We start from the raw sequence: 54,949 nt of genomic DNA, 5'->3' as shown, positions 1-54,949 counted from the left end.
CACTGGCGTTCTCGGCTGCCGGGGTCCAGTTGGTCAGGGTCAGCTTGCCGGTCGAATCAACGGTGAAGTCGCTGCTGGTGGTGCTGGCCAGGCTGCCATCAGAGTTGAAAGTGAAATCGGCACTGTACGGCGTCGTCGACGTCGGGTCGTTCGGGTTCACGCCATCGATGGTGGCGTACATGGTCCAGTCATTGGTGTCGTTCTTCACGAAGTACTGGGTCATGGTATGGGAGTTACCCTGACTGTCGTAGATGTCGGTACTCCAGGTGTAGTTGTAGCTGTTGGTGTCCGTGGCATCGAACGGGGTCACCGTGGGTACGCTGTCGCTGGAGTTGACGTTCATGGTTTCGGTGACGGTCTCGGTGGCCTTCGGAGCCAGCGAGGAGGTGTCCACCTTGAGGGTGGTCAGCACGCCGTCGATGACATTGCCATCGGAGTCGGTACCGTAGCCCATCAGCTTGTTGCCGCTGGCATCCACGATGTTGCCCGCGTTGTCAGTACCGAAGGCGCCGGCACGGGTGTAGACCTTGTTGCCGTTGTCGCTGACCACGAAGAAACCATTGCCATTGATGGCCATGTCGAGGCTGGCGCCGGTGCTGCTGATGGTGCCCTGGGTGAACTGCTGGGAAACGGCGGCAGTGGCAACGCCGGAACCTACGCCGTTCTTGGAGCTGCCCAGGAACAGCGAGTTGGCGTAGACGTCGCCGAACTCGGCGCGCGACTTCTTGAAGCCGGTAGTAGCAACGTTGGCGATGTTGTTGCCGGTAACGTTAAGTGCAGTGTTGGCCGCGTTGAGACCGCTCAGGCCGGTATTGAACGACATAATCTACTCCAGTGCCGATAAGCCGGCTTACGATCCGATGGTTTTGACTTTCGACAGCGCTACACTCGAGCCGTCGGCTAACTTAAGGGTCATGTCACCCGTTGTACTGCCTACCGTCACACTTGTGACGGTCGCTGGCAGATACGTCGTTTGTGCAACTTCGCTGCCATCTACCGTGGCACTGGCCACAAATTTATAAGTGCCCGACGAAAGGACTGTGCCTTCATTATCGGTACCATCCCACGAGAAGCTTACGGTGCCCGCGGCCTGGGACCCCAGGTCGATGTTCTTCACCAAGTTGCCACTGGCGTCATACACCTTCACGGTAGCGTCGGTGCTGGCCGAGGCCAGGTCGAACTGCCCGGTGATGCCGCTGGTGGTGTTCACCACCGCGCTGCCGGTCTGGGCAAGCACCGAGTGCCCGACCAAGGCCGAAGCCTGCAGCGCCTGGCTCGAGGTGTAGTTGCCGGCCAGGGTGGTAACCGTATCGTTGAGGTTATTGATGCCCTCGACGCTACTGAACTGGGCCAGCTGCGCCACGAACTCGGAGTTGTCCTGCGGGTCCAGCGGGTTCTGGTTCTTCATCTGCGTTACGAGCAACTGCAGGAAGGTGTCCTTGCCCATGGTTTCCGTGCTCGAAGTCGAACTCGAGCTGCTGGAGGAAGTTGTCTTGCTCGCATTCGAAACCGCATATTGCGAAAGTATCGACGAGCTGGTGCTATCAGTAGTGGTAGTCATGGTTTATCCCTTGGCTTACTGACCCAGCGTCAGTACTTTCTGCATCATGGTCTTGGCGGTGTTCATGATTTCCGCGTTCACCTGGAACGAGCGGCTCGCTGAAATCATGTCTGCCATTTCCTCCACGACGTTCACATTGGGGTAGTACACGTACCCGTCCTGGTTCGCCGCGGGGTTGTTCGGTTCGTAACGCGCTTCAAGGTTGCTCTGGTCTTCGACGATGCCGGTCACCTGCACCCCCTGCCCCGCCACGCCCTGATCTTCGAACAGCGAACCGCCCGAGGCGCCGGTCTGGTCGGCCAGCACGGTGGCGAACACTGGGTGACGCGCGCGGTAGGTCTGGTCGATGCTGGACGATACGGTTTCGGCGTTGGCGATGTTGCTGGCGGTGCTGTTGAGGCGAGTGGTCTGCGCGCTCATGCCAGTACCGGCGATGTTGAATACGCTGGACAGAGACATGGATTACTCTCCTTTGATGGCCGTGACCAGGCCCTTGAATTTGTTGTTCAGCAAGGTGAAGCTGGCCTGGAAGTCCACACCGTTCTTGGCGTAGTTCGCCTGCTCGATCTGAGCGTCCACAGTGTTCTGGTCCAGGGACGGCTGGCTCGGGATCCGGTACTGCAAGGTACCGTCGTCATTGCTCAAGCCCTGGGCATCGATATGCATGGTGTTGGTCCGTTCCAACCCGAAAATGCCGTTCTGGCCTTTGTCGGCCTGAGCGGCGAGGACTGAAGAGAAGTCCAGGTCACGCGCCTTGTAGTTAGGGGTGTCGGCATTGGCGAGGTTGTTAGCCAGTACCTCGGCGCGCTGGGCACGGAAGTGCAGTGCCTGCTCGTGAATGCCGAGTGCCTTGTCAAAACTGATGCCCATGAGCGATACCTCCGCGACGAAACATGATGTGCTGACCTAGATATAGCAACTGCTGTGCCAACTTCATAAACCCTTGATTTGAAAGGGTCTTGACTTCAGACCCGGAAACCGTCGCCAGAAAAGCGGCAATCTGTTTCCTCGAGCAAGCGGCAAAGCGGCAAAGACGGCGCCAGAAAAATTGCCGTCGGGGGGAGTGGTGCAAGAGTGGGGCCAAAGGCTGAAATAATTTGTGCCAGATTGATGAGCTCAAGGCTTGCCTTAGCGGAGACGGAAGGCCCAAAGTTGCCGAAAAAAACCAATTAGGTTAATTTCGCTGCAATGGAGAAGCACATCCCGCATTGCAAGCTACCACGGCTACAGGCCTTGGTTGGCTCGGGTCATGTCAGGGCAACGCAGACAGCCCTGGCTGGCGCAGCAGCTCTGGAAATGGACTATAGCGCTATGCTCGAGATCGTGATGAGCCTGAGGCCCTGCGATTTCTATAAAAGCATGACCACCCATGGGAACCATAGGATCTGGCAAGATGTTTATCGTCATCGCTGCGCGCGGGGCGACGTGTACCTCAAATTAACCGTCATCGATGATGTACTGATAATTTCGTTCAAGGAGTTATGACCATGCTGTGCCCAAATTGCGGCGCCGCCGAACTGATTCATGACACCAGGGATCTGCCGTATGCCTATAAAGGCGCCTCGACCATGATCATGCAGGTCGAAGGAAATTTCTGTCCCGAATGTGGAGAAGCAGTGCTTGGCGCCGCAGAATCCGCAACCGTTAGCGCTTCCATGCTGGCTTTCAACAAGGAGGTCAACGCTTCTATCGTTGATCCGGGCTTCATTGCCAAGGTGCGCAAGAAACTGTCGCTCGATCAACGTGAGGCTGGCGAGATCTTCGGAGGCGGCGTCAATGCGTTTTCCCGCTACGAAAACGGTAAGACCAAGCCACCACTGGCACTGGTAAAGCTTCTCAAGCTGCTTGACCGCCACCCTGAACTGCTCAATGAAGTCAGGATGACGTAGCATTATCTTGAATACAGGTGCCCTGCGCCGCTGGAATTCCGGCGGCGCAGCGGCAATCAGATCGCCTGGTAGATGATGCCGGGGCTGCACTGGACCATCTTGTACTTGTCCGGCAACCCATTGAGGGCCTCCGAGGCACCAAGGAACAGGTAACCGCCTGGCTTGAGGGTGCCATGAATGCGGGACAGGATGTCCTTCTTCACGTCCGCCGAGAAATAGATCAGCACATTGCGGCAGAACACGACGTCGAACTTGCCCAGGGACATGTAGCTTTCAAGCAGGTTGATCGGGCGGAACTCCACCCTGCTGCGAATGGGCGCCTTTACCGCCCAGCGGTTGCCGGGCTTGGTGTCGAAGTAGCGCTGCAGGCGTTCGGGTGACAGGCCACGGCCGATGGCCAGGCTGTCATACTCTCCGCCCTTGCACGCCGCCAGCATCGAAGGCGACAGGTCGGTGGCCACGATCTGTACCCCGCCCTTGAGCTGCCCCGGATTGGCCTGAGTGAACTCTTCCACCGTCATCGACAGCGAATAGGGTTCCTGCCCGGACGAACAGGCCGCCGACCAGATCCGCAGCCGCTGGCCGGGGCTGGCCTTGATCATTTCCGGGAGTACCTTGTTCTTCATCACTTCGAACGGGTAGGTATCCCGGAACCACAGGGTTTCGTTGGTGGTCATCGCATCCACCACCTGCTCGCGCAGGCCGCCGCGGGGCTGGCTCTGGATGCGCTGCACCAGCTCACCCAGGCTCTTGATGCCCTGCTGCTCCATGAGCTTGTTGAGGCGGCTGGACACCAGGTACTGCTTGTTCTCGCCCAGCACGATGCCACAGGCCTTTTCCAGGAATGCCCTGAACTGTTCAAAATCGGAATTTGCCGTAGCCAAGGGTGCCGCCTCTTCTGTTGTTGAAACTTCGCCGGGCCGCAGCCCGATCAACCTTTTGCATTGATACGTTCGACCACCCGGGATGCGAGATCGTCCGGACGGAATTTGGCCAAGAAGTCGTCAGCGCCGACCTTCTTCACCATAGCCTGGTTGAACACCCCTGACAGGGACGTGTGCAACACGATATGCAGCTTCTGCAGTCGAGGATCGCTACGGATTTCCGCGGTAAGCGTATAGCCATCCATTTCAGGCATTTCGATATCCGAGATTAGCATCAGGAATTCTTCGTTAGGGTCCTTGCCCTCGGCGACCATCGCCTGAAGATATTCCAACGCTTGCCGCCCATCATTGAGCGCCACCACTTCCACGCCTACGGTTTCCAGGCAACGGCTGACCTGCTTGCGCGCCACGGAAGAGTCATCCACGGTAAGCACCCGCAAGGCCGTGGCCTTCTGTTGCACGGCTTCGTCGATCACCCCGGAGCTGATGGTTTCAGAAACCGGCGACACTTCGGCCAGGATCTTCTCCACGTCGATGATTTCCACCAACTGGTTGTCCACTCGCGTCACCGCCGTCAGGTAGTGATCGCGACCGGTACCCTTGGGTGGCGGATGAATCGCCTCCCAGTTCATGTTGACAATGCGCTCGACCGAATGAACCAGAAAACCCTGAATCTTGGTGTTGTATTCCGTGATGATCACGAAAGTATCTTGCACGGCTTCCAAAGACTGCGAGCCTGTCGCCATGGACAGGTCCAGGATCGGGATGGTCGCGCCACGGATATTGGCGACCCCCCGCACCACCGGGCTGGACTTGGGCATCAAGGTCAGCTTGGGACATTGCAGCACTTCGCGAACCTTGAAGACATTGATGCCGTACAACTGTTTGCCGTTCAAACGGAACAACAACAGTTCAAGGCGGTTCTGCCCTACCAGTTGCGTGCGCTGGTTTACCGAATCCATCACACCAGCCATGTTTAACCTCCACCTTGTACTGTCGGCGCCGATTCAGCCCTGCTTGGGTGCCGCCGCATTTGGCACGTCACTTGCTCAAGCATAGCCATGAACGAGAAAACGCCATATTCACGACATCTGATCGCGCCCCTCTATGGGTTGTTCGCCACCTTGTGTCTGTTCGTTTCGGGACGCCTGCTTGCCGACGAGGTGACAGCGCCCGAACAGCTTATCGGTGTGACCCAAGGGTTTCTTGAGTTCACTGTTGAAGATTATTTGGCGACCAGCCAGACGCAAGGCCGCTATGACATTGAAGTCGCCAATCTTGATCCTCGCCTGCGCATGCCTCAGTGCGACCAGCAACTGAGCGCCCGCCTGGAGAGCCCGGCTGTTCCCTTGGGCCGAGTGACCGTACGGGTGCGCTGTGAGGGCAGCTCACCCTGGACAGTGTTCGTGCCGGCCACGGTGAAGCTCTACCGGGAAGTGGTAGTGACCACTCGTCCGTTGAAGCGTGACAGCGTGATCGCCGAAGGTGACGTGGCTATTCGCGAACGGGATGTAGGCCAGTTGAACCAGGGCTTCCTGCCCAGCCTCGACCAAGCCATCGGCCAGCGGGTCGTACGCCCGACCACCATGGACCAGGTACTGGCACCGGTGCAGATCGAGCAGCCGGAAGTCATACGCAAGGGGGACCAGGTAGTGATCACCGCGCGCAGCGGCACCCTTGCCGTGAAAATGCCGGGAGAAGCTTTGAGCGATGGGGGTATGAACGAGCAGATCAGGGTCCGCAACCTGAATTCTCAGCGAGTGGTCAAGGCGCGTGTCACAGGCCCCGCCCAGGTGGAAGTGTCTATGTAGAGACGAGCCGCTCTGGCGGCCGGAGCCCAATTTTCCTACACTTGGCCAGTGAACCTTGCCGTTGGGGTGATTTCGAAAAATTACCCTAAAGTTTCTCCGCAATGGGTCGAAAACAAGGCAAGCTTCCAAATACCAAGGGGTTTTTATCATGGTCATCGATTTCCGGAGCGTTACCGGCTCCACTCAGGTTTCCAGCACTACGCGTACTTCCGGCACCAAGTCGGTCGGCGCCGTGGATGATGTCAAAAGCGTCGAGGGAACCAAGCAGGCGGGCGAATCCGTGCAACTGAGCGACGTGGCTCAGCACCTGCAGAAAGTCACCGACAGCCTGGGCACTGACGCGCCGGTCAATGCCAGCCGCGTTGCCGAGCTCAAGCAGCAGATCGCCGACGGTACCTACAAGGTCGACAGCGATCGCGTTGCCAGCAAGATGCTGTCCTTCGAAGCCTGAGTGTTTTTCGCTCAACGTTAACCGGGCGCAGTGAACACCGAGACCCGCCATGCACGACACCACCTTGTTGCAGTTGATTGAGAACGACATCGCACCCGCCGAACAGCTCCAGGCCCTGCTGCGCGAGGAGTACACCGCGCTGCGAGGCCGTGACATGCAGTTGCTGGAGAACATCCTGGCGCAGAAGCAGTCGTTGATCGTGCAATTGGGTCAGCATGGCCGTCGGCGCAGCGAGCTGCTGGCCGCCCTGGGATTGTCTCCGGATGCCGAGGGCCTGGCCCAGCTGGCGCAACGCTCGGTGATTGGCAAGACCCTGGTCGAGCGGGGTGAGCAACTGGCGGCGCTGCTTGCTGATTGCCAGGCAATCAACGAGCAGAATGGCCGTGCGATCCAATTGCAGCAGTTCGCTACTGCCAACCAGCTGCGAATACTGAGTGGCGGGGAAACCCCCTCGCTTTATACCGCTCGAGGGGCGACTGCGCGATTGGCCACGGTGAGGGCGTTCAGCCAGGCGTGACAGGCAGAGCATTCGGTCACTATTTTCATTGCCGAAAGATTTTCTGTAGTCGAGTATCGCCGGGTATACAGTGATGGCACAATGCCTTATTGCCCGTTACGCTTCTAGCTTGGAGAACCGAGTACCGTGTTCAACGCCTCGAGTGCGGATGATGCGCCGCAGCCGCCAAAAGTCCTCACTACACCGCTGGAAATCCTGGCCAACATCAAGTCGCTGATGGACAGCCATGACCCGCTGATCGTGACCTTCACCGAGCGTCAACAACGCTTTCAGAGCTTCGTAGTGGCTGTGGATCGTGATCGTGGCACCTTGTCCCTGGATGAGCTGATTCCTCGCGACGGCGAACGCTTCATGAGCAACGGTGAGGCGTTTCGCGTCGAGGGCTTTCATGACGGCGTGCGCATCGCCTGGGAAAGCAATGGCGCCTATAGCATCCTGGATACCGCTCACGGGCGCAGCTATGTCGGCGCCTTGCCGGCCGAGGTGGTCTATCACCAGCGTCGCAACGCATTCCGGGCAGCCTTGAAGCTGAGTTCACTGGTGGACGTGGAATTGGCGGGTGACAAGCTGGCCAAGGGCATTCGCGGCAAGCTGCTGGATGTTTCCGCCACCGGCTGCAAGTTGCGTTTCGAAGGTGATATCACCGAGCAACTGCAGTTGGGCCAGGTCTATGACAAGTTTGCCGCCGCCCTCCCCTTTGGCGCCATCACCACTCCAGTGGAGCTGCGCTACCTGCATTTCGAAGAACGGCTGGATACCAGCTTTGCCGGCGTGCGCTTTCATAACATGGGTGGATTGGTCCAGCGCAACGTAGAGCGCTTCGTCTACCAGCTGCAGCGGGAAACCCGCCGGTTCGACAAAGACGATTTCTGACGTTTCAGCGCTGGCGCTGCGGGTTGCCGTGGCCTCAGTGCTCCTTCATCTGATCGTCCACCACCTGCTCGTCTACCCGCGGGTCAAGCGCCGCGACCAGGGGCGAGCTGGTCATGTTGTCAGGCATGGCCACATGGTGGAGCGGTGCATCCTGAACCTGATGCAGGTTGGTGACGGCCTTGGGACGGATCCGCCAGACCAGCACAAGGGCGAAGAACGAGAAGAATCCATACAACGCCTCGCTGCCATACCACTTCATGAGCACGCCAGCGGCCAGTGGCCCGATGCTCGCCCCGATGCCGTAGGTCACCAGCAGCATCGCCGTCAGAGACACCCGGCGGTCGCCTTCAACATGATCGTTGGAAAAGGCCACCGCCAAGGGGTACAGGCAGAACTGCAGTAGCGAAACCACAAAGCCGCCGACGAATATGAAGGTCATGGGCATGCTGAAGAACCTGGGCAGCACCGCCATGATCAACGTCAGTACAGATAACACCAGGGCGATGCTTCTGATCAAGAGCGCTCGGTCATAGCGATCCGACAGCCACCCCAAGGGCCATTGCACGACCAGCCCGGCGAATACACAGCACCCCATGAACAGCCCTACCGCCTCGGTGCTCAGGCCTTGCCCCGCCGCGTACAACGGCGCCAGGCCATAGAACGAACCGATGATAAGGCCAGCGCCCAGCACCGTGGTCAACGATTGCGGAACACGCTGTATGAAAAAGCGCGGGTCCATGGGCACAGGGTGCAGGGCGGCGGGATGAATGCGTCGGGTCAGCGCCACCGGCACCAGGCACAGGGCAAAGCACAACGCGACCATCATCAGCAGCTCCAGGCCCAGTTCCGGATGAAGTACCAGAATCAGCTGGCCCAGTACCAGGCCCAGGTAGGAGGCGATCATGTAGCCGCTGAACACCAGGCCTCGCTGGCTGGCTTCGGCCTGCTCGTTAAGCCAGCTTTCGATCACCATGTATTGGCACATCATGCCGAGCCCGACTACCAAGCGTAGCCCCAGCCAGGCCGGCAGGAAAGCCGTGAGGCCATGGCCGAGCACAGCGGCGGTCACGATGCCGGCGCAAGCGGTATAGGCGCGAATGTGCCCGACCCGGGCAATCAGCCGGTGACCCAGTTTGCCCCCTAGCACCAGGCCGAAATAATAGGCCGCCATCAGGGCCCCTACCCATAGCCCGTCGACATGATCGGCTCCCAGGCGCAAGGCCAGGTAAGTGCTGAGCAAGCCTGAACCGATGAGCATCATCAGCGAGGCGAAATAAAGACCGCGAAAGTTTTTCCAGATTTGACGCATCGACGATCCACAACTCCGATCAAGTAGGTGCAGTTGATGCCCTGGCGCAGAGTCCGCGGCCCGAAAGCCGCCGGGTCAGGCCTGGGTAGCGAGAACGCGGCGCTCCCAGGGGGTGATTTCGTCCATGAAGCTGGTCAACTCCATCGTCTTGGTCGCGATGTACCCTTCGATGAACTCCCGTCCGAACAGTTCAACGGCCAGGGCGCTGGCTCGCAGCCGGGCAAGGGCGCCGTCCAGTGTCCGGGCAAGTGCGAGATGTTCAGGCACGTCGAATTCCCCCTGGATGGGTGGGGAAGGTTCCAGGCCCTGCTCGATGCCGTGCAGGCCCGCCGCCAGGCTGGCGGCAATGGCCAGGTAAGGATTGGCATCGGCGCCGGGCAGGCGATTTTCCACTCGGCGCGCCTCGGGCCCGCTGGCGGGTATACGCAAGCCTGCCGCCCGATTGTCCTCCGACCAGCACGCATTGTTAGGCGATGCGTAGGGATGGAAGAGGCGCTGGTAGGCGTTCACATTAGGCGCGAAGAATGCCGTGAAATCGCCCAGGGCCGCCTGCTGCCCGCCAATGAAGTGACGAAAGGCCGCGGTCGGCCCGCCCTGATCGTCACTGAACACGTTCGCGCCGGTATCAGCCCGCACCACGCTCTGGTGAATATGCATCGAGCTGCCAGGCACCTTGGCCAGTGGTTTGGCCATGCACACTGCCAGCAAGCCATGCTTGAGCGCGACTTCCTTGAGCAGGTGCTTGAACAGGAAGGTCTGGTCGGCCAGCACCAAGGGGTCGCCATGCAACAGGTTGATCTCGAACTGGCTGACGCCCATTTCATGCATGAAGGTGTCCCGAGGCAGGCCCAGCGCGCCCATGCAGCGGTAGACCTCATCCCAGAACGGACGCAAGCCGTTGTTGGACGAAACGCTGAAGGCGCTGAAACCTTCCTCGCGGCGACCATCACCACCTGTCGGTGGCAAGAAAGGCTGCGCCGGATCCGGGTTGGGCGCGAACACATAGAACTCAAGCTCCGTGGCCACCACAGGCGCCAGGCCATGCTCGGCGTAGCGGGCCAGAACCTGTTTGAGCAGCGCACGCGTGGAGAGCCCGCTTGGGTTGCCAGCGAGTTCACGAGCATCGCAGATAGCCAGCGCCCGAGGCCGTTCGCTCCAGGGTAGGCGATAGACATTGGCCAAGTCAGGCACCAGCACCAGATCACCGTCGTCACTGCCATAGAAACGCGCAGGCGGATAACCGCCCATGATGGCCTGCAGCAGAACGCCGCGCGCGAGCTGGAGCCTTCGGCCCTCGCTGAAGCCAGCGGCGGTCATGACCTTGCCGCGAGGCACGCCGTTGAGGTCTGGCGTCACGCACTCGATTTCATCCACACCCACCAAGGGGCCTTCGGTCAACATGGCGTCTATCCTTGTAGTCATGGTGATGTTACCTGGGTGTCGGGACACGTTGTCACTGGCCGCTGCGAATAGCAAGCCGAGCCGAGCCAGCCGTCTTTTCCAGGCGTTCGCCATAGCAGGGAATTGCCGAAGCTCAACAGGAGTTCCGATGCCTGGACACCCGCCGCTTACCCGTCCCGAGTTCGCACCCTACGCTTTGAGGGAAAGAGCGGACCGTCCGGCCAGGGCTTTTCGCCTCACCCTGGCGTTCATGGTGCTGGTAATCCTCACCTTTGTCGCCGTGGAAGGCTGGCGTACCTGGCGCGATTACCAACGGGCTTACGCCACTGCTCGCGATTCGGTCGCCAACCTGGCAAGAGCCACGGCCCAGCACGCGGAAGACGCTGTAAGACAGGTAGACATCCTGACGACCGAGTTACGCGAGCGGGTGGAAGGAGACGGCCTGGCGAACATCGACATCGCCCGTATCCATGCTCTGATGGTGGAACAGTCGTCCCTGATGCCACAACTGCACGGCCTATTTATCTATGGCCCCTCGGGTGAGTGGATCGTCACGGACAAGAACCGCCCGCCCGACCAGGCCAACAACAGTGACAGGGATTATTTCATCTACCACCGTACGAACCCCGACCGAGGCGTGCGAATCGGCGAAGTAGTGCGTAGCCGGTCTACCGGGGAATTGGTCGTCCCCATTTCGCGTCGGCTCGATGCGCCGGACGGCAGCTTCGCCGGGGTGCTGCTTGGAACCATCAAGGTGGCTTACTTCGTGGAGTACTACGGTGCCTTCCGGATCGATGATCGCGGTGCCATCGTCCTCGCCCTGCGGGATGGGACAATCCTGGTGCGCAGGCCTTTCAACCCCGCCGTGATTGGCCAGAGCCTCACTGAAAGCGAGATTTTCAAGCATTACCTGCCGCTCGCCAATGAAGGCGTGGCAGAGGTCAAGGCCGTAGTGGATGGCACCTATCGCCTCTATGGCTACCGGGCGCTGACCAGCTACCCCTTGGTGGTGGAAGCCGGACTGTCGCGCCAGTCATTCGTGGCGCCCTGGCGTGAAGACCTCGTCAAGACCGGACTGGTGTTGTTAATGCTCATCGCCGGACTGACCGGCTTTGGTGCGATGGTGCTAGGGCAGCTCAGGCAACGCATGCGTGCGGAGGAAGAGATCGGCCGGGCCCACCAGGCCATGCGCGACATGGCGCTGAGCGATGGCCTTACCGGTATCGCCAACCGCCGACGCCTGGACCAGGCCTTGCCTGAAGAAATAAGGCGCGCCCGACGCAAAGGAAGCACCCTGGCCTTGGTGATGGTGGACGTGGACCATTTCAAGCGCTACAACGATACCTATGGCCACGCCGCAGGTGACGAATGCCTGCGCCAGGTAGCCGCGGCCATCCAGGGCAATTTGAAGCGACCCGCTGATCTGGCGGTGCGCTATGGAGGGGAAGAGTTCACCCTATTGTTGCCAGACACCGACCTTAGCGGCGCTTGCAAGCTTACCGATGAGATTCTGCAGGCTATTCGGGACCTGCGGGTGCCTCACAGCGGCCATGACGCCGGTGTGGTTACCGCCAGCGCCGGAGTCATTCTTGGGACCCCGTCCTGGCAGGCATGCACGCCCGAGGGAATGATCGAGGCTGCGGACAGACTGCTTTATGAAGCAAAGCGCGAAGGTCGAAACCGGTTGGCGTACCGAATGACAGAGGAAGATCGAGCCCCGGAGGCTCAATAGGGAGCAGCGCGCTGAATGTATGGCGCCGCGTGAAAGCGTGGTGTCCCCGGCAGGAATCGAACCTGCATCTGAGCCTTAGGAGGGCCCCGTTCTATCCGTTGAACTACAAGGACAGCTCATTACAATCTGCGTCCAAGGGACTGGCCCCTGGCGAAAGCGGCTGCAAATCTACCATTGACGCCCTGCCGGTGCAAACCAGTAATAAAGCCAGGTTAGGCTGTCTTCGACGGAAAACCGTCGCGGTTAACTAAATGCATCGAGATAGCGGCCTTTTGCCTGGTGAGTACTGGACACCCAGCGGGGATTTCGTGCAATCTGCACGGCGAAACGCGTCAAACAATGCACAATGCATGCAAGCAATTCTAGGCTGTTCGGTTAAGTTGTTGATTTAAAACGGATTTTAAGAGAAGAGGCATTTGGCATGCAGTGTGCTACTACCGTAGTGGCATCTGTGAATGGTCAGCCTGCGATAACACATTGGAGACATGGATGAACGCCGCCCTTTACCTGTTGAATGCTTTGGCCATGGTTGCAGTGGTTTCGTTTCATTTTTTTGCAGGGGCCCCGGATGTCAGCGTCAATATCGACGTCGACCACTGGGTGAAGCGCCCTATTGCCCAGAGAGCAGGCATGCATGAACACCAGCTGGGTACCTTGGCATCCAGCCACTCCGGGCAGGATATGGTCGAGGGGCCGTCCCAACGCCTCGACCGGTATACCTTCTGAGGCCTTTTCCATGTCCAGATCCGCAGTGTTTTTCCTGACCAGCGCTCTGCTTTCATTCATTGCCGCCGCGGCAGTACCCTACCCGGCCAGCCTGCTCAGTGCTCTCCTGCTCATGACCAGCCTGGGATGCAGCGTGCTGTTCGTACTGGCCCTGGTGCGAGGCAAGCGCATCAGGTTCAATCCTCAACTGCGCTGAGTTGCTCGTCGATCAACCCCAGCAGCGCCTGTGCCGCATCACCCAGGAAGCCGGAGTTGTCCAGCAGGAGAATGCCTGACGCATCCCCTTTCCAGCCAATGGATTGATGGAGCTGAGCATTGCGTGCCAGGCGGGCGTCGATCTGTGCAGGCGTCTCACGCCCGCGAGCCTCCAGGCGCTCTCTGAGCACCTGGTTCTCGACGGTGACCAGTACGGCCAGAAGGCTTGGGTATTTCACCAAGGCCTGCGGTAGATATCCCCGCGACCCATTGACCAGTACCCAGCGCCCCGCTTTCAAGGAGTGGTCGATTTCGACAGGTATGCCGTAACAGAGATCATTGGCTCGCCAACTGAGCGCGAAGCGGCCCTCCCGAAGCATCGCTTCGAAGGTTTCATGACTGACGCCCAAGGCCTGTTCGCCCAAGGCTTCGGCAGACCGGGTAATGACCCGCCGGGCGACGTCGATGCCTTTCTCGGCGAGCCCCGGCCTGGCGGCATCGATGACGCTGTCCTTTCCGGCACCGGAGGCACCCACCAGGTAGATCAACCGCCCTTGCTGCATTTCATCCGCCTTTTCTACACATGCTCGCGAATAGTCTGATTGCCACTATGCTGTGAATGAAAGTATGCCCAGCCCAGCGGCGAAGAAAAAGTCGTTTGCCAAAGGGCGCTGGCTTGCCACGGACAGGACTGGGACAATAGAACCCCTTGTGGGCTGGCTATGTGCCATTTAATCCGAACCAGTCCACATTTCGGATTTTCGGGAGTGGCAATGCGCTGTGGTTGCATTCAGAATTTGTCACAGAATTGGCGCCAAGGTACTGGCGTATGGCAGGCATAATGTTCACTCAAACGACAAATCTGATGGAACATTCGGCGAAAGTGACTGTCGTACCCACATCCCGCGGCCCGCTCCGAGGAACCGCTTTCCTGAACTCAACCGGTTAACTATATGCGCCCAATGAAACAGGCAGTCTATTCCAGCCGCACCGCAGACAAGTTCGTCGTGCGCCTTCCCGACGGCATGCGCGAGCGTATCGCCGAGGTCGCTCGCACCCATCATCGCAGCATGAACTCAGAGATCATCGCGCGCCTGGAGCAGAGCCTCATTCAAGAAGGTGCGCTTGGCGAAGAACTGAGCATGCGCCTGGACAGCCCCGAGCTCTCGCTGCACGAACGGGAACTGCTGCAACGTTTCCGCCAGCTCTCTCACCGTCAGCAGAATGCGCTGGTTGCACTGATCGCGCATGATGTGGAGATGGCCGCTGAAGCTGACGCTTCATAAGCTTTACCAGGCCGCGGTGCATGTAATGTGCACCTATAGAAAAGGCCAGCGCAATGCTGGCCTTTTTAGTTTGACCTGGGCTACATCAGAAACAGCGTAGCCAACCCCAGAAATATGAAGAAACCGCCGCTGTCCGTCATGGCGGTAATCATCACGCTGGCACCCATGGCAGGGTCCTTCCCGAGCTTCGCCAACGACATCGGGATTATAACCCCCATGAAAGCGGCCAACAGCAGATTGAGCGTCATGGCAGCTGTCATGACCAGGCCCAATGACCAACTGTGATAGAGCATCCAGGCCACGACACCGATTACGCCGCCCCAGATCAGACCATTGAGCACCGCCACCGACAGCTCTTTCTTGAGCAGACGCCGGGTATTTCCCGTGCTTACCTGGTCCAGTGCCATGGCGCGAACAATCATGGTGATGGTCTGGTTGCCCGAGTTGCCGCCAATGCCGGCCACGATGGGCATGAGCGCAGCCAACGCCACCAGGCGCTCGATGGAGTCCTCGAACAGGCCGATCACCCGCGAAGCGACGAAGGCCGTGATCAAGTTGATCGCCAGCCAGGACCAGCGGTTGCGCAACGAACGCCAGACCGAGGCGAAGATATCCTCTTCCTCGCGCAAGCCTGCCATGCTGAGGACTTCGCTTTCGCTCTCCTCGCGGATGAGGTCGACCATTTCATCGATGGTAAGGCGGCCGATGAGGCGACCGTTCTTGTCCACCACCGGCGCCGAGACCAGGTCGTAGCGCTCGAAGGCTTGCGCGGCCTCATAGGCATCGGCGTCAGGATGAAAAGTCACCGGGTCACTGGCCATGACCTCCGCCACGCGCTTGTCCGGGTCGTTGACCAGCAGGCGCTTGATCGGAAGCACCCCCTTGAGCACGCCCTGCTGGTCAATCACGAAGACCTTGTCGGTGTGCCCGGGCAATTCACGCAGGCGCCGCAGATAGCGCAACACGACTTCCAGGGTGACATCCTCACGGATGGTCACCATCTCGAAGTCCATGAGCGCACCGACCTGATCCTCCTCGTAGCTCAACGCCGAGCGCACACGCTCGCGCTGCTGGGCATCGAGGCTTTCCATCAGCTCATGAACTACATCGCGAGGAAGCTCTGGCGCCAGGTCAGCCAGCTCGTCGGCGTCCATCTCCTTGGCCGCGGCCAGCAGCTCATGGTCGTCCATGTCAGCGATAAGGGTTTCCCGCACCGCGTCAGACACTTCCAGGAGGATATCGCCATCACGCTCGGCCTTGACCAGCTGCCATACCGTCAAGCGGTCGTCCAGCGGCAAGGCCTCGAGGATATAGGCGATGTCGGCCGAGTGCAGGTCATCGAGCTTGCGTTGCAGCTCAACCAGGTTCTGCCGGTGGACCAGGTTCTCTACGAGGGCTTGATGCTGCCCTTCCTGGCGGTGAGTGAGATCTTCGACCACCCGCTGCTTGTGCAGCAGCTCGACCACTTGGCCCAGGCGGTCCTGCAGGCTCTCACGCAGGTCTTTGACTTCGACTTCGGACATAGGTGTACTCCACTCCCAGTAGTGGACCACACCGGGAGATCAAACTTTCAATGCTATAGGGGCCAACAGCGTGGTGGAGCTTCTACTGGGTAAGTCCATGAAAGGCGTTCCAATGCCCCGGCGGGGCAGACGGCGGCAATGATACTCGCTCATACGCCTTTTTGGTTACTAAATTCTGGATTTACAAATGCTTGGCTACGGTTGCTGATTGGGTATAGCAGCTTTATATGACGAAGCATCCTGCAACAAGCCAAGGCCCGCCGCCACCTTCTCCACCGCTAACCTGCAACCTCAGAACCCCCATGGACAAGGAGGCGATCATGATCCGGAAGCAGAGCTTGCCCGTCCTCACCCTTTTACTCGCTCAAGTCGGCGTGGCCAGCGCTACGACTGTGCAACACTGTACCGGCGAGCAGGGCGAACCCAGCTACACCTTCAGTAGTTGTGCCAATGGCGAGGCAGGCCAGCCCCTGCGAGCATGGAACCCTCCGCCAGGAAGCGTGACGCCCGCCCCTGTGCCCTCGCCCTCGCCAGAAGTCACGGCCGACAACCCGCCCGCAAAGCGACCGGCTCACGAACCTACCCTTGCCAGCATGCCAATGCCAAGGCACAGCGAAGCCCGGCAAGCAACTGGGCCGGCTCGAGAAACAAAGTCCAGGGCGCCAACGCAGAAGAAGGCCAGGAAAAAGCCCGCGCGCTATGTCCCCTGGCGCTGAGCGCGTCAGAGGTTCATGCAGGCAAAAAAAAACCGCATCCAAGGATGCGGTTTTCCAAATGGTGCACTCAGGAGGATTCGAACCTCCGACCGCTCGGTTCGTAGCCGAGTACTCTATCCAGCTGAGCTATGAGTGCGGATGGGCGTTTGTTAAACCAGTCAACCCCTGGTACTAGACTCACGGATGATTCCGGCAAGCCTGATATGGTGCACTCAGGAGGATTCGAACCTCCGACCGCTCGGTTCGTAGCCGAGTACTCTATCCAGCTGAGCTATGAGTGCAGATGGGCGTTTGATGAACCAGTTACCCCTGGTATAAGACTTCGAGGAGAACCTCGCAATCCTAGTATGGTGCACTCAGGAGGATTCGAACCTCCGACCGCTCGGTTCGTAGCCGAGTACTCTATCCAGCTGAGCTATGAGTGCATTTACTGCTCTAGCAGCCCGCCCTGCGACGGACTGCTTGAATATGGCGGAGAAGGGGGGATTCGAACCCCCGACACCCTTTTGAGGTGTACTCCCTTAGCAGGGGAGCGCCTTCGGCCACTCGGCCACCTCTCCGTAACACGGGGCGTATATTAACCACGTTCTTTCCCGTTTGCAAACAAAAAAATCGAAGAAAATTAAAGGCTTGGTTCTTCGTCTTTCTCCTTGCGGATTCGCTGGTAGATTTCTTCACGGTGAACCGCCACTTCCTTGGGCGCATCGACGCCCAGACGGACCTGATTGCCTTTGATGCCCAGCACGGTCACGGTGATTTCGCCATCGCCAATGACCAGGCTTTCCGTGCAGCGGCGCGTCAAGATGAGCATGAGGATCTCCTAAAGGGGTTTCGAGGGAAGGTCTGCAAAAAAGGGCGTCACGACCGGCCTGGCCGGCCGCTTGCCAAAAAGCGTGGACATTGGCCCGCGCAAAAAGAAAAAGGGCGCGGACCAGGCCGCGCCCCAGGTGGACGCCTCACTCGCCCTGACGGGCGCCGGCATCCAGGTCGAACGCCGTATGCAGGGCGCGTACGGCCAGTTCCAGGTACTTCTCCTCGATCACCACCGAAACCTTGATTTCCGAAGTGGAGATCATCTGGATATTGATGCTCTCCTTGGCCAGGGCTTCGAACATGCGACTGGCGACCCCGGCGTGGGAGCGCATCCCTACCCCAACGATGGACACCTTGGCGATCCGGGTATCCCCCACCACTTCCCTGGCACCGATTTCCGCCGCGGTGGCCTGGAGCACCCCCAGGGCCTTCTGGTAATCGTTGCGGTGTACGGTAAAGGTGAAATCGGTGGTGTTATCGTGCGAGACATTCTGCACGATCATGTCGACCTCGATATTGGCCGCGCTGATCGGCCCGAGGATCTTGAAGGCCACACCCGGGGTGTCGGGCACACCACGGATGGTCAGCTTGGCTTCGTCGCGGTTGAAGGCGATGCCGGAGATGATCGGCTGTTCCATGGTTTCCTCTTCGTCGATTGTGATCAGGGTCCCTGGACCCTCTTGGAAGCTGTGCAATACGCGCAGCGGAACGTTGTATTTGCCAGCGAACTCCACAGCGCGGATCTGCAGCACCTTGGAACCGAGGCTGGCCATTTCCAGCATTTCCTCGAAGGTGATCTTGTCCAGCCGCTGGGCCTGCGCGACCACCCGAGGGTCAGTGGTGTACACACCGTCCACGTCGGTGTAGATCTGGCACTCGTCCGCCTTCAGCGCCGCCGCGAGGGCTACACCGGTGGTGTCGGAACCGCCGCGGCCCAGGGTGGTGATGTTGCCGTTCTGGTCAACGCCCTGGAAACCGGCGACCACGACCACCCGCCCGGCTTTCAGGTCTTCACGCAGCCGCTGGTCGTCGATCTGCAGGATACGCGCCTTGTTATAGGCGTCGTCCGTAAGGATCCTTACCTGGTTGCCGGTATAGGACACCGCTGGCACACCGCGCTTGATCAGCGCCATGGCCAGCAAGCCGATGGTCACCTGCTCGCCGGTCGATACCACTACGTCAAGTTCACGCGGCTCCGGCTGGTCGCTGATCTGCCTGGCCAGATCGATCAGCCGGTTGGTTTCCCCGCTCATCGCTGAAAGCACGACCACCAGGTCATGCCCCTGCTCGCGGAATTTCTTGACCTTGTCGGCCACTTGCTCGATTCGCTCGATCGAGCCCACCGAGGTGCCGCCAAACTTCTGTACGATCAAAGCCATTTCAACGCCGCCTCAAGCCCAACAGGGCCCCCATTAATCGTCCCCCCGCCACGCCACGGCACGAACCGTGGCGCCCGGCGGCCTTACAATCCTTGCTCAGCGAAAGGCAGCGCCAGCGCCAGCGCCTGGTCCAGCGCGGCGGCATCGACACCACCACCCTGAGCCATGTCTGGCCGGCCGCCACCCTTGCCGCCTACAACCGCCGCGGCCTGCTTCATCAGGTCCCCAGCCTTCAGGCGAGCCGAAAGGGCCTTGGTGACGCCAGCCACCAGCACGACCTTTTCGTCCTGCACGCCACCAAGGAGAATAAGGCCCTCGCCCAGCTTGTTCTTCAACTGATCGACCAGGGCCAGCAGCCCCTTGCCATCGACGCCATCAAGACGAGCGCTCAGTACCTTCACGCCCTTGACGTCCACGGCCTGGGCAGCCAGATCGTCGCCAGCGGCGCTGGCGGCCTTGGCTTGCAACTGCTCCAGCTGCTTTTCCAACTGCCGATTGCGCTCGAGAACGGCCTGCAGCTTGTCCAGAACGTTATCCCGGCTGCCCTTGAGCAGGGTCGCGGCTTCCTTGACCTGTTCTTCCGCGGCGTTGAGCAGGCTCAGGGCCGTGGCGCCGGTGACCGCCTCGATGCGCCGCACGCCGGAGGCCACGCCGCTTTCGCTGGTGATCTTGAACAGCGCGATATCGCCGGTGCGCTTGGCGTGGATACCGCCGCACAACTCCACGGAGAAGCCCTCGCCCATGGTCAGTACTCGGACGCGGTCGCCGTACTTCTCGCCGAACAGGGCCATGGCACCCTTGCGCTTGGCGCTCTCGATGTCCATTTCTTCGATCTGCACCGAAGTATTGCGGCGGATCTCGCGGTTGACGATATCCTCGAGGGCCTTGATCTGCTCAGGCTTGATCGGCTCGAAGTGGCTGAAGTCGAAGCGCAGGCGCTGGCTGTCCACCAGGGAGCCCTTCTGCTGCACATGGTCGCCGAGGATTTCGCGCAGGGCGGCATGCAGCAGGTGCGTAGCGGAGTGGTTCAGGGAGGTGGCCTGTTGCAGGTCGCCTTCGACCTGCGCCTGCACCTGCTCGCCCACCTTGAGCGCGCCCAGGGCAACGATGCCATGGTGCAGGAAGGCACCACCGGACTTGGTGGTATCCGCTACCTGGAAGCGTGCATTGCCCCCTTGCAGGTAACCACGGTCGCCTACCTGGCCGCCGGATTCGGCATAGAACGGCGTCTGATCAAGGATGACCACGCCTTCGTCGCCTTCGGCCAGGGTATCCACCGCCTGGCCATCCTTGTACAGGGCAACGATCCGCCCCTCACCGATATGGGCGGTGTAGCCGAGGAACCGGGTGTCTTCTTCCACCTTGACCAGGCTGTTGTAGTCCAGGCCGAAGGCGCTGGCGGAACGGGCACGCTCGCGCTGGGCGTTCATTTCCCGCTCGAAACCGGCTTCGTCCAGGGTGAGGTTGCGCTCCCGGGCGATGTCCCCGGTCAGGTCCATGGGGAAGCCGTAGGTGTCGTACAGCTTGAAGATCACATCGCCCGGCACCACGCTGCCTTCGAGCTCGGCCAGGTCCTGCTCGAGGATCTTCAGGCCCTGCTCCAGGGTCTTGGCGAACTGCTCTTCCTCGCCCTTGAGCACGCGCTCGATGTGAGCCTGCTGGCTCTTGAGCTCCGGGAAGGCTTCGCCCATCTCGGTCACCAGGGCAGCGACGATCCGGTGGAAGAAGGCACCGGTGGCGCCCAGCTTGTTGCCGTGTCGGCAGGCACGGCGAATGATCCGCCGCAGCACGTAGCCACGACCCTCGTTGGACGGCAGTACCCCATCGGCGATGAGGAAGCCGCACGAACGGATATGGTCGGCGACGACCTTCAGTGACGGCTGGCCGTCGTTGCCGCAACCTATGGCCTGGGCAGAGGCTTGCAGCAGGTGCTGGAAGAGGTCGATCTCATAGTTCGAATGCACATGCTGGAGCACGGCGCTGATGCGCTCCAGGCCCATGCCGGTGTCCACCGAAGGGGCCGGCAACGGGTGCAGCACGCCATCCGCGGTACGGTTGAACTGCATGAAGACGTTGTTCCAGATCTCGATGTAGCGGTCACCGTCTTCTTCCGGCGAGCCGGGCGGGCCGCCCCAGATGTCGGCGCCGTGGTCATAGAAGATCTCGGTGCAGGGGCCGCAGGGGCCCGTGTCACCCATGGTCCAGAAGTTGTCCGACGCATAGGGCGCGCCCTTGTTGTCGCCGATGCGCACCATGCGCTCGGCCGGCACCCCGACCTCCTTGGTCCAGATGTCGTAAGCCTCGTCATCGGTGGCGTACACGGTGACCCAGAGCTTTTCCTTGGGCAGGTTCAGCCACTTCTCGGAGGTCAGGAAGGTCCAGGCGAAGGTGATGGCGTCACGCTTGAAGTAATCGCCGAAGCTGAAATTGCCCAGCATTTCGAAGAAGGTGTGATGGCGCGCGGTATAGCCGACGTTTTCGAGGTCGTTGTGCTTGCCGCCGGCGCGCACGCATTTCTGGCTGCTGACCGCGCGGGTATAGGCGCGTTTTTCCTGGCCGAGGAAACAATCCTTGAATTGGTTCATCCCGGCATTGGTGAACAGCAAGGTGGGATCGTTGGCGGGGATCAGAGAGCTCGAGGCGACACGGGTGTGGCCTTGCTCTTCGAAGAAGCGGAGGAAGGCTTCACGGATTTCTGCGCTTTTCATAGGTTCTTCCACGGAGACAGCGGCCAGGGGCTAAGCTTGCGTCGAATCGACGGCAAAGGGCCGCATTATATCGGCCCTGCCGCGTGGGTACAGTGTGTTTGTACGATTGAGTCCATCAATTGGACGATTCCAGGGCGCTGCGGCCCGGGAAGCGAGCGAACACCTCGATCACCCGCTCGATCTGGGTCGGGCTGACATCCAGGTGGGTAACCAGGCGCAGGCGCGGATTGGCGGTCAGCCAGACCCCTTCCCCCTTGGCATGACGCGCCAGGTCGGCGGCGCGCCCACCAAGGTTCAGGTAGACCATGTTCGTCTGCACCGGCTCTACTGCATAACCGAGAGCCTGCAACCCGGCGGCCAGGCGCTCGGCATTGCCATGGTCTTCAGCCAGGCGGGCTACCTGATGATCCAGAGCGTAGAGGCCCGCGGCCGCCAGAATGCCGGCTTGGCGCATCCCGCCGCCTACCACCTTGCGCCAACGCCGGGCCTTGTCGATGAACGGCTGGCTGCCGCAGAGCACTGACCCCACGGGTGCGCCCAGCCCCTTGGACAGGCAGACCGACACCGAGTCGAAGTGAGCGCTGATCGCCCCGGGGGCGACACCGAGCGCCACCGCGGCGTTGTACAGGCGCGCGCCGTCCAGGTGTAGGCCCAGCCCGCGCTCGTCGCAAAGGGCACGGGCCGCCGCCAGGTAGCCCAAGGGCAGCACCTTGCCTTGCATGGTGTTTTCCAGGGCCAAGAGGCGGGTGCGGGCGAAATGGAAATCCTTCGGCTTGATGGCCGCGGCGACCTGGGCAAGATCCAGGGAACCGTCGGGCTGGTGCTCCAAGGGCTGGGGCTGGATCGACCCGAGCACCGCGGCTCCGCCGCCCTCATACTTATAGGTATGGGCCTGCTGCCCCACGATGTACTCGTCGCCGCGCTCGCAGTGAGCCATCAGGCCGAGCAGATTGCTCATGGTACCGCTGGGTACGAACAGCCCCGCCTGCAGGCCAAGCTCGTCGGCCAGTCGCGCTTCCAGCTGGCGTACGGTGGGGTCCTCGCCATAGACGTCGTCGCCGGTGTCGGCACGCATCATGGCGGCAAGCATGCCGGGCGTGGGGCGGGTTACGGTGTCGCTGCGCAGGTCGATGGGCGTCATCGGGCGATTCCTCGAACGTCGGACGCCCAAATCTAGCACGAGGCATGGGCCAGGATTCCCGCCTGCGACCATCTGTGCTAATAATGCGGCGCCGTGCTAGCACGGTAACGTTCTCAGGGCGGGGTGAAAGTCCCCACCGGCGGTAATGGCCTGGCCTAGCCCGCGAGCGCTCGCCTCGGCGAGGTCAGCAGACCCGGTGCGATTCCGGGGCCGACGGTATAGTCCGGATGAAGAGAGAGCGGATACCCATTCACGCCATCCGGCGAGGCTGGCTCCCCTCGTGTGCCCTGTTTGTGACTCATGAACAGGAGAATCCCATGCAATCCCCTTCCGAATCGCGTATCGCGTTCATCCAGGCCAGTTGGCACAAGGATATCGTCGACCAGAGCCGGCTTGGCTTCCTCGACACGCTCGCCGGGCTAGGCATCGATGCCAGCCGGGTCGACTGCTTCGAAGTCCCGGGTGCCTACGAAATCCCCTTGCACGCCAAGCTGCTGGCGCGCACGGGTCGCTATGCCGGCATCGTCGGTGCGGGCCTGGTGGTCGATGGCGGCATCTATCGCCATGACTTCGTCGCCCAGGCAGTTATCGACGGCCTGATGCGGGTCCAGCTGGACACTGAAGTGCCAGTGTTTTCCGTGGTCCTGACCCCTCATCACTTCCACGAGGGCAAGGAACACCACGATTACTTCTTCCGTCACTTCCGGCTCAAGGGCGCCGAGGCCGCGCGGGCCTGCATGGATACCCTGGCCAAGGTCAGGGACCTCAAGGGGCTGCTGGCCTGACCATCGAGCCGTGGAGCCCCGAGCCTCGCTGACCCGGGGCTCCACGGTCGCATTCAGGCCAGGGGTTGCCCCCGGTACGGCACGATCAGGATACCGGCACGCAGGCCGTTCCTGACCTTGGGGTTGGGAAAGATGATCCGCGCGTCCTGCTCCTCCACCACCCAGCGACTATGCTCGTCCTCGGCCAGCAGATACCCGGGTGGCAACGGCGAGAAGTTTTTCACATCGGCATCCAGGTGCAAGGCGAAGGCATCGCTGGCCTTGATGACCTCACGGGACACGCTGAACAGTTCAAGCCCTTGTAGGTCCGCTCCATCGAGCTCACCGCCCTGCCCTTCGATCAGCCCGCGCAGGCATCGATCCAGACGGGACAGGTCGACTTCGGCGTTCTGGCCGAAAGGCCGAGCCTTGCCCAGCTCCAGGGTGAAGGCTTCGGCGCCGAGCCGCTCGTAGGAATAGGCGCTGAAGGTAATGGCCGGACGGTTCTGCAGCAACACGGCCTGCATGCCGGCCTGGCGCAGCCGGGCCAACTCCCGGCGGGAGTGCGCCCTGCCCTCTTTCCACGGATAGAGCGCGAACTGCTCGATTTCCGAACCACGGATCGCGGTATGCAGGTCGTAGTGCAGGCGCTGCCGCCCTGCTCGGCTGAAGAAACCCGCCGCCAGGCGCTCCAGTTCGAACGCGCGCATGGCCTCGAAACCGCTGGAGGCCTCGTGACGGCCATTGAAGAGACGGTTGATGTCCTGCTCGATGTAGCGCTCTCCACGGCGGATCGCCTCGGGATTGCCGAACAGGAACAGCAACCGGGCCCGGGGCTGCAGTTCGCCCCGGGCAATGGCATGGATCAGTTCGTCGAGCAGCTCGATCGGGGCGGTTTCATTGCCATGGACGCCCGCGGAAAGGAGCAGATCCAGGCCGCTGTCGCGCTCGTCGGGTGGCTGCACTTCCAGCGCGCCCGGGGCCAGCCAGCGCAAGCAGGTGCCCCCGGTGGTCATCTGGATCTTCTGTGCCGGCTCCCGGTCGGCGAGGGTCAGTTCAAGCAGTTTGCCAAGCGACAGCATGGGCCAGGTTCCTCGCCGAGATCAGTGATGATGGCCGCAATCGGGGCCATGGACATGACCTGCCTCGTCATCACCCTGCTCCGCCGGCTCCATCTCCAGCTGCAGGCTGACCAGGTTGGTGGCCATGGGGCGCAGCAGCAGGTTGGCGTACTCGGTGTCGCCATCTTCTACATCCACGCCAATGAGCAACTGATCGTTGCCGCCCTGCTGAATCCAGATCTCCTTACCTTGCCAGACCACCGCCAGGCGGGTACAGGCGGTTTCCAGCTGGGTACCGTCGTCATCTTCAAGAATCAGCCGCAGCACATCGGACATAGTGGTATTCCCGGTCAATTGAGTTGGAAGGGATAAACCGAGCCGAGCCGCAACAGGCCGGTCAGTTCATCCAGCGCCGTACGACATTCCAGCAGCAGTTGCGGGTCGGCCAGGTCGGCCTCGCCAAGGCGATCCCGATAGTGACGGTCTACCCACTCAAGCAGCTGCCCATACAAGGCGTCGGTCATGATAACCCCTTGGTTCACGGCTGCCAGTTCTTGTTCGTTCAGCGCCACGCGCAAGCGCAGACACGCCGGCCCGCCACCGTTGCGCATGCTCTGCTTGAGATCGAATACCCGCACCTCGGTGATCGGGCCGTCGCTGCCAAGCAGGCCATCGAGGTAAGCCCACACCCGTGGATTGCCACGACATTCCTCAGGCACTACCAACACCATGCGACCGTCCGGTCGGGTCAGCAGCTGGCTGTTGAACAGGTAAGAACGCACGGCGTCCTCCACACTGACCTGATCCCTCGGCACAGCGATGGCCTGGAATCGGCCGCCGCGGGCGGCGAGCTTGGCATCAAGTTCGCCAAGTACCTGGTCGGTATCGAGAAATGCGTCCTGATGATGAAACAGCACCTCGCCGTTGCCCACAGCGATCACATCGTTGTGGAACACGCCCTGGTCGATCACCGCCGGGTTCTGCTGGGCGAACACCGTGCCGGCCTCGCTCAGCCCATGCAGGCGAGCCACGGCCTGGGACGCCTCCAAGGTCTGCCGGGCAGGATAGCGCTGGGGCGCCGGGCGGCGGCTGTCGAACGCGGCGCGGCCGTAAACGAAGAACTCAACGCCCGGCTCGCCATAGGCGCGGCACAGGCGAGTATGGTTGGCCGCACCCTCGTCGCCGAACTGCGCCACCGCCGGCAGTGCCGCATGGTGCGCGAAATGCGTGCTGTCGGCGAACATGGCCGCCAGCACCCGGCTGGTGGTGGGGTGCTCGATACTGCGGTGGTACTTGCAGTTAAGGTTGGCCGCGGTGAAATGCACGCGCCTGTCCGCGGTATCGGCGCTCGGGCTGACCGTGGCGGCGTTGGCCACCCACATGCTCGAGGCCGAGCAACTGGCTGCGAGGATGGGCATCGCATCGCGCGCCGCGCTGGCGATGACCTGCGCATCGGTACCGCCGAAGCCCAGGCGGCGCAGGCCAGCGATGTCCGGGCGCTCCTGGGGAGCGAGCACCCCCTGCACGAAGCCCAGGTCGGACAGCGCCTTCATCTTGGCCAGCCCTTGGCGCGCGGCTTCCTTGGGGTTGGACTGCGCCTGGCTGTTGCTCTGGGAAGCAACGTTGCCGTAGGACAGGCCACCGTAGTTGTGGGTCGGGCCCACCAGCCCGTCGAAATTGACTTCAAACGCTTTCATCGGCTCGGCTCCAGCAAATTCGTTACAGGGTCACGCCGGGCGTGAGCGTGGGCGGCAGGCTGACCCGTTCGGCCTCCAGGGAGGCCACCGGGAAGGCGCAGTAGTCTGCGGCGTAATAGGCGCTGGCACGGTGGTTGCCCGAAGCGCCAATGCCGCCGAAGGGCGCGCTGCTGGCAGCTCCGGTCAGTTGTTTGTTCCAGTTCACGATGCCGGCGCGGCTGTGCAACCAGAAGTGCTGGTAGCGCTCGGCCGAATCCGACAGCAGGCCGGCTGCCAGGCCGTAGCGCGTGGCGTTGGCCTCGGCGATGGCCTGGTCGAAGCCTTGGTAACGTACTACTTGCAACAGCGGGCCGAACAACTCTTCGTCAGACTTTTCGGCGATCGCGGTCACGTCCACTACCCCGGGGGTAAGCAAAGCGGCGTCGGGGCTTGGCTGAGTCATGGCCAGCAAGGCCCGGCCGCCCTGGGCCAGTAACACGGCCTGCGCCTCCATCAAGGCTTTGGCGGCCGCCAGGGAAACTACCGCGCCCATGAAGGGTGCGGGCTGCTCATCGAAGGCGCCTACCCGCAGGTTACGCGCAACCTCCACCAGGCGATCAAGCAGGCGGTCACCCCATTCGCCGGCCGGTACCAACAGGCGGCGGGCGCAGGTGCAACGCTGGCCGGCGGAGATGAATGCTGACTGCACAATGGTATAGACGGCAGCATCCAGGTCTTCCACCTCATCCACCACCAGCGGGTTGTTTCCGCCCATTTCCAGGGCCAGGATCTTGTCCGGGCGGCCGGCGAACTGCTGATGCAGGTGGTTACCGGTACGGCTCGATCCAGTGAAGAACAGCCCGTCGATGTCCGCCGCGGCCAGGGCGACCCCGGTCTCCCGGGCGCCCTGCACCAGGTTCAGCACACCGGCGGGCAGGCCCGCCTGCTCCCAGCACGCCACCGTCAGGGCCGCCACGGCCGGCGTCAGTTCGCTGGGCTTAAACACCACGGTATTGCCGGCCAGCAAGGCCGGCACGATATGCCCATTGGGCAGATGACCCGGGAAGTTGTACGGCCCGAAGACGGCCACCACTCCGTGAGGCTTGTGGCGTAGCACCGCATTGGCATCGCCGAGCACGCTTTGCTTCTCGCCCGTACGCTCGCGATAGGCCTGCACCGAGATCGCCACCTTGTTGATCATGCTGGTGACTTCGGTGGCCGCTTCCCATAGCGGCTTGCCGGTTTCCTCGCCGATGCAACGCGCCAGGTCATCCGCGCGAGTCTTCAGTCGCTCGGCGAAGGCTTGCAGGTGAGCGATGCGGGCATCCAGTGGCAGCGATGCCCAAGCAGGAAAGGCCTGGCGAGCGGCGGCCACGGCTGTGTCAACCTGGGCCGCCGACGCCCCCTGGCCCTGCCACAGTACCCGCTGGCCCACGGGATCGAGGGACTGGAAGACCTCGCCTTCGCCTGCGAGCCATTGCCCGCCAATGAACAGGGTAGTCATGCCTGGCCCTCCAGAGCCGTAGTGGGTGACAGGGGCACCGCGCGCACCTGGTCGCCGGCGTGAAGGCGCAGGCGCCGAGCGGTAAGTGGGTCCACCACCAGGGTGCCGGCGGCCAGCCGCGCCGGTGCCGCGGTAATACGGCACTGCTCGAGCTGACGGTTGTGGATCAGATACACCGGTGCGTCATCGCCCGGTGTACCCACGGCCAGTATCAGGGTCTTGCTTTCCTGAACGGCGCGGATCTTGGCGACTTCGCACTCCACCGCGGGACCGGCATCGAAGATGTCCACATAGCCCTGGTAGTTGAAGCCTTCGGCACGGAGCATGGAAAGCGCCGGCTCGGTATCAGGGTGGACCTTGCCGATCACCCCGCGCGCGGCCTCCGACAGGAAGCAGGTATAAAGCGGGAACTTGGGCATCAGCTCGGCGATGAACGCGCGGTTGCCGACGCCGGTGAGGTAGTCCGCCTGACTGAACTCCATCTTGAAGAAATAACGCCCCAGGCTTTCCCAGAAAGGCGAGCGTCCCTGGTCGTCGGAGATGCCGCGTAGCTCGGCGATCACCTTCTTGCCGAACAGGGCGGTGTATTCGGCCATGAACAGCAGCCGCGCCTTGGCCAGCAAGCGGCCGTTGAGGCCATTGCGCATGTCGTCCCGCAGGAACAGCGAGCACAGCTCTGAATTGCCGGTCAGGTCGTTAGCCAGGAAGAGCGTGGGAATCTCGCGGTAGATGTTCAGTTCTTTGGATGCACTGACAGTCAGGCCTACCCGGTAGTTGTACCAAGGCTCGCGCTGCCCCACCGCCCCGGCGATGGCCGAAGTGCCCACCACGGTGCCGTCGTCGGTTTCCAGTACGAACAGGTAGTCGGTATCCCCGCGCTCGGCTTCGCCACGGAAGCTTTTCTGCGCCCACTCCACGCGCTGGCCAAGGCGCTCTTCATTGGCCGGCAAGGTAGTCAGGCCCGGGCCGGTGCCACGGGCCAGGTCGATCAGCGCGTTAAGGTCGCTGCTGCGTACAGGACGAACAATCATGCTTTCTCCTCGGGCGGCCCAGCTGAGGGGCCGCGATCGTCCGCCTGGCCAGCGCCAGGCGGTGCACCTTGCTGTTACACCGCCACCAGGCGCACGCTGGCGCCTTCACCGACACCCAGGCGCTCGGCCACCGCGGCGGGCAAGCCCACCGGCTTGCCGGGTGCCCAGTCCAGCTCCAGCAGGGCAGCGCGGTAGTCCTGCAACTGACAATTGGCGACCAGGTACGGCCGCCCGCCCTTGCCGGTTTCCTCGATTCGCACCGGCACCACCCGGCTAGTGGCGATCGAACGGATATTGGCGACCCGGGCATGCAGGGTCGGCCCGCCGTCGAAGATGTCGATGTAATGTTCGGTTTCAAAGCCTTCGCGCATCAGGATGTCGAAGGTGATCTGTGCCCTGGGATGTACTTGGCCCATGGCTTCCTGGGCGGCATCCGGCAACAGCGGAACATAAATGGGGTAATGGGGCATCAGCTCGGCCAGGAAGGTCCGGCTTTTCAACCCACAAAGCCGCTCGGCCGCCGCGTAGTTGATATCGAAGAAGTTACGCCCGATCGCGTCCCAGAACGGGGAATCCCCTGCCTCGTCGCTGTATCCGACGATTTCGGTCACCACCGAGTCGGCGAAACGCTCGGGATGGTTGGCCATGAACAGCAGCCTGGCCCGGGAATTGAGCTCAGCCCAGGGCGTGCTGACCAGCTCTGGCAAGACATAGAAACTGGTCAGCAGGCTGTTACCGGTCAGGTCGTGGCACTGGGAGAGTACATGGATCTTGTTGTGGATCTTCAGTTCACGGGAGGCATGAACGAAGGTCTCGTTGCGAAAGCTATAGAACGGCTCCGAATAGCCGGCCGACGCCACGATGGCCGAGCAACCGACGAGCCGCCCTTGGGCGGTGTCTTCCAGCACGAAGAAATAGCTTTCTTCGCCGTTGAAGCTCACCTCGGCGGCGAAGGAGGCCTCGGACGCCACGATCTTGTCGCGCAGGCGCTCGAGATCGTCGGGAAGGGACGTGACACCGATGGGGCTGTCCGCGGCGAGCCGTTGCACCTCGTCCAGGTCAGCCATTTGCGCCGGGCGCATCACGAGCATGGTGCCACTCCTTGAATCAGAAAGAAGAAGCGGGGCGCCAGGCACCCCGCCAGTCACTGCGACCAGCCGGCCTCACCGGCCAGTCAGGCACGGCCAGTCAGGCTTGGGTCAACTGGGCAACGGCGCGTTCGAAGCGGTCCAGGCCATCGTCGATGTCAGCCTCCTCGATGACCAGGCTCGGGGCGAAGCGGACCACGTCCGGGCCGGCCTGGAGGATCATCAGGTCCTGACGCTCGGCGGCATTGAAGAACTCCTTGGCCTTGCCTTTCCAGGGGTCGCTTAGCACGCAGCCGATCAACAGGCCCATGCCGCGTACCTGGGTGAACACACCATAGCGCTCGCCAATGGCGCGCAAGCGGGTAGCGAAAAGCTCATGCCGAGCCTGCACTCCGGCCAGTACCTGCGGCGTATTGACCACGTCGACCACGGCCTCGGCCACCGCGCAGGCCAATGGATTGCCGCCGTAGGTGGTGCCGTGCACGCCTACGCTCAGGTGCTTGGCGAGCTTCTCGGTGGTCAGCATGGCCCCGATAGGGAAACCACCTCCCAGGCTCTTGGCGCTGGAGAGCACATCGGGAGTCACGCCGTAATGCATGTAGGCGAACAGCTTGCCGCTACGGCCCATGCCGCTCTGCACCTCATCGAACACCAGCAGGGCATTGTGCTGGTCGCACAGGGCGCGGGCGCCTTCGAGGTAGGCCTTGTCCGCCGGCAATACGCCGCCCTCGCCCTGGATAGGCTCCAGCACCACGGCGCAGGTCCTGTCCGAGATCGCGGCCTTGAGAGCGTCAAGGTCGTTATAGGGCACATGGGTGATGCCTTCGATCTTCGGCCCGAAGCCATCGGAGTACTTGGGCTGACCGCCCACGCTCACGGTGAAAAGGGTGCGGCCATGGAAGCTGTTGACCGCCGCGATGATCTCGCACTTCTCGGGACCGAAGTTATCGTGGGCCACGCGACGTGCCAGCTTGAAGCAGGCTTCGTTGGCCTCGGCACCGGAGTTGCAGAAGAACACGCGCTCGGCGAAGGTGGCCGCCACCAGCTTCTTGGCCAGGCGCAGGGTAGGCTCGTTGGTGAACACGTTGGACACGTGCCACAGCTTGTTGGCCTGCTCGGTCAGCGCCTTGACCAGGGCCGGATGGGCATGGCCCAGGACGTTCACCGCGATGCCGCCGGAGAAATCGATGAGTTCACGGCCAGCCTGGTCCCAGACACGAGACCCGGCGCCACGCACAGGGATGAACCCGGCCGGAGCATAATTGGGGACCATGACCTGGTCGAAATCGGCGCGTTGCACCTGAGCGTGATCAGCGGACATCAGCGTCTCCTGAAGCGAAGCGTCGGCCCGAGAGTGGCCGACGATGGGGGGATTGTAAGGAGTGGTCGGGCCGGGACCTTGCCGCCAAGCGACAACTTGTTACAGCCGCACACCTTGGAAACAGGGGGTTTTCAGCAATGCGACATATAGGGTCACAAAGGCGTAAGTTTAAAGGAGGTCAAACCGAGGGGGCCAGTGAAGTAGCAATCTGTAGGTCAAAGCGAATCAACGGTTGGCTGATCAGACTTTGCCAGCTTCCCGGTTTTTGGACATCAGGGGGGCGGGGGCGGTGATGAAGAGTAAATCCCGATTGCGCATGCGCCTCAAGTAAGGTTTCGCCTTTACGGCGACCCCCTTTGTTTCGGCAAAGGGGGGAAACCATTCGCGCTGTTCGTTCGGCCCCCGCCAAGGCGGGGGTTCCCTCCTTCCGGCATGGCTCGGGCTTGGGACGCGTCGACAGGGCATCCCTGCCCTGGCGCCGCTCGCCCGCCTTCCCTGGCGGGCGCCCAGCTTCGCCATGCCTCCACTCGGCCGAGCCGAGGCGCATTCCGCGGCGCCTGTGCCATTTGTGCAAGTCTCGCTAGTACCGGCCCGAGCTCACCCTCGCTCAGCCGACACCGGCGCCAGCTCGAAAGGGCTGCCGGCGCGACGCTGGTTCCGGTCTTCCCGGGGCGTAGCCCCAAAGAAATTCCGATAGGCGCTGGAAAAATGCGGCCCCGAGGAAAACCCGCACGACAGCCCGATCTGGATGATTGACTTGCTCGTCTGCATCAGCATCTGGCGCGCCTTGTTCAGGCGCAGTTCCAGGTAATACTGGCTGGGCACCCGGTTGAGGTACTGCTTGAAGATGCGTTCCAGCTGTCGTCGCGAGACGCACACGTGCTGGGCGATCTCATCCGTGGTCAGCGGCTCCTCGATGTTGGCTTCCATCAAGAGCACCGCCTGGGTCAGCTTCGGATGGCTCGACCCCAGCCGGTTCTGCAATGGAATGCGCTGGCGCTCGGCCCCTTCGCGAATCCGCTCGACCACCAACTCTTCGGACACCGCGCCGGCCAGCTCGGCGCCATGGTCGCGGGTCAGCAGCGCCAGCATGAGGTCAAGCACGGCCAAGCCACCGCAGGCGGTGAGGCGGTCACGGTCACAGTCGAACAGGTGACTGGTGGCGATCACCTTCGGAAAGCGCTCACTGAAATCGTCCTGCCAGCGCCAATGCACCGAGGCGCGGTAGCCGTCGAGCAGGCCCAATTGGGCCAAGGGATAGATACCCGCGGACAAGCCGCCAATCAGGCAGCCGCCGCGTACCTGCTGCTTGAGCGCGCTGGCTAGGGCCGCAGGCATGGTCGTCGGCGGTTCGTCCGCTACCAGGAATAATTTCTGGCATCCTTCCAGCCGCCCCGCCCAGGGCTCGCCAGGCAACTGCCAACCCCCGACGCTCAAGGCCTCGGCATGCAGGAACACCGGTTCATAAAGGACCTCGGGATGAACCCGGCTGGCAACACTCAAGGCTTCCTCGGCCAGTGCCAGGGTCAGCGCCCTGGTGCCGGGCCAGATGAGAAAACCGATACGCTGGGCAGTCATTGAGACACTCACGCAAAAGAAGGCGAACGAGGGGCGAGCGGCGAGCTTGGCCTGCTTATTTAAGACTACCGGAGAGGAACTGGCGCAGGCGCTCGGACTGAGGGTTCGCCAGGACTTCCCGGGGGTTGCCCTGCTCTTCCACCAGCCCCTGGTGCAGGAAGATGACCTGATTGGACACTTCCCGCGCAAAGCCCATCTCGTGGGTGACCACCACCATGGTCCGCCCTTCCTGGGCGAGAGACTGCATGACCTTGAGCACATCGCCCACCAGCTCCGGGTCCAGCGCGGAGGTGGGCTCGTCGAACAACATCACCTCCGGCTCCATGGCCAGGGCGCGGGCGATCGCCACGCGCTGCTGCTCGCCGCCAGACATATGGCCAGGATAGGCATCCTTACGGTGGGTCACCCCTACCTTCGCCAGGTAATACTCCGCTTTTTCCAAGGCCTCCTTCTTGCTTACCCCCAGTACATGCACCGGGGCCTCGATCACATTCTGCAAGGCGGTCATGTGCGACCACAGGTTGAAATGCTGGAACACCATGGCCAGTCGCGAACGCAGACGCTGGAGCTGCTTGGGATCACCGGCCTTGAGCCCGCCGGCCTTGTTGGGCACCAGCTTCAGGGCTTCGTTGTTGAGCAGGATGTTTCCCGACCAGGGCTGCTCGAGCAGGTTGATGCAACGCAGGAAGGTGCTTTTGCCCGAACCGCTGGAGCCGATGATGCTGATCACGTCGCCGGCCCTGGCTTGAAGGCTGACGCCCTTGAGCACTTCGTGGCTGCCATAGCGCTTGTGCAGGTCCTGGACTTCGAGTTTGTTCATGGAGTCGGTCTCTGAAATAAGGCCAGGCGGCGCGACGCCGCCCGGGAACGCGTCAGCCCTTGCGTGGCGCCAGGTAGCCGAGCCAGCGCCGCTCGGCCAGCTTGAACAGCCGCACCAGGATGAAGGTCAGGGCCAGGTAGATGGCCCCCGCAGTGATGTAGGCCTCGAACGGCAGGTAATACTGGGCGTTCACGGCCCGGGCGGCGCCGGTGATGTCCATCAGGGTGACGATGGAAGCCAGGCTGGTAGTCTGCAGCATCATGATCACTTCGTTGCTGTATTGCGGCAGCGCGCGGCGCATGGCTGAAGGCAGCAGGATGCGTCGATACATCAGGGCACGGGACATGCCCATGGCGCGGGCCGCCTCGATCTCGCCATGAGGCGTGGCCCGCAGGCTGCCGGCGATGATTTCGGCGGTATAGGCGCTGGTATTAATGGCGAATGCCAGGCAGGCACAGAAGGTGGCGCTGGACAACCACGGCCAGAATACACTTTCCCGCACGGCCTCGAACTGCGCCAGGCCGTAGTAGATCAGGAACAACTGCACCAGCATGGGCGTGCCGCGAATGATGTAGGTGTATGTCCAGGCCAGGGCGTTGACCCACGGTCTGCGCGAAACCCGCATCAATGCCAGCGGGAAGGCCACCAACAATCCTGCAACCAGGGAAATGGCCAGCAGCTTGAGGGTTTCGAGTAGCCCTTGCAGGTACAGCGGCAGACTGGCCTGGATCACGGTGTAGTCGAAAATCATAGTTCAGCCGTCCTTACGCCCGCCGAGTAACGTCGCTCGAGCCATTTGAGCAGCAGCAGCGAGACACTGGTGATGATCAGGTAGAGCCCGGCGACGGCCAGGTAGAAGGTGAAGGGCTCTCGGGTCGCGTCGGCCGCCTGTTTGGCCTTGAACATCATGTCCTGCAGACCGACAACGGAAATGAGCGCGGTGGCCTTGGTCAGCACCAGCCAGTTGTTGGTGAAGCCGGGGATGGCCAGGCGGATCATCTGCGGCACCAGCACGCGGAAGAAGATCTGCAGGCTGCTCATGCCATAGGCCATGCCCGCCTCGGCCTGGCCTTTGGGGATACCCATGAAGGCGCCCCGAAAGGTCTCGGACAGGTAGGCACCGAAAATGAAGCCCAAGGTGAAGACGCCGGTGAGCAGCGGGTCCAGGTCGATGTAGTCGTCGTAGCCCAGCAGGGGCGCCACTCGGTTCACCACATCCTGGCCGCCGTAGAAAATCAGCAGGATCAGCACAAGGTCCGGGATGCCGCGAATCACCGTGGAATACAGCTCACCCAGCCATGCCAGTACCCGCACCGGGGAGAGGCGAAACGCAGCGCCCACCAGGCCCAGCACGATCGCCAGCGCCATGGACGAGAGCGCCAATTGCAGGGTCAGGCCGACCCCCTCGAGGATGACCTCGCCGTAGCCTTTCAACATGCTCGCAAGCCTTCAGAGTGAGCGTCACGCGCTCAGGGCGGAAAAACGAAGCGGGGCCGCGCACGGCCCCTGCTCGCGGAGGGGATGACGCTATTTGCCGTAGATATCGAAGTCGAAGTACTTGTCCTGGATCTGCTTGTACGTACCGTTGGCACGAATGGCAGCGATAGCCGCATTGAGCCGCTCCAGGTTGGCGCTGTCGCCTTTGCGCACGGCGATGCCTACGCCGTCACCGAAGTACTTGACGTCGGTGAAGGCCGGCCCGGCGAAGGCGAAGCCCTTGCCCGCGTCCGTTTTCAGGAAACCATCCTGCAGCAGCGTGGCATCGGCCAGGGTGCCATCCAGGCGGCCAGCGGCGAGGTCCAGGTAGACCTCGTTCTGGGAGGCGTAGGGCTTGACGTTCACACCCTTGGGCGCGAGTACTTCATTGGCGAAGCGTTCGTGGATGGAGCCACGCTGCACGCCGATGTTCTTGCCGCTCAGGCCACCCAGGCTGTCGTCCACGCTGGTGCCGGCCTTCATGACCAGGCGTGCCGGAGTGTTGTAGTACTTGCTGGTGAAGTCCACCGACTTCTTGCGGTCGTCGGTGATGGACATCGAGGAAAGAATGGCGTCGATCTTGCGCACCTTCAGCGAGGGGATCAGGCCGTCGAACTCCTGCTCGACCCAGACGCACCTGACCTTCATCTCGGCGCACAGCGCGTTGCCGATGTCATAGTCGAAGCCCACGATGCTGCCGTCCGGTGCCTTGGAGGCGAACGGCGGGTAGGCCGCTTCGATACCGATCTTCAACGGCTTGTCTTCGGCCGCGGCGGTAAACGAAAGCACGGACAGCGCCAGGGCACCAAGCAGTGCGAGCTTCTTCATGGGAGTACTCCATCGGATGGCGGCGCTGGCAAGGCCAGGCGCGGAGCCAGGATAAATCGCGCCACCGAAGCGGAGGCGAGTGCTGGGCATTTTAACGGCGAGTCAAAGTCGGAAATTTCTGCAATGCGACAACATATTACAGAAGGCTGGCTCGACTGAACCGCCCACCTTGACAGGCAAGCGAACCAGTGATCTAAGGGCTTGGAACCAACCAACAGCTACTGCAAATTTCAAGCCTACCGATCTAACCCCTGTACTAGAGGCATTGGCGGGGCATCTTCCAACGCTTCGCGCCGTCGATCTGTTTCGATCAGTTTCACGGTGGCATTATCCGGTAACACGGTACCTGTTTCCATAAAACAAAAGCCCCGCCGAAGCGGGGCTCGATAAGCGGCAATGGATCAGGCGGCCGCCATCTGCCGATGCGTATCGATCAGGTGCTGGACCACGCCAGGGTCGGCCAGGGTGGAAATGTCCCCCAGGGCACCATATTCGGCGGTAGCGATCTTGCGCAGGATACGGCGCATGATCTTCCCTGACCGCGTCTTGGGCAGGCCCGGGGCCCACTGAATGACGTCGGGCGAAGCGATTGGGCCGATCTCCTTGCGCACCCAGTTCTTGAGCTCCTGACGCAAGGCCTCGCTTGGCTCTTCCCCGGCATTGAGGGTCACATAAACATAGATCCCCTGCCCCTTGATGTCATGGGGCACGCCCACCACTGCGGCTTCGGCCACTTTCGGGTGGGCCACCATGGCGCTTTCGATCTCGGCGGTACCCATGCGGTGGCCGCTCACGTTGAGCACATCATCCACCCGGCCGGTGATCCAGTAATAGCCATCCTCATCCCGCCTGGCGCCGTCACCCGTGAAGTACATGCCGCGGAACGTCTTGAAGTAGGTATCGACGAAACGGTCGTGGTCTCCATACAGCGACCGTGCCTGCCCGGGCCAGGAGTCCAGAATCACCAGGTTGCCCTCGGCCGCCCCTTCGATGATGTTGCCCAGGTTGTCCACCAGGGCGGGAATGACGCCAAAGAACGGCTTGGTAGCCGAGCCTGGCTTCAGCCCGATGGCGCCCGGCAACGGACTGATCAGCACGCCGCCGGTTTCAGTCTGCCACCAGGTGTCGACGATCGGGCAACGTTCCTTCCCCACGGTCTTGTAATACCAGTTCCAGGCTTCGGGGTTGATGGGTTCGCCCACCGAGCCGAGCAGGCGCAGGCTGGAGCCATCCGCCCCGGCCACTGCCGCGGTGCCTTCGGCCATCATGGCGCGAATGGCCGTGGGCGCCGTATAGAGAATGTTCACCTTGTGCTTGTCGATGATCTTCGATACGCGGGTGATGTCCGGGTAGTTGGGCACCCCTTCGAAAAGAAGCGTGGTAGCGCCGTTGGCCAGGGGCCCGTAGACGATATAGCTGTGCCCGGTGACCCAGCCTACGTCGGCCGTGCACCAGTAGACCTCACCCGGACGGTAGTCAAAGACACGTTCATGGGTAAGGGCCGCATAGAGCAGGTAGCCTGCGCTGGTATGCAGCACGCCCTTGGGCTTGCCCGTGGAGCCTGAGGTGTAGAGGATGAACAGCGCCTCCTCGGCGCCCATTTCCTTGGGCGCGCAGGTGCTGGAAGCCACTTCCAGCAAAGCGTGGTACCAGATGTCGCGGTGACGGTTCCATTCGATCTCGCCGCCGGTGCGCTTGCAGACGATCACTTTCTGCACGCTGCTGGTTTCCGGGTTGGTCAAGGCGCGATCGACGTTCGCTTTCAACGGCGTCTTCTTGCCGCCCCGCAGCCCTTCGTCCGCGGTGATCACCACCTTGGAGCGGCAGTCGATGATGCGGCCAGCCAGTGCTTCCGGGGAAAAGCCGCCGAACACCACCGAGTGGATGGCGCCGATCCGGGCGCAGGCCAGCATGGCTACCACCGCCTGCGGAATCATCGGCATGTAGATGGTCACCACATCGCCGCGATGCACGTCCTGGCCACGCAAGGCGTTGGCGAACTTGCACACTTCTTCGTGCAGCTCGCGGTAGGTGATGGTGCGGCTTTCGGAGGGGTCGTCCCCCTCCCAGATGATGGCGGGCTGATCGCCACGCGCTTCCAGATGCCGATCCAGGCAGTTGTAGGCCACATTCAGGGTGCCGTCGGCGAACCACTTGATGTCAACGCGATGGTCGTCGAAGGAAGTCTGCTTCACCTTGTCGAACGGCTTGATCCAGTCCAGGCGCTTGGCCTGCTCGCGCCAGAAACCGTCGGGGTTGACCACGGACTGCTGGTACATGGCCTTGTAGGTCGCCTCGTCGGTCAGGGTATTGGCCTTCACGTCAGGGCGTACGGGGTACAGGGAAGCCGCGGTCATCTTTTCGGTCCTCGAAGAGCATCGTTGTTCTTGTAGGCTTGCGTTGTACGTGACGCAAGCCTGCTACAACCATTCGACGATGGTAGTAAAGGCGAACGCCGCGTGCCGTAGGGCGAAATTATTGCCTCTTTCGTTAACACTGTTTATCAAAAGCCAGCCTGTAAGCGGCGTCAAGCTCGCGCCTAGAATGCGCATCGCCAGCAATGGCAACGACTGAACAGCCCCCACGAAGGCCTGCTCCCGACCCGAACCGAACGCCCGCGACCTGCAAAAGGGTCGCGCGGCCTCGCTCGACCCCCAGAAGGTAAAACCCGATGAAACGCTCTCTGTTCGCCCTGACCGCCTCGGCCTGCCTGCTGGCCGCTGGCGGCCTGCAACCGGCCTTCGCTGCCCAGCCGAAGGTGGAACACTATGAATATGGCGCCCATCTGGACATCGCCAAGGTGATTTCCATGGAGCCGGTGCCCACGGTGTGCAAGGTAGTGCCGCTGCACATGCTGTACCAGGACAGTCACGGCCAGCAGCACATGCTCGAGTACGAAGCGATGGGCAACGGCTGCATGGATTGAGGCCGGCCGGGCCAAGCGCCTGCGCCCCGGGCGCCCCGCCTTCAGAGCGGCTCATCCCCATGCCGGGGCGCCGCCAGGCTGCGGCGGTACAGGTGCAGGCTCAGCAACAGCCCGCCAGCCGCTGCGATCGCCGCCACCAGGAAGATGGAGGCAAAACCAAAGCCGGAGGCTACGGCACCGGCTACTGGCCCGGTGAGCCCAAGGGACATGTCCACGAATAGCGAGTAGGCCCCCACCGCGGCGCCTCGACTGGAGGCCGGCACCAGGTTCACGGCCTCCACGCCAAGGGCCGGGAACACCAGCGAGAAACCGAATCCGCTCAAGGCAGCGCCGGCCATGGCCCATTCCAGGCTCGGCGCTGCCCATAAAAGCAACAGCCCCAGCGACTCCACGCCGAGACAGGCGATGGCTACTCTGAAGCCTCCCAGGCGGTTGATCATCCCGCCGAAGAGCAGGCGCGCGCAGATGAAGCAGGCGCCGAACACGCTCAGGCAGAGTGCCGCATTGCCCCACTGCCGGGAGGCGTAGTAGAGCGTGATGAAGGTGGCGATGGTGCCGAAACCGATTCCCCCGAGCGCCAGGCCGCAGCCATGCGGGAATACCCGGCCGAGCACATGCAGGAAGGGCAGGCGTTCTCCAGCGACTATGGGCGCGGCGAGCTTGGGCCATGCCAAGGCCACGCCCAGGGCGGACAACAGCACCACCGCCAGGCCCATGCTCCACAGCCCCAGATGCTGGACCAGCCATACACCGCTAGGCGCGCCAACGGCCAGGGCCCCGTAGCTGGCGATACCGTTCCAGGAAATCACCTTGGCGGTGTTGGCCGGGCCCACGCGACCGATGCCCCAGCCGATGGCACCGGACCCTACAAGGCTTTCAGCAGCACCCAGCACCACGCGCCCCACCAGCAGGCAGGCCAGGCTGATTCCAGGCCAGCTTTGCAGCGCCGCCGCCAGCAGCATGAACACACCGCTGGCCCCGCACCCCGCCAGCCCGTAGATCACGGCCCGTTTGCTGCCGCGAGTGTCGATGAAACGACTTGCCGTGGGCCGGCTTAGCAGGGTGGCCAGATACTGGACGCTGATCACCAGCCCCGCCAGGACCGCACCAAAGCCCAGGTCGGTGTGCACGAACCCCGGCAATACCGCCAGCGGAATACCGATGTTCAGGTAACCAATGAAAGTGAACAGTACGATGGAAACGACTTGCAGGGTGACCGCCAGGGGGTGCGGTGTGGAAGACATGGGAAGCGCCATGGAGACCGTGAATGACGCATTCTAGCAGGGCTAGCTAAAAGCTTTCAGCTTGCGCCGAGCGCAATAAGCGGCGCATCGTCGAACACGCCGCCTTGCCTTGGAGGTATCAGTCCGCGCCCTGCCCCACACCTACCGGAGCGACCCCGGGCGTGGTCTTCTTCAACCGGTACAGGCCCAGGGACACCAGTAGCCACACCGGGATGGCCATCACCGGAACCTGCATCCCGGTGAACCACATCACGCCAAGGATAAGCGCGACGAAGGCCAGGCATAGGTAATTGCCCACGGGAAACCAGAACGCCTTGAAGCGTGGAACCACCCCTTGCCGGGTCAGATGCTGGCGGAAGCGCAGGTGCGACCAGCTGATCATCGCCCAGTTGATGACGAGGGTCGCCACTACCAGCGCCATCAGCAATTCCAGGGCGTCATGAGGCATGAGGTAGTTGAGCAACACGGTAACTGCGGTAACCACGGCCGAGGCCAGCACGGCTAGTACAGGGACGCCGCGACCATCTACCCGCCCCAGGATCGCTGGCGCGTCCCCCTGTTCGGCCATGCCGACCAGCATGCGGCCATTGCAATAGGCGCCACTGTTGTACACCGATACCGCGGCGGTGAGCACCACGAAGTTGAGCACATGGGCCGCGGTGCCGCTGCCCAGCATGGCGAATACCTGAACGAAGGGGCTGCCGCTGTAGGCATCTCCCGCCGCACCCAGGTTCTCCAGCAGGCTGTTCCAGGGGATCAGCGACAGCAGAACAACCAGTGCGCCCACGTAGAAGATCAGGATGCGCCAGATGACCTGGTTGACTGCCTTGGGGATTACCCGCCGCGGCTCGTCGGCTTCCGCGGCGGTAAACCCGAGCATTTCCAGGCCGCCAAAGGAAAACATGATCAGCGCCAACGCCATGACCAGCCCCTGGACGCCGTTGGGAAAGAAGCCGCCGTTCTGCCACAGGTTGGCCAAGGACGCCTGCGGCCCGCCGTGCCCGGACACCAGCAGGTAAGCACCCAGGGCAATCATGCCCACCACCGCCAGGACCTTGATGATGGCGAAAGAGAACTCGGCTTCGCCAAATACCCGTACGTTGGTCAGATTGATCAGGGTCACCAGGGTGAAGAAACCGGCGGCCGAAGCCCAGGTCGGGATTTCCGGCCACCAGAACTGGATGTACTTGCCCACCGCGGTCAGCTCGGACATCCCCACCAGGGTGTAGAGCAGCCAGCAGTTCCAGCCGGAGAGGAAGCCGGCGAACCCGCCCCAGTAACGATGGGCGAAATGGCTGAAGGAGCCGGCCACCGGCTCCTCGACGATCATCTCGCCTAGCTGGCGCATGATCAGGAACGCGATGAAACCGCACAGGGCATAACCGAGGATCATCGACGGCCCGGCGGACTTGAGCACGCCGGCCGAGCCGAGAAACAGTCCGGTGCCAATGGCGCCGCCGAGGGCAATCAACTGGATATGGCGGTTCTTCAAGCCACGCTTGAAGCCGCCGCTGGAGGTGGGCCGAAGGCTCATCGCATACATTCCTTGTTCTTGTTGGCTGTACAGCCCGGCGCGCGGGAAGCGCGTCGGGTCGAAGAGGTGAAGGCCGTCCACAGGGGACGGCCGTCGGCAAGCGAAGGAGTGTACATAGCGAACCACGGACTCGGCATAGCGGGAATACGAGCAACGGACAAGCAGGAATCCCTTGCTCAGCGCTTGGGCGAGCCGTCGGGCCTGCCCTTGGGCGCGCGCGGCTTGCCACGCACCTCGCTCGGGCGTTCGGCGACCACGGAGCCGCGGCCAGGCGCCGAACGTGGCCGGCCTTCCTCGCGACCCTTGCGCGGCGCTCGCTCATCGCCGCCTTCCAGCGCCGGACGTACCTGACGCACGCGCTCGTTGCGGCCCAGCGGCCTGGCGGACTTGCGCTGCATGCGCTCGAGCTTTTCCTTGGCTTTGGCGGTCTGCGCGGGCAAGGCCACCGGGGTCAGGCCGACCTCGGCACTGAGAATGTCTACCTCGTTCTGACTCAGTTCACGCCAGCGCCCCATGGGCAGGTCGGAATTGAGGAAGACCGGGCCGAAGCGCACGCGCTTCAGGCGGCTGACCACGAGGCCCTGGGATTCCCACAACCGACGCACTTCACGGTTGCGCCCTTCCATCACCACGCAGTGGTACCAGTGGTTGAAGCCTTCGCCGCCGGGTGCTTCCTGGATATCGGTGAACTTGGCCGGGCCGTCTTCCAGAACCACGCCCGCTTTGAGCCGCGCAATCATGTCCTCGTCGACTTCGCCGCGTACCCGCACCGCGTATTCCCGGTCCATTTCATAGGACGGGTGCATCAGGCGGTTGGCCAGTTCGCCATCGGTGGTGAACAACAGCAGGCCCGTGGTGTTGATGTCCAGGCGACCGACGTTGATCCAGCGGCCTTCGCGGGGACGTGGCAGCCGGTCGAACACGGTAGGGCGGCCTTCCGGGTCGTCGCGGGTGCAGATCTCGCCGTCGGGCTTGTTGTAGATGATGACCCGGCGCACCGTTTCGGCGGCCTCTTCGCGGCGGATGAGCTTGCCATCGACACTGATGGCATCGTGCAGGTCGACGCGCTGGCCCAGGGTGGCAACCACCCCGTTGACCTTGATGCGACCTTCGCCTATCCAGGCTTCGACATCACGGCGCGAGCCGACGCCGATGCGGGCCAGGACTTTCTGCAGCTTCTCGCCGGCGGGCGGTACTGGCGGCTGGGGGGATTCGAGTTCGTGGTCATTCATGGTTGGCACCTCCCGGTGGGTTGACGACACGGCGGCTTTCGCCGAAGGGGCGCGCATCATACGCGTATTGAGCCCCGCACGCACGGGGCCCGGATGAAGTATTCGACCGGCGTATCAGCGGCCGATGTCCGGAGCGGTGTGGGCGCCGTTTTCGTCGACGTCCGCCGCCTCGCCCTGGGCCTGCGAGTCCTCGCGCAGGTCGTCGAAGTCGGTCTTGAGCCCCGCCTCCATGCTGTCGAGCTCCAGCAGCAGGCTGCGGAAGCTCGTTTCCTCGGCCGGCGGGGCGGGCTCGGCGCCCTCTTCCATGGCGCTGGCATCGGCCAGGGCCTGCAGGTGTGCCGGCACCGGTATCTCGTCGTCGTCCAGCGGCGCCTGGGGCTCCAGCTCTCGCAGGTCGGCCAGGGGCGGCAGTTCGTCCAGGCTCTTGAGGTTGAAATGATCCAGAAACGCCTTGGTGGTAGCGAACATGGCGGGACGCCCCGGGACCTCCCGGTGCCCTACCACGCGAACCCATTCCCGTTCCAGGAGCGTCTTGACGATGTTGCTGTTCACCGCCACGCCACGCACGTCTTCGATTTCTCCCCGGGTGATGGGCTGGCGGTAGGCGATCAGGGCCAGGGTTTCCAGCAACGCGCGGGAGTAACGCTGGGGCCGCTCCTCCCACAGTCGGCCGACCCAGGGCGCGTAACGCTCGCGGATCTGCAAGCGATAGCCGGAAGCCACCTCCACCAGCTCGAAGGCCCGGTTGTCACAGGACTTGCGCAAATGCTCCAGGGCCTTGCGAAAGACCGTGGGGCCAGGGCGCTCGGGCTCGTCGAACAGGGCGTAGAAATTGTCCAGGCTCTGGGGCTTGCCCGAAGCCAGCAGGAAGGCCTCAAGCAAGGAGGCCAGCTCGCGGGGTTCGTTGAGGTTCATGGATGCTCGGTCGGTGCGTTCAGTCTGCGCGCATCCGGACATGGATGGCGGCAAAGGGCTCATTTTGCACCAGCTCGATCAAAGATTCCTTCACAAGTTCGAGGATGGCCATGAAGGTGACCACCACGCCAAGCTTGCCTTCGTCCAGGGCGAACAGCTCGATGAACGGCACGAAACCGCCACCCCTGAGCCTTTCCAGTACCTCGCTCATACGCTCCCGGGTAGACAAGGCCTCGCGGGTCACCTGATGGCTTTCGAACAGGTCGTTGCGCCGCATTACCTCGGCCATGGCGAGCAACACTTCCTCCAGGGCCACGTCCGGCAACAGGCGCCGCGCCTTGGCCTGGGGTGCGTCCAACTGCGGCACCACGATCTCCCGGCCGACCCGCGGCAGCCCATCGATACCCTCGGCCGCGGCCTTGAAGCGCTCGTACTCCTGAAGACGGCGTATAAGCTCGGCCCGGGGATCGCCCTCTTCCTCCTCGACCTGGGTCGAGCGGGGAAGCAGCATCCGTGACTTGATCTCCGCCAGCATGGCGGCCATCACCAGGTACTCGGCGGCGAGTTCAAGGCGCACGCTTTTCATCAATTCCACATACGCCATGTATTGGCGAGTGATCTCGGCGACAGGAATCTCCAGCACGTCGATGTTCTGCTTGCGAATCAGGTACAGGAGCAGGTCCAAGGGCCCTTCGAAAGCCTCGAGGAATACCTCCAGCGCATCCGGCGGGATATAAAGGTCCTGGGGCAGCTCAGTGAAGGCCGCGCCGTAGACCAGTGCCAGTTGCATCTGCTCGCCGGATCCGGCCTCGGCCGGCGCCGCGCTGCCGCGAGAGGCCTCGCTCACGCGTCGGCCATGAAGGGCGCCGGGTCTCCGCAGCCCACGCGCACCACCTGCGGATCGGCCTCGGTCAGGTCCACCACCGTGGAGGCGACAGCGCCGCCCTGCCCGCCGTCGATGATCAGGTCCACGTGGTGTTCCAGCCGCTCGCGCATGTCGTAGGGGTCGCTCAAGGGTTCAGTGTCCCCGGGCAGGATCAGGCTCACGCTCATCAAGGGCTCGCCCAGGGCCTGGAGCAGTGCCTGGGCGATGGGATGGGCCGGCACCCGCAAGCCAATGGTGCGCCGCTTGGGGTGCAGCAGCAGCCGCGGCACTTCCCGCGTGGCGTTAAGGAGGAAGGTATAGGGCCCCGGCGTCTGCGCCTTGAGCAGGCGAAAAGCCGCCGTGTCTACCTTGGCGAACAGGCCCAGTTGCGACAGGTCGCTGCACAGGAGGGTGAAGTTGTGCCGGTCGTCCAGTTGACGCAGGCGACGCACGCGCTCGATGGCGGATTTCTCGCCCATTCGGCAGCCCACCGCATAGGACGAATCGGTGGGATACACCACCACGCCCCCGGCGCGGATGATATCCGCGGCCTGTTTGATCAGGCGCGGCTGCGGGGATTGCGGGTGAATCTGGAAAAACTGGCTCACTTCATATCCTTGCTGATAGGCGTGAACGGTCATGACCAAAACGCTCCCACAACAGTGGCAGGTCTTCCGGCACCGGACGGTAACTGCCGATTTCACCCCAGTTGCCCGGCCCGTGGAAGTCGCTGCCGGCGCTGACCAGCAGGCCGAACTCCCGGGCCAGGATGGCCAGAGTACCTGTTTGCTCGTCCGCCTGCAGGCCGTTGACCACTTCCAGCGCGTGACCTCCCGCTTGAAGATAGTCGGCCACGAGGCGACGGCGCTTGCTCCGATTGAAATCATAGTGCATCGGGTGGGCCAGGCTGACCCAGGCGCCCGCCGCGCGCAGGGTGCCGACCGTTTGCTCGAGGGTAGGCCAGTGCTGTTTCACATCACCGATCTTGCCCGCGCCCAGCCAGCGGCGAAATGCTGTGGCTCGGTCCGGTACATGCCCTGCCTGCACCAGGAAGTCCGCGAAGTGCGGCCGCGCCGGCGCATTACGGCTGTCTCCCAGGGCGGCCTGGATCGCCCTGGCGCCTTCCAGGGCACCAGGCATCCCCTTGGCGGCGAGCCTGCGGTCGATCTCCTGGGCCCGTAACCAGCGCCCGGCGTGCAGTGCTTCCAGCGCCTCGCCCAGGGCGGGTGCGTCCAGGGCGAAGCCGTAGCCGAGCACATGGATGGTCGCGCCACCCCAGGTACAGGACATTTCCACACCGCTGACCCAGGCCATGCCCAGTACCTCGGCAGCGTCCTGTGCCTCGGCCAGGCCATCCACGGTGTCGTGATCGGTCAGCGCCAGCAGCCGCACCCCCTGCCCATGGGCGCGGGCCACTACGCTGGCCGGGGCCAGGGCGCCATCGGAGGCTGTGCTGTGGCAATGCAGGTCAACATTCATGGCGGCGCTTTCGAGTTCAAGAAGGTTTGCTATTATGCCGCCACATCCCGCGCCTGGCTGCCATTGTGAAACAACTGATCGACTTCATCCCGCTGCTGCTGTTCTTCATCGTCTACAAAACCGAACCCCGCACCCTCGACCTGGCGGGCCACAGCATCGATTTCGGCGGTATCTTCAGTGCGACCGCGGTGCTCATCGGCAGTTCGCTGATCGTCTACGGGCTGATGTTCCTGCGTCAACGTCGGCTGGAAAAAGGCCAGTGGCTCACCTTGCTGGCCTGCCTCGTGTTCGGCGGCATGACCCTGGCCTTCCATAGCGAAACCTTCCTGAAATGGAAGGCGCCAGTGGTCAACTGGCTGTTCGCCCTGGCCTTCCTGGGCAGCCATTTCATCGGCGACCGCGTGCTCATACAGCGCATCATGGGCCACGCCCTGAACCTGCCCGATGCGGTCTGGACACGCCTGAACATCGCCTGGATCGTCTTCTTCCTGGTGTGCGGCGCGGCCAACCTGATCGTGGCCTTCACCTTCGAACGCTTCTGGGTAGACTTCAAGGTGTTCGGCAGCCTGGGCATGACCCTGCTTTTCCTGCTCGGGCAAGGCGTGTACCTCTCTCGCCACCTGCAGGACACCGCGCCTACCACCAAGACCGAGGACTGACATGCTCTACGCAATCATCGCCACTGACGCCGAGGGTTCCCTGGCGGCCCGTCTGGCAGCCCGTCCCGCCCACCTTGCGCGCCTGCAGGCGCTGCAGGACGATGGCCGCCTGGTACTGGCCGGCCCTCATCCGGCCATCGACAGCAACGACCCGGGCACAGCGGGCTTCAGCGGTAGCCTGATCGTGGCCGAGTTCGCCTCGCTTGAAGCCGCTACCGGCTGGGCCGAGGCCGATCCCTATCGCGCCGCGGGGGTCTATACCCAAGTGGTGGTGAAGCCGTTCAAGCAAGTCTTCCCAAGCGCCTGATCGACCATGAGCGAGCTGCTGCTGATAGACGACGACGTGGAGCTGTGCGAGCTGCTGAGCAGTTGGCTCGTCCACGAGGGCTTCCAGGTACGCGCCTGCCATGATGGCCAGAGCGCCCGCAAGGCGCTGGCCGAGGCCGCTCCGGCAGCCGTGGTGCTGGATGTGATGCTGCCCGACGGCAGCGGCCTGGAACTGCTCAAGCAATTGCGTAGCGAGCATGCCGAGCTGCCGGTAGTCATGCTTTCAGCCAGGGGCGAACCGCTGGACCGCATCCTTGGCCTGGAGCTGGGCGCGGATGATTACCTGGCCAAGCCCTGCGACCCTCGGGAACTCACGGCGCGCTTGCGGGCAGTGCTGCGGCGCAGCCACCCTGCGGCCAGCGCCACCCAGATGGAGATAGGCGACCTGAACTTCAGCCCGGTGCGCGGAGTGGTCAGCGTGGACAGCCATGACATCTCCCTGACGCTTTCGGAAAGCCGTATCCTCGAGGCCTTGCTTAGACAGCCCGGCGAGCCCCTGGACAAGCAGGAGCTTGCGCAGTTGGCCCTGGGGCGCAAGCTGACCCTGTACGACCGCAGCCTGGACATGCATGTGAGCAACCTGCGCAAGAAGATTGGCCCTCACCCTGACGGCCGGCCACGGATCGTCGCCCTGCGTAGCCGCGGTTACTATTACTCCGCCTGACACGAGCCTGGGTTTACCAAGTCTTTACTCTCGCCTGACCGCGCCTGACGCTGCCCTCCGTAGACTGAACTCATCCGGTAAACGACCGGCGATCAGACAAGGAGATCCACCATGCGCAAGACCCTCACCGCCCTGCTGTTCGCGGCCACCCTGCCGACCTTGGCGATGGCCGCGCCCCAGGGCCCGGCCCATGGTCCCGACGAGCCGCCTTTCCAGGGCCCGGCCATGATGCACCACCGCGGCCCCGGCATGCTCGAGTCCCTGGACCTGAACCGCGACCAGCGCCGTCAGGTTGGCCGGCTGATGGGCGAGCAGATGCAGCAACGGCACAAGATCACCGAAAGCTACCTGGCAAAACTGCCGGAAGCGGAAAAGAAAGCCATGCATGACGCCCTGGCCACCAGTGAAGCCAAGAGCCGCGCAGACATCCGTGCCCTGCTGACGCCCGATCAGCAGAAGCAGTTCGACGACATCGTCAAGAAGCAGGACGAGCGCCGCGCCGAATGGGCCGAGTTCATGGCCTGGAAAGCGCAGAAGGAAAAGAAGGCCCAATAACCCTGCAGTTGGGTAACCTGTAGCCCCCTGATTGCCCGGTCGGTTCTTGGCCGGGCTTTGCCATTTGCCTGGAGAGGTGCTTTCGTTGCGTTCATTGTTCTGGAGGATCCTGGCCAGTTTCTGGCTGGCGATTACCCTGGTCGCAGGCCTCTCCGTTCTCATGGGCCATGTGTTGAACCAGGACACCTGGATCCTGAGCCGTCATCCGGCGCTCAAGCACTTTTCGCAGAAATGGACCGAGCGCTATGAACAGGATGGCGCAGACGCGGCCGAAACCCTGCTCGAGGAACACAAGCGCCGCTACCATGTGGATACCCAGGTGCTGAACGAAGCGGGCGAAGCCGTGGTGCCGGGCACCGTCCCGCGTCGCGCCCTGGCCTTCGAGGCACGCCAGACCGAGGAGGATCGCCGGCTGCCATGGCGCCGCCTGACGACCGAATACACCAGCCCCAAGACCGGCGACACCTACCTGTTCATCTACCGTATTCCGCACCCGGAAGTCGACGCCTGGCATCGCCAGAGCCTGTTCTGGCCACTGGGCGCGCTGGCCATCGCCCTGGTAGTGCTGACCCTTTTCAGTCTGCTGGTGACCCTCTCCATTACCCGACCCTTGCAGCGCCTGCGCGGCGCGGTCCATGACCTGGGCCAGGCCGCCTACCAGCAGCACAGCCTGGCGCGGCTGGCAGCCCGCCGCGATGAGTTCGGGGTACTGGCCACTGACTTCAATCGCATGGGCGCGCGCTTGCAAAGCCTGATTGGCAGCCAGCGGCAATTATTGCGCGACGTCTCTCATGAACTGCGCTCGCCCTTGGCGCGCCTGCGCATTGCCCTGGCCCTGGCCGAACGCGCCGAGCCGGCTGAGCGCGAGCGCCTATGGCCTCGGCTGACACTGGAATGCGATCGCCTGGAAGCGCTGATCAGCGAGATTCTCGAGCTGGCCAGGGTAGACGCCGAGCAGGTCAGCGCCGAAGCCGTGCCGCTTGAACCCTTGCTGGCCGGGATTGCCCGGGACGCGCGGCTCAGCGCCCCGGAACAGGCGGTAGACGTCCGGGTTTCACCTCATCTGGCGCTACGAGGCTGGCCAACCCTGCTCGAGCGGGCCACGGACAACCTGCTACGCAATGCCCTGCGGTTCAACCCGGTCGGTGCCCCGATCGAGCTGACCGCCGTCCCGAGCGACTCGGGCGTTACCATCTGTGTACGCGACCACGGCCCCGGCTGCGCCGAGGAGCACCTGGCGCAATTGGGCGAGCCCTTCTACCGCGCTCCTGGCCAGACGGCCCAGGGCCATGGCCTCGGCCTGGCCATCGCTCGCCGCGCCGCGGAGCGCCATGGCGGCAGCCTGGTGCTGGGCAACCACCCTGATGGCGGATTCGTAGCGCGGCTGGAGCTCCCCCTGGACCCGCCCTCGGCGGCCTGAGGGACCTTTCAGCACAAGGTGTCCGCATTCCCCAGCTTCGCTGGGTCCCATTGGTAGGAGCTTGCGAAGCAAGCGAACCCGCCTCAGCCACGCGGATCACCCCATTCCCCAGCTTCGCTGGGTCCCACCGGTGGGAGCTTGCGAAGCAAGCGAACTCGCCTCAGCCACGCGGCTCATCCCATTCCCCAGCTTCGCTGGGTCCCACCGGGGGGAGCTTGCGAAGCGAGCGAACCCGCCTCAGCTACGCGGATCACCCCATTCCCCAGCTTCGCTGGGTCCCACCGGTGGGAGCTCGCGAAGCAAGCGAACCCGCCTCAGCTACGCGGATCACCCCATTCCCCAGCTTCGCTGGGTCCCACCGGTGGGAGCTTGCGAAGCAAGCGAACCCGCCTCAGCCACGCCCCGTCCAGGTGCTGACGAAAGCGTCGGCCGAAGCGCCGGGGGCCGGGCGTACCTCCTGTGCCGGGGTACCCAGGTAGATGAAGCCTATGATCTGTTCATTGGCCGCCAGGCCCAGCCCCGCGGCGACCGAGGGCGCGAAGGACAATTCCCCGGTGCGCCACATGGCCCCTACGCCCTGGGCATAGGCGGCCAGCAAGAGCGCATGGACCGCGCAGCCGGCAGTGAGTACCTGTTCAGAGGCAGGCACTTTCGGACGCGGCGTGACCGAGGCCACGGCAACCACCACCAAGGGCGCGCGCAAAGGACCTTTGCGCGCCTTCTCAATGGCCGCTTCCCTGCCCTCGCCGCCCGTGACCGCCGCAGCCTCGGCAAGCAGGTCACCCAAGGCCAGGCGGGCATCTCCTTCCACCGTCAGGAAACGCCACGGCCGCAACTGCCCATGGTCCGGCGCCCGCAAGGCGGCCTCGAACATCAGCCGACGTTGCTCGTCCGTGGGCGCCGGGTCGACCAGGCGGCTCACCGAAACGCGTTCCAACAGGGCTTGCAGCGCTTCCATCGTTCACTCCCATCGCTATGATGGCCCCAGTCTAGCGTTTACACCCCTGACCCCGCAGGTAAAATGTGCGGCTTCTTTCTGCCAGCGTGGGCGCCATGTCCCTGTCGACCCTTCGAGTCATTGGTTTCATCATCGGCATCTTTCTGATCACTTTGGCAGTGAGCATGGCGGTGCCCATGGCGACCCTGGTGCTGTTCCAGCGCACCGACGACCTCCAGGGCTTCCTTTGGGCCAGCCTGCTCACCTTCCTGTGCGGGCTGGCCCTGGTTATCCGCGGCCGACCGGAACAGAGCAACCTGCGGCCCCGGGACATGTACCTGCTCACCGTCAGCAGCTGGGTGGTCGTGGCGGTGTTCGCCGCCCTGCCCCTGCGCTTCAGTGCGGACATCAGCTACACGGACGCGTTTTTCGAAAGCATGTCCGGCATTACCGCCACGGGCTCTACGGTGCTCAGTGGCCTGGACACCCTTTCCCCAGGCCTGCTGATGTGGCGCTCGCTCCTGCACTGGCTTGGCGGCATCGGCTTCATCGCCATGGCCGTGGCGATCCTCCCGCTGCTGCGTATCGGGGGCATGCGCCTGTTCCAGACAGAATCCTCCGACCGCTCAGAAAAACTCATGCCACGTTCCCATATGGTCGCCAAGTCCATTGTGCTGGTGTATGTGGGTATCACAGCCGCGGGCACCCTGGCGCTATGGCTGGCCGGCATGAACGCCTTTGACGCTGTCAACCACGCCATGTCGGCCATTTCCACCGGCGGCTTCTCCACGTCGGACCTGTCCCTGGCCAAATGGCAACAGCCGGCGGTGCATTGGGTGGCCATTGTCTTGATGATCCTGGGCAGCCTCCCCTTTACCCTCTATGTGGCGGCCGCGCGCGGAAACCTGCGGGCGTTGTTCGGGGATGCCCAAGTGCGAGGCTTCCTCGGCCTGCTTTTGCTGTGCTGGCTGGTCATGGGCAGCTGGTACTGGCTGGGCACGGGGCTGCCTTGGTATGAAGCCCTGCGCCATGTGGCCTTCAACGTGACCTCGGTGGTAACCACCACTGGCTTCGCTCTGGGCGACTACAGCCTCTGGGGCAACTTTGCCCTGATGTTCTTTTTCTACCTGGGGTTCATCGGAGGCTGCTCCGGCTCCACCGCCGGGGGCATCAAGATCTTCCGCTTCCAGGTCGCCTATATCCTTCTCAAGGCCAGCCTGAACCAGCTGATTCATCCGCGCGCGGTAATCAGCCAGAAGTACAACCGCCACCGCCTGGACGAGGACATCGTGCGGTCGATCCTGACCTTCTCGTTCTTCTTTGGCGCGACCATCGGCCTGATTGCCCTGGCCCTTGGCTTGATGGGGCTGGACTGGATGACCGCATTGACCGGTGCCGCCAGCACCGTGTCCGGTGTAGGGCCTGGACTGGGAGACACCATTGGCCCCGCCGGCAACTTCAAACCTCTGCCAGACGCGGCCAAATGGTTGCTCTCCGTGGGGATGCTGCTTGGCCGCCTGGAAATCATTACCGTGCTGGTGCTTTGCGTTCCCGCCTTCTGGCGTCATTGAGGCCAGGCTCGGCATTGGCTATGCTCCGGCCATACAAAGGCCCGTTCCAGCGGAGGCGCCAATGGACACTGAACGCGGTTTCGCCAGCTTCGCCGAGTTCTATCCCTACTACCTGGCCGAGCACAGCAATAGCACCAGCCGACGACTGCACTTCGTAGGCACCAGCCTGGTCATTGCCTTGCTGACCTACGCCTTCGCCACCTTCAACTTTGCCCTGCTGCTGGGCGTACCGGTGGCAGGCTACGGCTTTGCCTGGGCCGGGCACTACTTTTTCGAGCTCAACCGCCCGGCCACCTTCCGCCACCCGTTCTACAGCCTGTTGGGTGACTTCGTCATGTTCCGGGACCTCATTACCGGCAAACTGGCTTTCTGAAAACCTGGGTAGGCACCCCGTTCGGCTCAAAGTCCCGCCAGCAGCTTGCGCGCGGCGTCCCGGGTTGCTTCGTCTGCGTCCTGCAACAGTTCATGGAGCAGCCAGCTCGCCTGCTGGGGCTCGCCCTGATCCAATAGCGCCCGGGCTTCGTCCAGGCGATCAGCCGCCTGGGCCTGGTGTTCAATGTCATCGAAGTCGATGCTCAGCTCACCCAGGTCTGGCAGCTCGCTCTCGCCCAGATCCAGTGCCGCATCGCTGGACGTACTCACCGGTTCCAGCGCCGACAGCAGGGCAGGCTCGTCGGCGAACGCATCGAGGAAGGCAGCATCCAGGTCATCGCCCTGATGCTGGAGGGGTTCGATTGGCTCCAGTGGATCGTCCGCGAAGCCACTGAGGAACTCGTCTTCCTGCAGCTCCATGACTTCGGGCAGCTCTCGCAGGTTGGAAAAAAACAGGGCCTCGTCCGCTGAAGGCGCAGGCGTGGATGGGGTGGGATCGAGCCGAGGCGCAGGCGCGGGCGGCTGGTCGAAGGGGTCGACCGACGACCAGTCGGCGTCCAGGGAAAGGTCATCGAGGTTGAGCTGGAATTCTCCGGGCGAAGCCTCTCCGGGCTCGGCCGCCAGGCTTGGGAAATCGTCCGGGGCGCCCAGATCGCCAAGGGCGTCGAAATCGATGTCCAGGTCCGAATTCACCGGCTCCGCCGCGGCCGGCACGTACGCTGGTTCAGACAAGGCAGCGTTGTCCCGGCTCTCGCGGGTCGATTCGGGCTGTGGCGCGGCGACGCCTTGGGTAGCGGCAATGCTCGCAGCCGCCCCGGCCGCCAGCGCCACCGCCGCCGGTGCCAGCTTGGGAAAGCGCGAGCGGGTCTGTTGCAGCACCGCATCGTCTTCACCGTTGGCCCGCAGCGCTGCTTCCTCCTCGGCATAAGCGTGGGCGTTGCCTTGCAAACCGAGCACCTCGAGAATGCGCAGGCGCAGATCACGCCGCTCGGGCTGCCGCTGTAGCCCTTCGCGCAGAACCGCCAAGGCTTCGTTGAAGCGGCCATAGGCGATATAGATGCTGGCGGCGTCGAGTGCGTCGGTGGCGGCGCCTTGTTCCCGGCGAGAAGCGGCTGTTGCCGCGCTGGTATCGCTGAGTGTAGGCGCGAGGGATTCCGGTGCTGCCGCCTCGGCCTGAGGGAAGGTGCGCGCAAGCTCCGGCTCAGGCGCAGCCGGAGTTCGCTGACGGCGCCGCTGCAGCCACCAGGCAGCAATCAACAACAGCAAGGCCAGGAGCGCGCCCAGTTGCAGCAGCCAGGTGAGGTCGTCGTTTTCCGGCTCTACCACCAGCGGAGCGGGTGCCGCCGGACTCGGCGCCTGGGCCGACGTAGCGGCGGGAGACGGAGCGGGCATGGGCTTTGATGCCACATCGGGGGCGACAACGGTGCCCGTCGCGACCGCAGGCGAAGCGGCAGCTTGCTCTGGTGCGTCGCTGGTCGGGGCCGGTGCGCCATTGGCCTGGGCGGCGGAAGGCGCCTGGCTCGCGTTGTGGGCCGGCGCGGCCGCGGCCCGGGCGGCGGCCAGGGCCTGGGCTTCGTTCAGTCGCGCCTGCAGGTCGGCGAGCTGCTGATCTCTGCTCGCTCGCTCTTCTTCCAGGGTCGCCAGGCGCGCCTGCAGGTCGTCCACGGACTGCTGCAGCTGGCGATTCTGCGCCGCGGTCGCGGTCAATTGCTCGCCGGTGGCCGATTCTCTTGGCGTGCTTTCCCTGGCTTTCTGACGAGGCGCGGCGGGTGGTGGCGTATCCGGCGCGGCCTGGGTCGGCATGGGAGCGACGCTGGACACCGGCTCCGGGCGGGCATTGGTAGCGACCAGCGGAGGCGCGAGGGCAACGCTGCCCGGCGGGTCGATCAGCAGGGTATAGGCACGCAGAAGCTGCCCGGTTGGCTGGGTTACCTGCACGATGAAGCTCAGGGAAGGCTCGACAACCGCCTTGCTGGAGCTGACGTGAATCACCTGCCGACCGTTGCGCAACAGCGGCGTGAAACGAAGATCGGTGAGGAAGAATGACCGGTCCATCCCGGCCCTGGCGAACTCGTCCGAGGTGCCCAGGCTCACACTGATGTCGCTTTCGTCCAGGCCGCCGGCATCGGTGAGGGTAATGTCCGCGTTCAGCGGCTGGTTCAGCGACGAGTGCAGGCTGATCTCGCC

Annotated in this window: 55 protein-coding genes, 5 tRNA genes and 1 riboswitch (2 of these 61 cut by a window edge); of the genes, 19 read left to right on the top strand and 41 right to left on the bottom strand. The window is 62.8% G+C overall.

All coding sequences use genetic code 11. The features are described from left to right. The 4 genes in view from flgE to flgB are tightly spaced (at most 27 nt apart) and all read right to left on the bottom strand, a layout consistent with a single transcriptional unit that may run on beyond the window. On the bottom strand, window positions 1-823 hold the 5' portion of the coding sequence (flgE, locus tag BN1188_RS15345; RefSeq protein WP_040262290.1) for a flagellar hook protein FlgE. The gene continues 476 nt to the left of window position 1, outside the view; 823 of the gene's 1,299 nt are visible here — the first part of the coding sequence; the start codon lies at window positions 821-823; its stop codon lies off the left edge, out of view. A 27-nt stretch (window positions 824-850) separates the two neighbouring features. Then, a complete protein-coding gene (flgD, locus tag BN1188_RS15340; protein WP_040262289.1) occupies window positions 851-1,561 on the bottom strand; it encodes a flagellar hook assembly protein FlgD in 711 nt (236 codons plus the stop codon). A gap of 15 nt (window positions 1,562-1,576) precedes the next feature. Further along, window positions 1,577-2,020: a flagellar basal body rod protein FlgC gene (gene flgC / locus BN1188_RS15335; protein ID WP_040262288.1), complete on the bottom strand. Its 444-nt coding sequence runs from the start codon at window positions 2,018-2,020 to the stop codon at window positions 1,577-1,579. 3 nt (window positions 2,021-2,023) lie between these two features. After that, window positions 2,024-2,431, bottom strand: a complete 408-nt coding sequence (gene flgB, locus BN1188_RS15330; protein ID WP_040262287.1) for a flagellar basal body rod protein FlgB — start codon at window positions 2,429-2,431, stop codon at window positions 2,024-2,026. Between the two features lie 318 nt (window positions 2,432-2,749). Between flgB and BN1188_RS15325 the strand changes: the two genes are divergently transcribed. Continuing rightward, window positions 2,750-3,046 (top strand): type II toxin-antitoxin system MqsR family toxin, encoded by a 297-nt coding sequence (locus BN1188_RS15325; protein WP_040262286.1) that lies wholly within the window; start codon window positions 2,750-2,752, stop codon window positions 3,044-3,046. 2 nt (window positions 3,047-3,048) lie between these two features. Continuing rightward, on the top strand, window positions 3,049-3,450 hold the full coding sequence (locus tag BN1188_RS15320) for a type II toxin-antitoxin system MqsA family antitoxin (protein WP_040262285.1): 402 nt from the start codon (window positions 3,049-3,051) through the stop codon (window positions 3,448-3,450). A 56-nt stretch (window positions 3,451-3,506) separates the two neighbouring features. Here BN1188_RS15320 and cheR read toward each other — a convergent pair whose 3' ends face one another. After that, window positions 3,507-4,334: a protein-glutamate O-methyltransferase CheR gene (gene cheR, locus BN1188_RS15315; protein ID WP_040262284.1), complete on the bottom strand. Its 828-nt coding sequence runs from the start codon at window positions 4,332-4,334 to the stop codon at window positions 3,507-3,509. A gap of 47 nt (window positions 4,335-4,381) precedes the next feature. Next, complete coding sequence (locus BN1188_RS15310) at window positions 4,382-5,308, bottom strand: chemotaxis protein CheV (RefSeq protein WP_040262283.1); 927 nt, start codon at window positions 5,306-5,308, stop codon at window positions 4,382-4,384. Between the two features lie 87 nt (window positions 5,309-5,395). On the opposite strand from BN1188_RS15310, the gene flgA reads away from it, so the two are divergent. The 4 genes from flgA to BN1188_RS15290 all read left to right on the top strand — a co-directional run bounded on the left by flgA (window position 5,396) and on the right by BN1188_RS15290 (window position 7,986). Beyond that, a complete protein-coding gene (gene flgA, locus BN1188_RS15305; protein WP_040262282.1) occupies window positions 5,396-6,145 on the top strand; it encodes a flagellar basal body P-ring formation chaperone FlgA in 750 nt (249 codons plus the stop codon). A 148-nt stretch (window positions 6,146-6,293) separates the two neighbouring features. Next, window positions 6,294-6,596 (top strand): flagellar biosynthesis anti-sigma factor FlgM, encoded by a 303-nt coding sequence (gene flgM / locus BN1188_RS15300; protein ID WP_040262281.1) that lies wholly within the window; start codon window positions 6,294-6,296, stop codon window positions 6,594-6,596. 49 nt (window positions 6,597-6,645) lie between these two features. Next, entirely contained in the window at window positions 6,646-7,113 is a 468-nt protein-coding gene (locus BN1188_RS15295) for a flagella synthesis protein FlgN (RefSeq protein ID WP_040262280.1), read from the top strand. 126 nt (window positions 7,114-7,239) lie between these two features. Beyond that, window positions 7,240-7,986 (top strand): flagellar brake protein, encoded by a 747-nt coding sequence (locus BN1188_RS15290; protein WP_040262279.1) that lies wholly within the window; start codon window positions 7,240-7,242, stop codon window positions 7,984-7,986. 34 nt (window positions 7,987-8,020) lie between these two features. On the opposite strand, the gene BN1188_RS15285 is transcribed toward BN1188_RS15290, so the two are convergent. Both BN1188_RS15285 and BN1188_RS15280 read right to left on the bottom strand, forming a co-directional pair. After that, window positions 8,021-9,295: an MFS transporter gene (locus tag BN1188_RS15285; protein ID WP_084596236.1), complete on the bottom strand. Its 1,275-nt coding sequence runs from the start codon at window positions 9,293-9,295 to the stop codon at window positions 8,021-8,023. A gap of 75 nt (window positions 9,296-9,370) precedes the next feature. After that, entirely contained in the window at window positions 9,371-10,612 is a 1,242-nt protein-coding gene (locus BN1188_RS15280) for a glutamine synthetase family protein (RefSeq protein ID WP_187375353.1), read from the bottom strand. A gap of 232 nt (window positions 10,613-10,844) precedes the next feature. Between BN1188_RS15280 and BN1188_RS15275 the strand changes: the two genes are divergently transcribed. After that, window positions 10,845-12,428 (top strand): sensor domain-containing diguanylate cyclase, encoded by a 1,584-nt coding sequence (locus BN1188_RS15275; protein WP_052469293.1) that lies wholly within the window; start codon window positions 10,845-10,847, stop codon window positions 12,426-12,428. 38 nt (window positions 12,429-12,466) lie between these two features. Here BN1188_RS15275 and BN1188_RS15270 read toward each other — a convergent pair. Beyond that, a tRNA-Arg gene (locus BN1188_RS15270) sits at window positions 12,467-12,541 on the bottom strand. Window positions 12,542-12,917: 376 nt separating this feature from the next. On the opposite strand from BN1188_RS15270, the gene BN1188_RS15265 reads away from it, so the two are divergent. Both BN1188_RS15265 and BN1188_RS21620 read left to right on the top strand, forming a co-directional pair. Then, window positions 12,918-13,154, top strand: coding sequence for a hypothetical protein (locus BN1188_RS15265; RefSeq protein WP_040262277.1), 237 nt, complete (start codon window positions 12,918-12,920; stop codon window positions 13,152-13,154). Between the two features lie 10 nt (window positions 13,155-13,164). Further along, a complete protein-coding gene (locus BN1188_RS21620; RefSeq protein ID WP_148485259.1) occupies window positions 13,165-13,350 on the top strand; it encodes a PA3371 family protein in 186 nt (61 codons plus the stop codon). On the opposite strand, the gene phnN is transcribed toward BN1188_RS21620, so the two are convergent. Beyond that, window positions 13,331-13,912, bottom strand: coding sequence for a phosphonate metabolism protein/1,5-bisphosphokinase (PRPP-forming) PhnN (gene phnN / locus BN1188_RS15260; RefSeq protein ID WP_040262276.1), 582 nt, complete (start codon window positions 13,910-13,912; stop codon window positions 13,331-13,333). The two genes, BN1188_RS21620 and phnN, sit on opposite strands and share 20 nt — an antisense overlap. A gap of 390 nt (window positions 13,913-14,302) precedes the next feature. On the opposite strand from phnN, the gene BN1188_RS15255 reads away from it, so the two are divergent. Beyond that, window positions 14,303-14,635 carry an Arc family DNA-binding protein gene (locus BN1188_RS15255; protein WP_040262275.1) on the top strand — a complete coding sequence of 111 codons (333 nt, stop codon included), beginning with the start codon at window positions 14,303-14,305 and terminating at the stop codon, window positions 14,633-14,635. An 80-nt stretch (window positions 14,636-14,715) separates the two neighbouring features. Here the strand turns inward: BN1188_RS15255 and mgtE are convergent, their stop codons facing one another. From mgtE to ltaE, 9 genes are all read right to left on the bottom strand, one after another. After that, window positions 14,716-16,158, bottom strand: a complete 1,443-nt coding sequence (gene mgtE / locus BN1188_RS15250; RefSeq protein WP_040262274.1) for a magnesium transporter — start codon at window positions 16,156-16,158, stop codon at window positions 14,716-14,718. Window positions 16,159-16,933: 775 nt separating this feature from the next. Next, window positions 16,934-17,010: transfer RNA gene (locus BN1188_RS15245), tRNA-Arg, on the bottom strand. Between the two features lie 68 nt (window positions 17,011-17,078). Next, a tRNA-Arg gene (locus tag BN1188_RS15240) sits at window positions 17,079-17,155 on the bottom strand. A gap of 67 nt (window positions 17,156-17,222) precedes the next feature. After that, window positions 17,223-17,299, bottom strand: a tRNA-Arg gene (locus BN1188_RS15235). 44 nt (window positions 17,300-17,343) lie between these two features. Then, window positions 17,344-17,434, bottom strand: a tRNA-Ser gene (locus tag BN1188_RS15230). Between the two features lie 62 nt (window positions 17,435-17,496). Continuing rightward, a complete protein-coding gene (csrA, locus tag BN1188_RS15225; RefSeq protein ID WP_040262273.1) occupies window positions 17,497-17,685 on the bottom strand; it encodes a carbon storage regulator CsrA in 189 nt (62 codons plus the stop codon). 145 nt (window positions 17,686-17,830) lie between these two features. Next, on the bottom strand, window positions 17,831-19,066 hold the full coding sequence (locus BN1188_RS15220) for an aspartate kinase (protein ID WP_040262272.1): 1,236 nt from the start codon (window positions 19,064-19,066) through the stop codon (window positions 17,831-17,833). 83 nt (window positions 19,067-19,149) lie between these two features. Continuing rightward, window positions 19,150-21,774, bottom strand: a complete 2,625-nt coding sequence (gene alaS / locus BN1188_RS15215) for an alanine--tRNA ligase (protein ID WP_040262271.1) — start codon at window positions 21,772-21,774, stop codon at window positions 19,150-19,152. Between the two features lie 115 nt (window positions 21,775-21,889). Next, window positions 21,890-22,915, bottom strand: a complete 1,026-nt coding sequence (gene ltaE / locus BN1188_RS15210) for a low-specificity L-threonine aldolase (RefSeq protein WP_040262270.1) — start codon at window positions 22,913-22,915, stop codon at window positions 21,890-21,892. A gap of 105 nt (window positions 22,916-23,020) precedes the next feature. Beyond that, window positions 23,021-23,159, top strand: a riboswitch (FMN riboswitch). Between the two features lie 73 nt (window positions 23,160-23,232). Here ltaE and BN1188_RS15205 point away from each other — a divergent pair. Next, window positions 23,233-23,700: a 6,7-dimethyl-8-ribityllumazine synthase gene (locus tag BN1188_RS15205; protein ID WP_040262269.1), complete on the top strand. Its 468-nt coding sequence runs from the start codon at window positions 23,233-23,235 to the stop codon at window positions 23,698-23,700. Between the two features lie 53 nt (window positions 23,701-23,753). On the opposite strand, the gene astE is transcribed toward BN1188_RS15205, so the two are convergent. The 13 genes from astE to acs form a co-directional block, all read right to left on the bottom strand. After that, window positions 23,754-24,761 (bottom strand): succinylglutamate desuccinylase, encoded by a 1,008-nt coding sequence (gene astE, locus BN1188_RS15200; protein WP_040262268.1) that lies wholly within the window; start codon window positions 24,759-24,761, stop codon window positions 23,754-23,756. A 21-nt stretch (window positions 24,762-24,782) separates the two neighbouring features. Continuing rightward, on the bottom strand, window positions 24,783-25,076 hold the full coding sequence (locus tag BN1188_RS15195) for a hypothetical protein (RefSeq protein ID WP_040262267.1): 294 nt from the start codon (window positions 25,074-25,076) through the stop codon (window positions 24,783-24,785). Between the two features lie 14 nt (window positions 25,077-25,090). Further along, window positions 25,091-26,437: an N-succinylarginine dihydrolase gene (gene astB, locus BN1188_RS15190; RefSeq protein WP_040262266.1), complete on the bottom strand. Its 1,347-nt coding sequence runs from the start codon at window positions 26,435-26,437 to the stop codon at window positions 25,091-25,093. Between the two features lie 22 nt (window positions 26,438-26,459). Continuing rightward, window positions 26,460-27,920 (bottom strand): succinylglutamate-semialdehyde dehydrogenase, encoded by a 1,461-nt coding sequence (astD, locus tag BN1188_RS15185; protein WP_040262265.1) that lies wholly within the window; start codon window positions 27,918-27,920, stop codon window positions 26,460-26,462. Then, window positions 27,917-28,951 (bottom strand): arginine N-succinyltransferase, encoded by a 1,035-nt coding sequence (gene astA, locus BN1188_RS15180; protein WP_040262264.1) that lies wholly within the window; start codon window positions 28,949-28,951, stop codon window positions 27,917-27,919. The genes astD and astA overlap by 4 nt, the downstream gene beginning before the upstream one ends. A 74-nt stretch (window positions 28,952-29,025) precedes the next feature. Then, the gene (gene aruF, locus BN1188_RS15175) at window positions 29,026-30,042 is read right to left on the bottom strand and encodes an arginine/ornithine succinyltransferase subunit alpha (RefSeq protein ID WP_040262263.1); all 1,017 of its coding nucleotides are present in this window, start codon (window positions 30,040-30,042) and stop codon (window positions 29,026-29,028) included. Window positions 30,043-30,139: 97 nt separating this feature from the next. Then, window positions 30,140-31,360, bottom strand: coding sequence for an aspartate aminotransferase family protein (locus BN1188_RS15170; RefSeq protein WP_040262262.1), 1,221 nt, complete (start codon window positions 31,358-31,360; stop codon window positions 30,140-30,142). A gap of 597 nt (window positions 31,361-31,957) precedes the next feature. Then, window positions 31,958-32,938 (bottom strand): transcriptional regulator ArgR, encoded by a 981-nt coding sequence (gene argR, locus BN1188_RS15165; protein ID WP_040262261.1) that lies wholly within the window; start codon window positions 32,936-32,938, stop codon window positions 31,958-31,960. 55 nt (window positions 32,939-32,993) lie between these two features. Beyond that, window positions 32,994-33,758 (bottom strand): ABC transporter ATP-binding protein, encoded by a 765-nt coding sequence (locus BN1188_RS15160; protein ID WP_040262260.1) that lies wholly within the window; start codon window positions 33,756-33,758, stop codon window positions 32,994-32,996. A 52-nt stretch (window positions 33,759-33,810) separates the two neighbouring features. Then, the gene (locus BN1188_RS15155; RefSeq protein WP_040262259.1) at window positions 33,811-34,509 is read right to left on the bottom strand and encodes an ABC transporter permease; all 699 of its coding nucleotides are present in this window, start codon (window positions 34,507-34,509) and stop codon (window positions 33,811-33,813) included. Next, window positions 34,506-35,195, bottom strand: coding sequence for an ABC transporter permease (locus BN1188_RS15150; protein WP_040262258.1), 690 nt, complete (start codon window positions 35,193-35,195; stop codon window positions 34,506-34,508). Before BN1188_RS15150 ends, BN1188_RS15155 begins: the two co-directional genes overlap by 4 nt. A 90-nt stretch (window positions 35,196-35,285) precedes the next feature. After that, window positions 35,286-36,062, bottom strand: a complete 777-nt coding sequence (locus tag BN1188_RS15145) for an ABC transporter substrate-binding protein (RefSeq protein ID WP_040262257.1) — start codon at window positions 36,060-36,062, stop codon at window positions 35,286-35,288. Between the two features lie 401 nt (window positions 36,063-36,463). Then, a complete protein-coding gene (gene acs, locus BN1188_RS15140) occupies window positions 36,464-38,419 on the bottom strand; it encodes an acetate--CoA ligase (RefSeq protein WP_040262256.1) in 1,956 nt (651 codons plus the stop codon). A 314-nt stretch (window positions 38,420-38,733) separates the two neighbouring features. Here acs and BN1188_RS15135 point away from each other — a divergent pair, with 314 nt between their 5' ends. Then, on the top strand, window positions 38,734-38,988 hold the full coding sequence (locus tag BN1188_RS15135; protein ID WP_040262255.1) for a DUF2790 domain-containing protein: 255 nt from the start codon (window positions 38,734-38,736) through the stop codon (window positions 38,986-38,988). 41 nt (window positions 38,989-39,029) lie between these two features. On the opposite strand, the gene BN1188_RS15130 is transcribed toward BN1188_RS15135, so the two are convergent. The 7 genes from BN1188_RS15130 to BN1188_RS15100 all read right to left on the bottom strand — a co-directional run bounded on the left by BN1188_RS15130 (window position 39,030) and on the right by BN1188_RS15100 (window position 46,257). Then, the gene (locus BN1188_RS15130) at window positions 39,030-40,232 is read right to left on the bottom strand and encodes an MFS transporter (protein WP_040262254.1); all 1,203 of its coding nucleotides are present in this window, start codon (window positions 40,230-40,232) and stop codon (window positions 39,030-39,032) included. Between the two features lie 118 nt (window positions 40,233-40,350). Then, window positions 40,351-41,766, bottom strand: coding sequence for an amino acid permease (locus BN1188_RS15125; protein WP_052469292.1), 1,416 nt, complete (start codon window positions 41,764-41,766; stop codon window positions 40,351-40,353). 176 nt (window positions 41,767-41,942) lie between these two features. Next, the gene (gene rluB, locus BN1188_RS15120) at window positions 41,943-42,998 is read right to left on the bottom strand and encodes a 23S rRNA pseudouridine(2605) synthase RluB (RefSeq protein WP_040262253.1); all 1,056 of its coding nucleotides are present in this window, start codon (window positions 42,996-42,998) and stop codon (window positions 41,943-41,945) included. A gap of 114 nt (window positions 42,999-43,112) precedes the next feature. Further along, on the bottom strand, window positions 43,113-43,913 hold the full coding sequence (gene scpB / locus BN1188_RS15115; protein ID WP_040262252.1) for an SMC-Scp complex subunit ScpB: 801 nt from the start codon (window positions 43,911-43,913) through the stop codon (window positions 43,113-43,115). Between the two features lie 19 nt (window positions 43,914-43,932). Continuing rightward, window positions 43,933-44,631: a segregation and condensation protein A gene (locus tag BN1188_RS15110; RefSeq protein WP_187375352.1), complete on the bottom strand. Its 699-nt coding sequence runs from the start codon at window positions 44,629-44,631 to the stop codon at window positions 43,933-43,935. 125 nt (window positions 44,632-44,756) lie between these two features. Continuing rightward, the gene (locus BN1188_RS15105) at window positions 44,757-45,386 is read right to left on the bottom strand and encodes an L-threonylcarbamoyladenylate synthase (RefSeq protein ID WP_040262250.1); all 630 of its coding nucleotides are present in this window, start codon (window positions 45,384-45,386) and stop codon (window positions 44,757-44,759) included. Window position 45,387: 1 nt separating this feature from the next. Then, complete coding sequence (locus BN1188_RS15100) at window positions 45,388-46,257, bottom strand: PHP domain-containing protein (protein WP_040262249.1); 870 nt, start codon at window positions 46,255-46,257, stop codon at window positions 45,388-45,390. Window positions 46,258-46,322: 65 nt separating this feature from the next. Between BN1188_RS15100 and BN1188_RS15095 the strand changes: the two genes are divergently transcribed. The 5 genes from BN1188_RS15095 to BN1188_RS15075 all read left to right on the top strand — a co-directional run bounded on the left by BN1188_RS15095 (window position 46,323) and on the right by BN1188_RS15075 (window position 49,882). Beyond that, window positions 46,323-46,916, top strand: a complete 594-nt coding sequence (locus tag BN1188_RS15095; protein WP_040262248.1) for a septation protein A — start codon at window positions 46,323-46,325, stop codon at window positions 46,914-46,916. 1 nt (window position 46,917) lies between these two features. After that, the gene (locus BN1188_RS15090) at window positions 46,918-47,223 is read left to right on the top strand and encodes a YciI family protein (RefSeq protein WP_040262247.1); all 306 of its coding nucleotides are present in this window, start codon (window positions 46,918-46,920) and stop codon (window positions 47,221-47,223) included. Window positions 47,224-47,229: 6 nt separating this feature from the next. Next, window positions 47,230-47,907 (top strand): response regulator transcription factor, encoded by a 678-nt coding sequence (locus BN1188_RS15085; protein ID WP_040262246.1) that lies wholly within the window; start codon window positions 47,230-47,232, stop codon window positions 47,905-47,907. A gap of 111 nt (window positions 47,908-48,018) precedes the next feature. Then, a complete protein-coding gene (locus BN1188_RS15080) occupies window positions 48,019-48,462 on the top strand; it encodes a Spy/CpxP family protein refolding chaperone (RefSeq protein ID WP_040262245.1) in 444 nt (147 codons plus the stop codon). 85 nt (window positions 48,463-48,547) lie between these two features. After that, window positions 48,548-49,882: a sensor histidine kinase gene (locus BN1188_RS15075; RefSeq protein WP_040262244.1), complete on the top strand. Its 1,335-nt coding sequence runs from the start codon at window positions 48,548-48,550 to the stop codon at window positions 49,880-49,882. Between the two features lie 391 nt (window positions 49,883-50,273). Here the strand turns inward: BN1188_RS15075 and BN1188_RS15070 are convergent, their stop codons facing one another. Further along, window positions 50,274-50,840 carry a nitroreductase family protein gene (locus BN1188_RS15070; RefSeq protein WP_040262243.1) on the bottom strand — a complete coding sequence of 189 codons (567 nt, stop codon included), beginning with the start codon at window positions 50,838-50,840 and terminating at the stop codon, window positions 50,274-50,276. A gap of 95 nt (window positions 50,841-50,935) precedes the next feature. Here BN1188_RS15070 and BN1188_RS15065 point away from each other — a divergent pair, with 95 nt between their 5' ends. Both BN1188_RS15065 and BN1188_RS15060 read left to right on the top strand, forming a co-directional pair. Next, window positions 50,936-52,390, top strand: a complete 1,455-nt coding sequence (locus BN1188_RS15065) for a TrkH family potassium uptake protein (RefSeq protein ID WP_040262242.1) — start codon at window positions 50,936-50,938, stop codon at window positions 52,388-52,390. Between the two features lie 61 nt (window positions 52,391-52,451). Further along, window positions 52,452-52,763, top strand: a complete 312-nt coding sequence (locus tag BN1188_RS15060; RefSeq protein WP_040262241.1) for an Mpo1-like protein — start codon at window positions 52,452-52,454, stop codon at window positions 52,761-52,763. 26 nt (window positions 52,764-52,789) lie between these two features. On the opposite strand, the gene BN1188_RS15055 is transcribed toward BN1188_RS15060, so the two are convergent. Then, a protein-coding gene (locus BN1188_RS15055; protein ID WP_148485258.1) for a FimV/HubP-related protein crosses the window boundary here: on the bottom strand, window positions 52,790-54,949 show its 3' portion. It continues 123 nt past the right edge of the window; only the last 2,160 of its 2,283 coding nucleotides appear in the window; its start codon lies beyond the right edge, outside the window; its stop codon occupies window positions 52,790-52,792.

It is taken from the genome of Pseudomonas massiliensis (assembly GCF_000826105.1).
In the GTDB taxonomy this organism is placed as follows: Bacteria; Pseudomonadota; Gammaproteobacteria; order Pseudomonadales; family Pseudomonadaceae; genus Aquipseudomonas; species Aquipseudomonas massiliensis.
Note: the sequence above shows the minus strand (reverse complement) of the source record. Positions and strands in the feature narration are given on the sequence as shown.

What these genes read in the sequence shown, in the direction of transcription:
- mgtE (WP_040262274.1), bottom strand. Translation starts at nt 16,158, where the DNA reads ATGTCCGAAGTCGAAGTCAAAGACCTGCGTGAGAGCCTGCAGGACCGC.
- BN1188_RS15145 (WP_040262257.1), bottom strand. Translation starts at nt 36,062, where the DNA reads ATGAAGAAGCTCGCACTGCTTGGTGCCCTGGCGCTGTCCGTGCTTTCG.
- BN1188_RS15310 (WP_040262283.1), bottom strand. Translation starts at nt 5,308, where the DNA reads ATGGCTGGTGTGATGGATTCGGTAAACCAGCGCACGCAACTGGTAGGG.
- aruF (WP_040262263.1), bottom strand. Translation starts at nt 30,042, where the DNA reads ATGCTCGTGATGCGCCCGGCGCAAATGGCTGACCTGGACGAGGTGCAA.
- BN1188_RS15130 (WP_040262254.1), bottom strand. Translation starts at nt 40,232, where the DNA reads ATGTCTTCCACACCGCACCCCCTGGCGGTCACCCTGCAAGTCGTTTCC.
- BN1188_RS15065 (WP_040262242.1), top strand. Translation starts at nt 50,936, where the DNA reads ATGTCCCTGTCGACCCTTCGAGTCATTGGTTTCATCATCGGCATCTTT.
- csrA (WP_040262273.1), bottom strand. Translation starts at nt 17,685, where the DNA reads ATGCTCATCTTGACGCGCCGCTGCACGGAAAGCCTGGTCATTGGCGAT.
- BN1188_RS15220 (WP_040262272.1), bottom strand. Translation starts at nt 19,066, where the DNA reads ATGGCTTTGATCGTACAGAAGTTTGGCGGCACCTCGGTGGGCTCGATC.
- flgA (WP_040262282.1), top strand. Translation starts at nt 5,396, where the DNA reads ATGAACGAGAAAACGCCATATTCACGACATCTGATCGCGCCCCTCTAT.
- BN1188_RS15195 (WP_040262267.1), bottom strand. Translation starts at nt 25,076, where the DNA reads ATGTCCGATGTGCTGCGGCTGATTCTTGAAGATGACGACGGTACCCAG.
- BN1188_RS15160 (WP_040262260.1), bottom strand. Translation starts at nt 33,758, where the DNA reads ATGAACAAACTCGAAGTCCAGGACCTGCACAAGCGCTATGGCAGCCAC.
- BN1188_RS15135 (WP_040262255.1), top strand. Translation starts at nt 38,734, where the DNA reads ATGAAACGCTCTCTGTTCGCCCTGACCGCCTCGGCCTGCCTGCTGGCC.
- BN1188_RS15325 (WP_040262286.1), top strand. Translation starts at nt 2,750, where the DNA reads ATGGAGAAGCACATCCCGCATTGCAAGCTACCACGGCTACAGGCCTTG.
- BN1188_RS15080 (WP_040262245.1), top strand. Translation starts at nt 48,019, where the DNA reads ATGCGCAAGACCCTCACCGCCCTGCTGTTCGCGGCCACCCTGCCGACC.
- astB (WP_040262266.1), bottom strand. Translation starts at nt 26,437, where the DNA reads ATGAAAGCGTTTGAAGTCAATTTCGACGGGCTGGTGGGCCCGACCCAC.
- BN1188_RS15295 (WP_040262280.1), top strand. Translation starts at nt 6,646, where the DNA reads ATGCACGACACCACCTTGTTGCAGTTGATTGAGAACGACATCGCACCC.
- BN1188_RS15285 (WP_084596236.1), bottom strand. Translation starts at nt 9,295, where the DNA reads ATGCGTCAAATCTGGAAAAACTTTCGCGGTCTTTATTTCGCCTCGCTG.
- BN1188_RS15070 (WP_040262243.1), bottom strand. Translation starts at nt 50,840, where the DNA reads ATGGAAGCGCTGCAAGCCCTGTTGGAACGCGTTTCGGTGAGCCGCCTG.
- astA (WP_040262264.1), bottom strand. Translation starts at nt 28,951, where the DNA reads ATGATTGTTCGTCCTGTACGCAGCAGCGACCTTAACGCGCTGATCGAC.
- argR (WP_040262261.1), bottom strand. Translation starts at nt 32,938, where the DNA reads ATGACTGCCCAGCGTATCGGTTTTCTCATCTGGCCCGGCACCAGGGCG.
- flgD (WP_040262289.1), bottom strand. Translation starts at nt 1,561, where the DNA reads ATGACTACCACTACTGATAGCACCAGCTCGTCGATACTTTCGCAATAT.
- rluB (WP_040262253.1), bottom strand. Translation starts at nt 42,998, where the DNA reads ATGAATGACCACGAACTCGAATCCCCCCAGCCGCCAGTACCGCCCGCC.
- ltaE (WP_040262270.1), bottom strand. Translation starts at nt 22,915, where the DNA reads ATGACGCCCATCGACCTGCGCAGCGACACCGTAACCCGCCCCACGCCC.
- flgB (WP_040262287.1), bottom strand. Translation starts at nt 2,431, where the DNA reads ATGGGCATCAGTTTTGACAAGGCACTCGGCATTCACGAGCAGGCACTG.
- BN1188_RS15265 (WP_040262277.1), top strand. Translation starts at nt 12,918, where the DNA reads ATGAACGCCGCCCTTTACCTGTTGAATGCTTTGGCCATGGTTGCAGTG.
- acs (WP_040262256.1), bottom strand. Translation starts at nt 38,419, where the DNA reads ATGACCGCGGCTTCCCTGTACCCCGTACGCCCTGACGTGAAGGCCAAT.
- BN1188_RS15155 (WP_040262259.1), bottom strand. Translation starts at nt 34,509, where the DNA reads ATGATTTTCGACTACACCGTGATCCAGGCCAGTCTGCCGCTGTACCTG.
- BN1188_RS15150 (WP_040262258.1), bottom strand. Translation starts at nt 35,195, where the DNA reads ATGTTGAAAGGCTACGGCGAGGTCATCCTCGAGGGGGTCGGCCTGACC.
- BN1188_RS15320 (WP_040262285.1), top strand. Translation starts at nt 3,049, where the DNA reads ATGCTGTGCCCAAATTGCGGCGCCGCCGAACTGATTCATGACACCAGG.
- BN1188_RS15085 (WP_040262246.1), top strand. Translation starts at nt 47,230, where the DNA reads ATGAGCGAGCTGCTGCTGATAGACGACGACGTGGAGCTGTGCGAGCTG.
- BN1188_RS15275 (WP_052469293.1), top strand. Translation starts at nt 10,845, where the DNA reads ATGCCTGGACACCCGCCGCTTACCCGTCCCGAGTTCGCACCCTACGCT.
- flgC (WP_040262288.1), bottom strand. Translation starts at nt 2,020, where the DNA reads ATGTCTCTGTCCAGCGTATTCAACATCGCCGGTACTGGCATGAGCGCG.
- BN1188_RS15255 (WP_040262275.1), top strand. Translation starts at nt 14,303, where the DNA reads ATGCGCCCAATGAAACAGGCAGTCTATTCCAGCCGCACCGCAGACAAG.
- BN1188_RS15125 (WP_052469292.1), bottom strand. Translation starts at nt 41,766, where the DNA reads ATGAGCCTTCGGCCCACCTCCAGCGGCGGCTTCAAGCGTGGCTTGAAG.
- BN1188_RS15060 (WP_040262241.1), top strand. Translation starts at nt 52,452, where the DNA reads ATGGACACTGAACGCGGTTTCGCCAGCTTCGCCGAGTTCTATCCCTAC.
- BN1188_RS15280 (WP_187375353.1), bottom strand. Translation starts at nt 10,612, where the DNA reads ATGACCGCCGCTGGCTTCAGCGAGGGCCGAAGGCTCCAGCTCGCGCGC.
- BN1188_RS15100 (WP_040262249.1), bottom strand. Translation starts at nt 46,257, where the DNA reads ATGAATGTTGACCTGCATTGCCACAGCACAGCCTCCGATGGCGCCCTG.
- BN1188_RS15170 (WP_040262262.1), bottom strand. Translation starts at nt 31,360, where the DNA reads ATGTCCGCTGATCACGCTCAGGTGCAACGCGCCGATTTCGACCAGGTC.
- astE (WP_040262268.1), bottom strand. Translation starts at nt 24,761, where the DNA reads ATGCTGTCGCTTGGCAAACTGCTTGAACTGACCCTCGCCGACCGGGAG.
- phnN (WP_040262276.1), bottom strand. Translation starts at nt 13,912, where the DNA reads ATGCAGCAAGGGCGGTTGATCTACCTGGTGGGTGCCTCCGGTGCCGGA.
- alaS (WP_040262271.1), bottom strand. Translation starts at nt 21,774, where the DNA reads ATGAAAAGCGCAGAAATCCGTGAAGCCTTCCTCCGCTTCTTCGAAGAG.
- scpB (WP_040262252.1), bottom strand. Translation starts at nt 43,913, where the DNA reads ATGAACCTCAACGAACCCCGCGAGCTGGCCTCCTTGCTTGAGGCCTTC.
- BN1188_RS21620 (WP_148485259.1), top strand. Translation starts at nt 13,165, where the DNA reads ATGTCCAGATCCGCAGTGTTTTTCCTGACCAGCGCTCTGCTTTCATTC.
- BN1188_RS15090 (WP_040262247.1), top strand. Translation starts at nt 46,918, where the DNA reads ATGCTCTACGCAATCATCGCCACTGACGCCGAGGGTTCCCTGGCGGCC.
- BN1188_RS15205 (WP_040262269.1), top strand. Translation starts at nt 23,233, where the DNA reads ATGCAATCCCCTTCCGAATCGCGTATCGCGTTCATCCAGGCCAGTTGG.
- astD (WP_040262265.1), bottom strand. Translation starts at nt 27,920, where the DNA reads ATGACTACCCTGTTCATTGGCGGGCAATGGCTCGCAGGCGAAGGCGAG.
- flgM (WP_040262281.1), top strand. Translation starts at nt 6,294, where the DNA reads ATGGTCATCGATTTCCGGAGCGTTACCGGCTCCACTCAGGTTTCCAGC.